Annotated in this window: 52 protein-coding genes (1 of these 52 running past the window's edge); 22 read left to right on the top strand and 30 right to left on the bottom strand. The window is 72.6% G+C overall.

What is annotated here, in order from left to right; translation table 11 throughout:
• Positions 1–365 carry the 3' portion of a G/U mismatch-specific DNA glycosylase gene (mug, locus tag ACFWYS_RS36765; RefSeq protein WP_384778657.1) on the top strand. It extends 184 nt beyond the left edge of the window, so 365 of the gene's 549 nt are visible here — the last part of the coding sequence; its start codon lies off the left edge, out of view; its stop codon occupies positions 363–365.
• 13 nt (positions 366–378) lie between these two features.
• Here mug and ACFWYS_RS36760 read toward each other — a convergent pair whose 3' ends face one another.
• Genes ACFWYS_RS36760 through ACFWYS_RS36750 form a run of 3 tightly spaced genes read right to left on the bottom strand, consistent with a single transcriptional unit; the run spans position 379 to position 2,498 of the window.
• The gene (locus ACFWYS_RS36760) at positions 379–807 is read right to left on the bottom strand and encodes a hypothetical protein (RefSeq protein ID WP_384778654.1); all 429 of its coding nucleotides are present in this window, start codon (positions 805–807) and stop codon (positions 379–381) included.
• A gap of 41 nt (positions 808–848) precedes the next feature.
• The gene (locus ACFWYS_RS36755; protein WP_384778651.1) at positions 849–1,574 is read right to left on the bottom strand and encodes an ABC transporter permease; all 726 of its coding nucleotides are present in this window, start codon (positions 1,572–1,574) and stop codon (positions 849–851) included.
• A 3-nt stretch (positions 1,575–1,577) separates the two neighbouring features.
• Positions 1,578–2,498, bottom strand: coding sequence for an ABC transporter ATP-binding protein (locus ACFWYS_RS36750; protein WP_384778648.1), 921 nt, complete (start codon positions 2,496–2,498; stop codon positions 1,578–1,580).
• A 109-nt stretch (positions 2,499–2,607) separates the two neighbouring features.
• On the opposite strand from ACFWYS_RS36750, the gene ACFWYS_RS36745 reads away from it, so the two are divergent.
• The 3 genes from ACFWYS_RS36745 to ACFWYS_RS36735 all read left to right on the top strand — a co-directional run bounded on the left by ACFWYS_RS36745 (position 2,608) and on the right by ACFWYS_RS36735 (position 5,739).
• The gene (locus tag ACFWYS_RS36745; RefSeq protein WP_384778645.1) at positions 2,608–3,777 is read left to right on the top strand and encodes a histidine kinase; all 1,170 of its coding nucleotides are present in this window, start codon (positions 2,608–2,610) and stop codon (positions 3,775–3,777) included.
• 14 nt (positions 3,778–3,791) lie between these two features.
• Positions 3,792–4,454 carry a response regulator gene (locus ACFWYS_RS36740; RefSeq protein WP_384778642.1) on the top strand — a complete coding sequence of 221 codons (663 nt, stop codon included), beginning with the start codon at positions 3,792–3,794 and terminating at the stop codon, positions 4,452–4,454.
• 127 nt (positions 4,455–4,581) lie between these two features.
• Entirely contained in the window at positions 4,582–5,739 is a 1,158-nt protein-coding gene (locus ACFWYS_RS36735; protein ID WP_384778639.1) for an ROK family protein, read from the top strand.
• 213 nt (positions 5,740–5,952) lie between these two features.
• On the opposite strand, the gene ACFWYS_RS36730 is transcribed toward ACFWYS_RS36735, so the two are convergent.
• A complete protein-coding gene (locus ACFWYS_RS36730) occupies positions 5,953–6,714 on the bottom strand; it encodes a GntR family transcriptional regulator (protein WP_384778636.1) in 762 nt (253 codons plus the stop codon).
• Between the two features lie 205 nt (positions 6,715–6,919).
• Positions 6,920–7,804: an RNA polymerase sigma-70 factor gene (locus tag ACFWYS_RS36725; RefSeq protein ID WP_384778633.1), complete on the bottom strand. Its 885-nt coding sequence runs from the start codon at positions 7,802–7,804 to the stop codon at positions 6,920–6,922.
• A 135-nt stretch (positions 7,805–7,939) separates the two neighbouring features.
• On the opposite strand from ACFWYS_RS36725, the gene ACFWYS_RS36720 reads away from it, so the two are divergent.
• Positions 7,940–8,770 carry an alpha/beta fold hydrolase gene (locus tag ACFWYS_RS36720; protein ID WP_384778630.1) on the top strand — a complete coding sequence of 277 codons (831 nt, stop codon included), beginning with the start codon at positions 7,940–7,942 and terminating at the stop codon, positions 8,768–8,770.
• A 13-nt stretch (positions 8,771–8,783) separates the two neighbouring features.
• Here the strand turns inward: ACFWYS_RS36720 and ACFWYS_RS36715 are convergent, their stop codons facing one another.
• The 3 genes from ACFWYS_RS36715 to ACFWYS_RS36705 form a co-directional block, all read right to left on the bottom strand.
• Positions 8,784–9,653, bottom strand: coding sequence for an esterase/lipase family protein (locus ACFWYS_RS36715; protein ID WP_384778627.1), 870 nt, complete (start codon positions 9,651–9,653; stop codon positions 8,784–8,786).
• Between the two features lie 78 nt (positions 9,654–9,731).
• Positions 9,732–10,235 carry an SRPBCC family protein gene (locus ACFWYS_RS36710; protein ID WP_384778746.1) on the bottom strand — a complete coding sequence of 168 codons (504 nt, stop codon included), beginning with the start codon at positions 10,233–10,235 and terminating at the stop codon, positions 9,732–9,734.
• Positions 10,236–10,333: 98 nt separating this feature from the next.
• Positions 10,334–11,716 carry a cation:proton antiporter gene (locus tag ACFWYS_RS36705; protein WP_384778624.1) on the bottom strand — a complete coding sequence of 461 codons (1,383 nt, stop codon included), beginning with the start codon at positions 11,714–11,716 and terminating at the stop codon, positions 10,334–10,336.
• Between the two features lie 221 nt (positions 11,717–11,937).
• Here ACFWYS_RS36705 and ACFWYS_RS36700 point away from each other — a divergent pair, with 221 nt between their 5' ends.
• The 6 genes from ACFWYS_RS36700 to ACFWYS_RS36675 all read left to right on the top strand — a co-directional run bounded on the left by ACFWYS_RS36700 (position 11,938) and on the right by ACFWYS_RS36675 (position 18,279).
• The gene (locus tag ACFWYS_RS36700) at positions 11,938–12,615 is read left to right on the top strand and encodes a hypothetical protein (protein WP_384778621.1); all 678 of its coding nucleotides are present in this window, start codon (positions 11,938–11,940) and stop codon (positions 12,613–12,615) included.
• Between the two features lie 56 nt (positions 12,616–12,671).
• Positions 12,672–14,432 carry an NAD(P)/FAD-dependent oxidoreductase gene (locus tag ACFWYS_RS36695; RefSeq protein WP_384778618.1) on the top strand — a complete coding sequence of 587 codons (1,761 nt, stop codon included), beginning with the start codon at positions 12,672–12,674 and terminating at the stop codon, positions 14,430–14,432.
• Between the two features lie 233 nt (positions 14,433–14,665).
• Positions 14,666–15,115 carry an RNA polymerase sigma factor gene (locus ACFWYS_RS36690; RefSeq protein WP_384778615.1) on the top strand — a complete coding sequence of 150 codons (450 nt, stop codon included), beginning with the start codon at positions 14,666–14,668 and terminating at the stop codon, positions 15,113–15,115.
• Between the two features lie 22 nt (positions 15,116–15,137).
• Positions 15,138–15,683: a hypothetical protein gene (locus ACFWYS_RS36685; protein WP_384778612.1), complete on the top strand. Its 546-nt coding sequence runs from the start codon at positions 15,138–15,140 to the stop codon at positions 15,681–15,683.
• A gap of 81 nt (positions 15,684–15,764) precedes the next feature.
• Positions 15,765–17,297 (top strand): ABC1 kinase family protein, encoded by a 1,533-nt coding sequence (locus ACFWYS_RS36680; protein WP_384778609.1) that lies wholly within the window; start codon positions 15,765–15,767, stop codon positions 17,295–17,297.
• A gap of 91 nt (positions 17,298–17,388) precedes the next feature.
• Positions 17,389–18,279 carry an SAM-dependent methyltransferase gene (locus ACFWYS_RS36675; RefSeq protein ID WP_384778606.1) on the top strand — a complete coding sequence of 297 codons (891 nt, stop codon included), beginning with the start codon at positions 17,389–17,391 and terminating at the stop codon, positions 18,277–18,279.
• A 105-nt stretch (positions 18,280–18,384) separates the two neighbouring features.
• Here ACFWYS_RS36675 and ACFWYS_RS36670 read toward each other — a convergent pair whose 3' ends face one another.
• From ACFWYS_RS36670 to ACFWYS_RS36625, 10 genes are all read right to left on the bottom strand, one after another.
• Entirely contained in the window at positions 18,385–19,629 is a 1,245-nt protein-coding gene (locus ACFWYS_RS36670) for a wax ester/triacylglycerol synthase domain-containing protein (RefSeq protein WP_384778603.1), read from the bottom strand.
• Between the two features lie 91 nt (positions 19,630–19,720).
• The gene (locus ACFWYS_RS36665; protein WP_384778600.1) at positions 19,721–21,043 is read right to left on the bottom strand and encodes an NAD(P)/FAD-dependent oxidoreductase; all 1,323 of its coding nucleotides are present in this window, start codon (positions 21,041–21,043) and stop codon (positions 19,721–19,723) included.
• Positions 21,040–21,603, bottom strand: a complete 564-nt coding sequence (locus ACFWYS_RS36660) for a flavin reductase family protein (RefSeq protein ID WP_384778597.1) — start codon at positions 21,601–21,603, stop codon at positions 21,040–21,042. The genes ACFWYS_RS36665 and ACFWYS_RS36660 overlap by 4 nt, the downstream gene beginning before the upstream one ends.
• Entirely contained in the window at positions 21,575–22,039 is a 465-nt protein-coding gene (locus tag ACFWYS_RS36655; RefSeq protein ID WP_384778594.1) for a type II toxin-antitoxin system RatA family toxin, read from the bottom strand. Before ACFWYS_RS36655 ends, ACFWYS_RS36660 begins: the two co-directional genes overlap by 29 nt.
• 35 nt (positions 22,040–22,074) lie before the next feature.
• Positions 22,075–23,433 (bottom strand): aspartate aminotransferase family protein, encoded by a 1,359-nt coding sequence (locus tag ACFWYS_RS36650; RefSeq protein ID WP_384778590.1) that lies wholly within the window; start codon positions 23,431–23,433, stop codon positions 22,075–22,077.
• A complete protein-coding gene (locus tag ACFWYS_RS36645) occupies positions 23,430–24,557 on the bottom strand; it encodes an SDR family oxidoreductase (protein ID WP_384778587.1) in 1,128 nt (375 codons plus the stop codon). Before ACFWYS_RS36645 ends, ACFWYS_RS36650 begins: the two co-directional genes overlap by 4 nt.
• Positions 24,558–24,613: 56 nt before the next feature.
• On the bottom strand, positions 24,614–25,747 hold the full coding sequence (locus ACFWYS_RS36640; RefSeq protein WP_384778584.1) for an acyl-CoA dehydrogenase: 1,134 nt from the start codon (positions 25,745–25,747) through the stop codon (positions 24,614–24,616).
• Positions 25,748–25,853: 106 nt separating this feature from the next.
• On the bottom strand, positions 25,854–26,816 hold the full coding sequence (locus ACFWYS_RS36635; RefSeq protein ID WP_384778582.1) for a bifunctional lysylphosphatidylglycerol flippase/synthetase MprF: 963 nt from the start codon (positions 26,814–26,816) through the stop codon (positions 25,854–25,856).
• Entirely contained in the window at positions 26,800–27,294 is a 495-nt protein-coding gene (locus tag ACFWYS_RS36630; RefSeq protein WP_384778579.1) for a hypothetical protein, read from the bottom strand. Before ACFWYS_RS36630 ends, ACFWYS_RS36635 begins: the two co-directional genes overlap by 17 nt.
• Positions 27,295–27,358: 64 nt before the next feature.
• Positions 27,359–28,276 (bottom strand): DMT family transporter, encoded by a 918-nt coding sequence (locus ACFWYS_RS36625; protein ID WP_384778576.1) that lies wholly within the window; start codon positions 28,274–28,276, stop codon positions 27,359–27,361.
• Between the two features lie 47 nt (positions 28,277–28,323).
• On the opposite strand from ACFWYS_RS36625, the gene ACFWYS_RS36620 reads away from it, so the two are divergent.
• From ACFWYS_RS36620 to ACFWYS_RS36600, 5 genes are all read left to right on the top strand, one after another.
• Positions 28,324–29,772: a PLP-dependent aminotransferase family protein gene (locus ACFWYS_RS36620; RefSeq protein ID WP_384778574.1), complete on the top strand. Its 1,449-nt coding sequence runs from the start codon at positions 28,324–28,326 to the stop codon at positions 29,770–29,772.
• Between the two features lie 195 nt (positions 29,773–29,967).
• Positions 29,968–31,542 (top strand): alkaline phosphatase D family protein, encoded by a 1,575-nt coding sequence (locus tag ACFWYS_RS36615; RefSeq protein ID WP_384778571.1) that lies wholly within the window; start codon positions 29,968–29,970, stop codon positions 31,540–31,542.
• A gap of 145 nt (positions 31,543–31,687) precedes the next feature.
• On the top strand, positions 31,688–33,094 hold the full coding sequence (locus ACFWYS_RS36610) for an SWIM zinc finger family protein (RefSeq protein ID WP_384778568.1): 1,407 nt from the start codon (positions 31,688–31,690) through the stop codon (positions 33,092–33,094).
• Entirely contained in the window at positions 33,094–35,745 is a 2,652-nt protein-coding gene (locus ACFWYS_RS36605) for a DUF6493 family protein (RefSeq protein WP_384778565.1), read from the top strand. Before ACFWYS_RS36610 ends, ACFWYS_RS36605 begins: the two co-directional genes overlap by 1 nt.
• Before the next feature lie 119 nt (positions 35,746–35,864).
• Positions 35,865–37,277 carry a GNAT family N-acetyltransferase gene (locus tag ACFWYS_RS36600; protein ID WP_384778562.1) on the top strand — a complete coding sequence of 471 codons (1,413 nt, stop codon included), beginning with the start codon at positions 35,865–35,867 and terminating at the stop codon, positions 37,275–37,277.
• Between the two features lie 20 nt (positions 37,278–37,297).
• On the opposite strand, the gene ACFWYS_RS36595 is transcribed toward ACFWYS_RS36600, so the two are convergent.
• A complete protein-coding gene (locus tag ACFWYS_RS36595; protein WP_384778743.1) occupies positions 37,298–38,524 on the bottom strand; it encodes a trans-sulfuration enzyme family protein in 1,227 nt (408 codons plus the stop codon).
• 93 nt (positions 38,525–38,617) lie between these two features.
• On the opposite strand from ACFWYS_RS36595, the gene ACFWYS_RS36590 reads away from it, so the two are divergent.
• Together ACFWYS_RS36590 and ACFWYS_RS36585 are read left to right on the top strand one after the other, a co-directional pair.
• Positions 38,618–39,124, top strand: coding sequence for an Lrp/AsnC family transcriptional regulator (locus tag ACFWYS_RS36590; protein WP_384778559.1), 507 nt, complete (start codon positions 38,618–38,620; stop codon positions 39,122–39,124).
• A 64-nt stretch (positions 39,125–39,188) separates the two neighbouring features.
• Complete coding sequence (locus tag ACFWYS_RS36585; protein ID WP_384778556.1) at positions 39,189–40,877, top strand: DUF885 domain-containing protein; 1,689 nt, start codon at positions 39,189–39,191, stop codon at positions 40,875–40,877.
• Here the strand turns inward: ACFWYS_RS36585 and ACFWYS_RS36580 are convergent, their stop codons facing one another.
• The 3 genes from ACFWYS_RS36580 to ACFWYS_RS36570 form a co-directional block, all read right to left on the bottom strand.
• Positions 40,878–41,711 (bottom strand): SDR family oxidoreductase, encoded by an 834-nt coding sequence (locus ACFWYS_RS36580; protein ID WP_384778553.1) that lies wholly within the window; start codon positions 41,709–41,711, stop codon positions 40,878–40,880.
• A 196-nt stretch (positions 41,712–41,907) separates the two neighbouring features.
• Positions 41,908–42,423, bottom strand: a complete 516-nt coding sequence (locus ACFWYS_RS36575) for an immunity 21 family protein (protein ID WP_384778551.1) — start codon at positions 42,421–42,423, stop codon at positions 41,908–41,910.
• Between the two features lie 56 nt (positions 42,424–42,479).
• A complete protein-coding gene (locus ACFWYS_RS36570; protein WP_384778548.1) occupies positions 42,480–43,004 on the bottom strand; it encodes a rhodanese-like domain-containing protein in 525 nt (174 codons plus the stop codon).
• Between the two features lie 94 nt (positions 43,005–43,098).
• Between ACFWYS_RS36570 and ACFWYS_RS36565 the strand changes: the two genes are divergently transcribed.
• The 4 genes from ACFWYS_RS36565 (at position 43,099) to ACFWYS_RS36550 (ending at position 46,236) form a co-directional block, all read left to right on the top strand.
• Positions 43,099–43,545: an Lrp/AsnC family transcriptional regulator gene (locus tag ACFWYS_RS36565; protein WP_272123088.1), complete on the top strand. Its 447-nt coding sequence runs from the start codon at positions 43,099–43,101 to the stop codon at positions 43,543–43,545.
• A gap of 489 nt (positions 43,546–44,034) precedes the next feature.
• The gene (locus ACFWYS_RS36560) at positions 44,035–44,454 is read left to right on the top strand and encodes a hypothetical protein (RefSeq protein ID WP_384778544.1); all 420 of its coding nucleotides are present in this window, start codon (positions 44,035–44,037) and stop codon (positions 44,452–44,454) included.
• Positions 44,455–44,476: 22 nt separating this feature from the next.
• A complete protein-coding gene (locus ACFWYS_RS36555; protein ID WP_384778541.1) occupies positions 44,477–45,427 on the top strand; it encodes a hypothetical protein in 951 nt (316 codons plus the stop codon).
• Between the two features lie 74 nt (positions 45,428–45,501).
• Positions 45,502–46,236, top strand: coding sequence for a hypothetical protein (locus ACFWYS_RS36550; RefSeq protein WP_384778537.1), 735 nt, complete (start codon positions 45,502–45,504; stop codon positions 46,234–46,236).
• Between the two features lie 23 nt (positions 46,237–46,259).
• Here the strand turns inward: ACFWYS_RS36550 and ACFWYS_RS36545 are convergent, their stop codons facing one another.
• The 8 genes from ACFWYS_RS36545 to ACFWYS_RS36510 form a co-directional block, all read right to left on the bottom strand.
• The gene (locus tag ACFWYS_RS36545; protein ID WP_384778534.1) at positions 46,260–49,319 is read right to left on the bottom strand and encodes an AAA family ATPase; all 3,060 of its coding nucleotides are present in this window, start codon (positions 49,317–49,319) and stop codon (positions 46,260–46,262) included.
• Entirely contained in the window at positions 49,316–50,479 is a 1,164-nt protein-coding gene (locus ACFWYS_RS36540; RefSeq protein ID WP_384778531.1) for an exonuclease SbcCD subunit D, read from the bottom strand. Before ACFWYS_RS36540 ends, ACFWYS_RS36545 begins: the two co-directional genes overlap by 4 nt.
• 69 nt (positions 50,480–50,548) lie before the next feature.
• Positions 50,549–51,175 (bottom strand): YigZ family protein, encoded by a 627-nt coding sequence (locus ACFWYS_RS36535; RefSeq protein WP_384778528.1) that lies wholly within the window; start codon positions 51,173–51,175, stop codon positions 50,549–50,551.
• A 47-nt stretch (positions 51,176–51,222) separates the two neighbouring features.
• Entirely contained in the window at positions 51,223–51,765 is a 543-nt protein-coding gene (locus ACFWYS_RS36530) for a SixA phosphatase family protein (protein ID WP_384778525.1), read from the bottom strand.
• Positions 51,762–52,481, bottom strand: coding sequence for a hypothetical protein (locus ACFWYS_RS36525; RefSeq protein ID WP_384778522.1), 720 nt, complete (start codon positions 52,479–52,481; stop codon positions 51,762–51,764). The genes ACFWYS_RS36530 and ACFWYS_RS36525 overlap by 4 nt, the downstream gene beginning before the upstream one ends.
• Positions 52,482–52,716: 235 nt before the next feature.
• Entirely contained in the window at positions 52,717–54,054 is a 1,338-nt protein-coding gene (gene mshA / locus ACFWYS_RS36520) for a D-inositol-3-phosphate glycosyltransferase (protein WP_384778740.1), read from the bottom strand.
• Between the two features lie 86 nt (positions 54,055–54,140).
• Positions 54,141–55,007 (bottom strand): formate dehydrogenase accessory sulfurtransferase FdhD, encoded by an 867-nt coding sequence (fdhD, locus tag ACFWYS_RS36515; protein WP_384778519.1) that lies wholly within the window; start codon positions 55,005–55,007, stop codon positions 54,141–54,143.
• Positions 55,008–55,104: 97 nt separating this feature from the next.
• Entirely contained in the window at positions 55,105–56,487 is a 1,383-nt protein-coding gene (locus ACFWYS_RS36510) for an L-serine ammonia-lyase (protein WP_384778516.1), read from the bottom strand.
• Positions 56,488–56,654: the final 167 nt, after the last annotated feature.

The following is a 56,654-nucleotide window of genomic DNA, read 5'->3' as shown; positions in this document are numbered from 1 at the left end:
CGCCGCGGCTCATGCGGCCGTCGGAGCAGGAGGAGCTGCTGTCGTACGGGCTCGGCATCACGAATGTCGTGGCGCGGGCGACGGCGCGGGCCGACGAGCTGAGCGCCGAGGAGTACCGCGAGGGCGGGCGGCTGCTGGCGACGAAGGTGACGGCGCTGCGGCCGCGGTGGCTGGCCGTGGTGGGCGTCACCGCGTATCGGGCCGCGTTCGACGATCGCAAGGCCCAGGTGGGGCCGCAGGAGCGGATGATCGGGAGCACGCGCGTGTGGGTGCTGCCCAACCCGAGCGGGCTGAACGCGCATTGGACGGCGCAGACGATGGCTGAGGAGTTCGGTCGGCTGCGGGTGGCGGCCGCCGAGGCCTGACGGGTCAGGGCGCTCAGGGCGGGTCCGTCTGGGTGACCACGGCGAGCAGTTGGACGTCGTGGTCCTGCTCCCGGTCGGCGACGACGACCACGACCCAACGGCCCGTCCCCTCCGCCTCCCAGAGGTGGGCCACGCGGGCGCGTGCGCTCAGCCAGGCCCAGGGCTCGGGTATCTCCTCCTGTTCGGTGCGCAGCAGCGTGGTCTGGAGGTTGAAAGGAGCCGTCTCTCCCCAGCGGGACGCGAGCCGGTCGTAGAGGGCGTCGCGGTCCTTCTCGTACTGCTCGACCGTCGCCGCCCGCGCACCGCAGTCGCCCTGGCTGCTCTCTAACACCGCGACGTGGTAGCCGGGTCCGCCCTTCTCGACGCCCGACGCGTCGCGCTCCGCCGTGAAGGGGCGGAAGCACAACTCGTCGATGAGGGCGATGTGCCGTGCGATGTTCATGTGGTCCAGTAAACCCGGCCCCACTGACAATTGGTGCGCCGTCAGGCATCCCGGCGCCGCACGCTCCACGCCCCCGCCAGCAGCGCGCCCACCGTCCACAACGCGGTCACCGCCAGCCCCGACCACGGCCCGAGGGTGCCGTCGTACGTCTGGTACAGGATGATCTGCCCGGCTTTGTCCGGCGTGAAGTCCGCGACGGTGCCCACGGCATCGCCGATCACGAAGGACACGACGAGGATGAACGGGATCAGGAGGGAGAGCGCCGCCACGCCGCTGCGCAGCAGGGCGGTGAGGCCCGCCGCGAACAGGGCGATCAGCATCAGGTAGATCCCGCAGCCCAGCACGCCCCGGACCTGCTGGGCCGCGGTGAGCCCGTCCGCCGCGGAGCCGAGTCCGGCGCGTCCCACGGCGAGCGTCGTGACGGCGGTGACGAGGCCGACGAGCAGGGCCGGGACGGCGATGGCGGTCACCTTGGCCGCGAACCACTGTCCGCGCTGCGGCACCGCGGCGAGCGTCAGTCGGAGCGCACCCCCGTGGTACTCCGACGACACCGCCAGGGCGCCGAACGAGATGGCGGCGATCTGGCCGGGCAGGACACCGGACAGTGCCGTGAAGAGCGGGTCGAAGTCCGGATCGGCGCTGCCGTCGGTGCCGGCCAGCGAGGAGAACGCCGCCGTCACGGCGAACAGCGCCAGCAGCGCTCCCGGCAGTGAGCGCAGCGTGCGGATCTTGAGCCACTCCGAGTGGAGCACGGGCGCGAACGGCATGGTTCAGACCTCCTGGGGCTGTGCGGCGAATTCGGCCTCGGTCGCGGTCAGGTCGAGGTAGGCCTGCTCCAACGTGCCTTCTTCGGCGGCGAGTTCGAGGATGGGGACGCCCGCCTCGGAGGCGAGTCGGCCGATGTCGTCCACGCGCGCGTGGTGCACGGTCCAGTGGCCGTCCTCGTGCTGGACGGCAGCGTGACCGTGCCGGGCGAGCGCGGCCTTGAGCGCGGTGGCGTCGGTGGTGCGGATCCGGACGCGGGGTTCCACGCGCGCGTGGATGAACTCCCGCATCGGGGTGTCGGCCAGCAGGCGCCCCCGGCCGAGGACCACGAGGTGGTCGGCGAAGGACGCGGTCTCGTTCATGAGATGGCTGGAGACCAGGACCGTGCGCCCCTCCCCCGCGAGGCGGCGCAGCAATGCGCGGATCCAGATGATGCCTTCGGGATCGAGCCCGTTGGACGGCTCGTCGAGCATGACCACCTCGGGGTCGCCCAGCAGGGCGGCGGCGATGCCCAGTCGCTGACGCATGCCCAGGGAGTACGTCTTCACCCGGCGCCGCGCCACCGCCGCGAGTCCCGTCTCCTCCAGGACCTCGTCGACCCGGCGGTTCGGGATGCGGTTGCTCGCCGCGAGGACGCGCAGATGGTCGCGGGCGGTACGGGAGCCGTGCGCGGCCTGGGCGTCGAGCAACGCGCCGACGTGGCGCAGGGGTTCGGTCAGGGTCGCGTAGGCGCGGCCGCCGAGGGTGGCGGTGCCGGAGGTCGGCCGGTCGAGGCCGAGCACGAGCCGCATGGTGGTGGACTTTCCGGCGCCGTTGGGGCCGAGGAAGCCGGTGACGCGGCCGGGGAGGACGGTGCAGGTGAGGTCGTCCACGGCTCGCCGGGTGCCGTACTCCTTGGTGAGGGCCTGGACTTCGATGCTGGTCATGGCGATCAGCCTGGCCGTCGGGCGGGGGTGCGGTCCTCCCCCGGCGGTGGAGATCGTCTCCCCCGTGCGGGGGAGGCCCGTTGTCAGTGGCGGCTGGCACGATGACGCAATGGTCCGCTTGCTGCGCCCGTTCGGACGGGCGGTGACGTACACACGATTGCTGCATCTGTTCATCGCGATCGTGTGGCCGAGCATGTGGCTGTTCGTCGAGGAAGCGTGGTGGACCTGGGTGGGGGCCGGCGTGCTGCTCGCGCCCGTCGGGCTGCTGCCCGCGATGCGGACCGTGGAGGGGCTGCAGGCCAGGCTGCTGCTGACCGGCCACGGGCCGGACGGCGGGAGCTCCGACATCGTCGTCGCGCCGTCCGCCTCCTGGAGGGACCGGGGGCGGCTCGTCGTATGGCTGGAGGCGCGGCTGCTGATCGGCTGCGCGACCTCGGTGTTCTGCGCCCAACTGCTGATCGCCACGGTGGACCTGGTGGGGGCGGCGTTCGGCGGTGACACCGGCGACGGCGAGCTGTTCGCCCTCGACGGCCATGCCTGGTGGCACGTCCTGCTGGTGCCGGCGGCGCTGGGCACGCTCGCGGTGACCGTGGTCGTGTCGGGCCGCCTCATCACCGCGCTCGCCCGCCGGCTCCTCGGCCCCTCCCCCGCCGAGCGCCTGGCCGCCCTGGAGGAGCGCACCGAGCAGCTCCTGGAGCGGACCCGCATCGCGCGTGAGCTCCACGACTCCATCGGACACGCCCTGACCGTGGCCGTGGTGCAGGCGGGTGCGGCGCGCGCGGCGGGCGACCCGGCCTTCACCGAGCGGGCGCTGGACGCCATCGAGGAGACCGGCCGGGCCGCTCTGGAGGACCTGGAGCGCGTCCTGGGCATCCTGCGCGAGTCGCAGCGGCCGGTCAGCAGTCGGCCGACCCTGGTGGACGCCGATCGTCTGCTGGAGTCCGCGCGTGCCTCCGGTGCCAAGGTCGAGGCCGACCTGACCGGGCAGTTGGACACCGTGCCCGGCCCGGTGTCCCGGGAGGGCTACCGCATCCTCCAGGAGTCGCTGACCAACGTGCTGCGCCATGCCGGGTCCGTCCCGGTCCGGGCCCGCATCGCCGTCGCGGACGGCACCCTCACCCTGGAGGTCCGCAACCCGCTCACCGCCGACATACCGGGGCCGGGCAGGGGCAGCGGCCTGCGCGGCATACGCGAGCGGGCGGCCCTGCTGGGCGGGCGCGCGCGGACCGGTCCCGACCAGGGCGACTGGCAGGTACATGTAGAGCTGCCGCTCGGCTGATCTACGCTGGCCGGATGCCGGTCACCGTTCTCCTCGTCGATGACGAACCCCTCGTACGCGCCGGTCTGCGGGCCGTGTTGGAGGCGCAGCCCGACATCGAGGTGGTCGGGGAGGCGGCCGACGGGGCGGCGGTGATTCCGCTGGTACGGCAGCTGCGCCCCGACGTGGTCGCGATGGACGTGCGGATGCCGCTGCTGGACGGGATCGAGGCCACGCGCGCGGTGCTGCGGACGGTGGACGAGCCGCCCAAGATCGTCGTCATCACGACCTTCGAGAACGACGAGTACGTGTACGAGGCGCTGCGGGCCGGTGCCGACGGCTTTCTGCTGAAGCGGGCCCGGCCGGCCGAGATCGTGCACGCGGTACGGCTGGTCGCCGAGGGCGAGTCGCTGCTGTTCCCGGCCTCCGTACGGCAACTGGCCGCCCAATACGGCGAGGAGGGCGGGAACCGGGCGGCCCGCGCGCTGCTGGAGCGGGCCCGGCTTACCGAGCGGGAGGCCGAGGTGCTGCGGCTGATGGCGCGCGGCCTGTCGAACGCGGAGATCGCCGCCCGGCTGGTGGTGGGGACGGAGACGGTGAAGTCGCATGTGAGTGGCGTCCTGGCCAAGCTGGGGGCGCGGGACCGCACACAGGCGGTGATCACGGCGTACGAGTCGGGTTTCGTGGCCCCGGGGTGACTCGGGCGGCCCGGGTCGAGCCGTCCGTGCAAGGTGATCCGGGCTACGTGTGCCCGACGGGACTCGCCGGGTTCCGTCTCGGCCGGTAGCATCCGGCCAACATGCGCACGAGCTGGGAGGACGGACGTTGCCGCGGCTGACCGGCGGGGATCCCTCGCTGCTGCGAAGGATCAACTCCGCGGTGGTGCTGCACGCGCTGCGTGCCACGGACGCCGCGACGCTGACGGAGATCACCCGGCTGACCGGCCTGTCCCGGCCCACCGTCGAGGGCGTGGTCGAAGGCCTCATCGAGGCGGGGTACGTCGTCGAGAAGGCGGCCGACGAGACCGTCGTCCGGCGGCAGGGGCGGCCCGCGCGGCGCTTCCGGTTCCGGGCCGAGGCGGGCCATCTGCTGGGCCTGGACATCGGGGCGCATCGGGTCGCGGCGCTCCTCTCCGACCTGGACGGACGGGTGCTCGGCGCCATCGCCAAGGACGTGGACGAGACGGATCCGGCCGACGAACGGCTCGAAAGGGTGCGTACGGCGGTCGCCGAGCTGTTGCGCCGGGCCGGTGTCGCGCGCAGCTCGCTGCGGGCCGTCGGGGTCGCGACACCGGGCATCGTGGACGCGGACGGCACCGTGCGACTGGGGGCCGCGCTGCCGGAATGGACGGGGCTGCGGCTGGGCGAGCGGCTGAGCCGGTCCTTCAAGTGCCCGGTCCTGGTGGAGAACGACGCCAACGCGGCGGCGGTCGCCGAGCACTGGAAGGGCTCGGCCACCGAGTCCGACGACGTCGTGTTCGTGCTGGCGGGGCTGAGTCCGGGCGCCGGTGCGCTGATCGGCGGCAAACTGCACCGGGGGTTCGGCGGTGCGGCCGGCGAGATCGGCGCGCTGCATCTGCTGGGCCGCGAGGCGACACCGGAGACGCTGCTGTCCACCACGGACGAGCCGCTGCGCCCCCTCGACGAGCACGCCGTGGCCGGGGTCTTCGCACAGGCCCGTGAGGGCGACGAGCGGGCCCGCGCGGCCGTCGACCGCTTCATCCACCGCCTCGTCCACGACGTGGCCGCCCTCGTCCTCGCCCTCGACCCCGAACTGGTCGTCGTCGGCGGCTGGGCGTCCGGCCTGGACGGCGTACTGGAGCCGCTGCGGCGCGAACTGGCCCGCTACTGTCTGCGCCCGCCGAAGGTCGCCCTGTCCCTGCTCGGTGAGGCGGCGGTGGCGACGGGCGCGCTACGGCTGGCGCTCGACCATGTGGAGGAGCAACTGTTCGCGGTGGAGGGCACGGTGACGGGACGGCGCTGACAGGAGCCGGTCGGCACGACGTCACGCCGACGAACGCCCCGGGGCGCCCGCCCCGCGCGCGGGGGGCCGGGGGTGGGGTGCCCGGGGGGGGCGCGGGGGCGCTGGCCCCCGGCGCCCGGGCGCGGGGGGGCCCGCCCGCCCCCCCCCCCCGCCGGCCCCCCCCGGAACGGATCCGGGGCGCGCGGCGTATGTCGTCACGGCGGTCAGGACGGGTCAGGACGCCCGGCGCTCCGGGTCCTGGTGGATCTCCACGCCGCCGGAGTCGCCGAAGGTCAGCCGGCAGGTGTCCGCGCGGTAGGTGGCGACGGAGAGCGCGGCCGTGCGGCCCTCGGCGAGGTAACGGGTGGTCACGACGAGGACGGGCGCTCCGGGGAGCCGGTCCAGTTCCTTGGCGTCGTCCGCGCGCGCCGAGCCCAGCTCGACGGCGCTCTCCTGGCCCTCCAGGTCCAGGTGCTGCAGCTCGCGCAGCACGGCACGCGCGCGTGCCGCTCCGGACGGGGCGTCTATGGCGGTGAGGTCGGGCACCGACGACTGCGGGACGTAGAGCAGTTCGGCGGCGACGGGCTGACCGTGCGTCACCCGGGAGCGGCGCACGGTGTGCACGGGCTCGTCCCGGCCGCTCTCCAGGGCGTCGGCGACGGACGCGGGCGGTACCGCCTGTGTGCAGTCGGCGGGCTGCCAGACGTCGTCGTTCGCGCCCGGCCAGGCGTGCTGCTCGGTGCCGACGGCCACGCCCACGCGCGGGGGCGCGACGGTCGTACCGACACCGCGGCGGCGCTGCAGCCTGCCCTCCAGTTCGAGCTGTTCCAGGGCCTGGCGGAGTGTGGCCCTGGCGACGCCGAAGCGGGCGGCCAGGTCGCGCTCGTTGGGCAGGATCTCGCCCACCGTGAACTCGGTCTCCAGTGCCTCACTGAGCACGGTCTTGAGATGCCAGTACTTCGGTTCCGGCACCGATTCCAGCTGCGTGGTCCCCACCCTGTCCTCCGCAATCGCCGTGGCCCGGCGGCGTTTTAGCGCCCTTGTTTATTAAAGGTTGTTGCACTTCTCTGCGACCATAGGACGGCCCTCCACCTTGGTCAATACCAATCCTCCATCCCATGTCGCGGCACGTACACACACGCCGGGAACGTTCACGGCGTGTTCGCACGGCGACATCTTGCTGACATTCCGGCAACGTGACCTAGACGTCGGCGAGGGACCGCAGCTTGTCGGGGTTGCGGATGATGTAGACGGACTGGATCCGGCCGTCGACCACGTCCAGCTGGAAGACCGAGTCGGGCTTGTCCCCGGACAGGGCGATGACCGCGGGGCCGCCGTTGAGTTCCAGGAACCGCCAGGACAGGTCGGCGACGCCCTTGCGCGCGGCGCCGACGATGAAGCGGCTGACCTTGTCGGCGGTCTCCAGCACCCGCAGCGGCGCCTTGGACTTTCCGCCGCTGTCGCCGACGAGGCGCACGTCCGGGGCCAGCAGTGACATCAGCCCTTCCAGGTCGCCGTCCGCGGCCGCGGCCAGGAACCGTTCGGTGAGGTCGCGGCGCTGGGTGGGGTCGACGTCGTAGCGGGTCCGCCGCTCCTCGACGTGCTTGCGGGCCCGTCCGGCCAGCTGGCGGACCGCCGACTCGCCGCGGTCGAGCATGACGGCGATCTCGGCGTACGGATACCCGAAGGCCTCCCGCAGGACGAACACCGCGCGCTCCAGCGGTGACAGCGACTCCAGGACGACGAGGACGGCGAGGGAGACGGAGTCGGCGAGGACGGCCCGCTCCGCGGTGTCCGGGACGGTGTCCCCGAAGTCGGTGATGTACGGCTCCGGCAGCCAGGGGCCGATATAGGTCTCGCCCCGCGCCTTGACCTGGCGCAGCCGGTCGATGGCGAGGCGGGTGGTGATGCGCACCAGGTAGGCGCGTGGTTCGCGGACCTCGGACCGGTCGGCGCCCGACCAGCGCAGCCAGGCCTCCTGCACGACGTCCTCCGCGTCGGCCACGCGGCCGAGCATGCGGTAGGCGACGCCCAGGAGGACGGGCCGGTGCTCTTCGAAGACGTCGGTCTCGGTATCGGTGGTCACCGCACCATCCCATCCGACGTGTCCGGCCATGTCCAGGCGAAATCGACGCGTCCGCCCCTCGGATCTACCCGTCAGTAGCAATTGCTGACAGGCTGTCTACCCAGTACCGGCCCGTTCGCCCCGCCGAGGAGCAGCATGTCCGCGACCGTCTCCTTCAAGATCCCCACTCCGCATGGCCCACAGAGCATGAGCGTCTCCTACGCGCGCGTGGGCGCCGGTGAACCGCTGCTCCTGCTGCACGGCATCGGCCACCACCGTCAGGTGTGGGACCCGGTGATACCCGTCCTGGCGGCCGTGCGCGACGTGATAGCCGTGGATCTGCCCGGCTGCGGTGAGTCCCCGGCGCTGCCGGACGGGCTGGGGCACGATCTGCCGACGATGAGCGTCGTGCTCGCCGCCCTGTGCGAGGCCCTGGAGCTGGAGCGGCCCCATGTGGCGGGCAACTCGCTGGGCGGTCTGCTCGCCCTGGACCTCGGCCGCGCGAACCTCGTGCGCTCCGTCACCGCTCTGTCCCCGGCCGGGTTCTGGTCGCAGTGGGAGCGGCAGTACGCCTTCACCGTCCTGTCGGGGATGCGCCTGACCGCCGAGCGCATGCCGCTGCCCCTCGTCGAGTGGCTGTCCCGCTCGGCGCCCGGCCGTGCCGCCCTGACCAGCTCCATCTACGCCCGCCCGGGCCGCCGTTCGCCCGAGTCCGTGGTCGCCGAGACGCTGGGGCTGGCCCGCGCGCAGGGCTTCTTCGAGACGCTCCGGTCGGGCAGGGAGGTGCGGTTCACCGACGACGTGCCGGGGATCCCGGTCACCGTGGCGTGGGGCAGCAAGGACCGGCTCCTGGTGCCCCGGCAGGGCGTCCGCGCGAAGCGGATCATCCCCCGGGCCCGGCTGGTGCGGCTGCCCGGTTGCGGCCATGTGCCGATGAGTGACGATCCGGCGCTGGTGGCCCGGGTGCTCCTCGACGGCAGCCGCTGAGCCCGCCGTTCGGTCACTCGGCCAGCGCTTCGAGGACCACCTTCAGCACGGTCGGGTTGTAGGGCATCGCGGCGTGCGCGGTGCGGTCGTCGGGGTCGAGGTCCTGCAGGAGGACGTTCCAGACGTGCCGGCCCTCGGTCTCGGCGAGCGCGCACGAGGTGTACGGCGTGACCACGTCGTCGTGCCGGGTGGCGATCACCGTGTGCCGGACGCCCTCCGTGGTCTCGCCGAGGTCGGCGAGTTCACGCTGGAAGGGGTGGTCGTGCTGGAGCTGGGGCCAGGCCGGGACGACGGTGCCCACGGCGCCCTGCTCGACCAGTTCCCTGGCGCCGGGGATCTGTCGCGCGAGGTTCATCAGGCCCTGCGCGGTGACGCCGTGGTTGCTGGGGGCGATGCCGACGAAATTGTGCACCTTGGGGGCGCCGCCCAGGGCGTTGAGGTAGTAGCGCGGCATCATGCCGCCCTGCGAGAAGCCGACGAGGTCCACCTGCCGGGCGCCGGTGCGGTGCAGGACCTCGTCGACGAACTCGCCGAGCTGCCTGGCCGACGTCTTGATGTCGCCGAGCCCGAAGATCACCGGGTGCAGGTGCTGCCCGTAGTCGAGGCGGAAGACGCGGTAGCCGCTGCGCCTCAGCAGCGGTGCGGCCTCGGTCCAGGTGTAGCCGCGGTTGCCGAAGGTGCCGTGCACGAGCACCACCGGCCGTGGATGTTCCTCGGTCAGGGGCAGTTCCCAGTCGTCCTCCCCCGCCTCCACGTCGACGGTGGCGACGACTCCGGCGACGGCGGCCTGGCCGAGCCCGGCCGCCCGGTGCGGTGCCTCGGTGAGGTCGGTGGTGACGTCGTCGGTGTTGATGCCGGGGATCTTCGGATGCGGGAAACTCACGGCGATCCGCCTTCCTGCGAGCAACCGTCCTTCGTTCTCCCGGTCTTACGGCCCCGCAGGTCCCGCCCCTGACCCGGCTCAGGCGGCGAGTCGGGGCGCGAGGCGGGCGGTCGCGGCGCGCAACAGCCTGACGTACCAACCCCACTTCACCGGGCGCGCCACCCGCCCGGTCAGCGCACGCTCGGCGCAGTCCAGGCTGTGCCGGAAGGCCGCGTCGTGCAGGGGCCGGAAGAACAGCAGCCAGCCCAGCCAGCGCACGCCGTGGGGGCGCAGGACGAGGGTGTTGCGCAGGACGGTGGTCTCCCGGTCCAGGGACTCGACGCTGAACTCGTGGAAGCCGTCGAATCCGCGCGGTCCGGTGAACCGGAAGCGCACCCAGTGGCCCGGCACATAGTGGCTCACCACATAGCGCACCGGGCCGTGGCCGCCGGACACCCCGACGGCCAGCGGCCCTTCGAAGCGCACCGGCGGCCAGCCGGGCGGCCAGAGCCGGTCGTCCGCGCCGCCCAGGGCGTCGATGAGGGCGCCGACGGTGACCTGGGATGCGGGGAGGGTGCGCTCGTGGACGTTCAGCACAGTGATCACCGTGTGTGGCTGCCCGGCCCTGCCCGCCCGGCAACTGCGCCGAAGGGGGAACGGAAGAGCACGCCCGGCGCGCGGATCCCCCACCGCACGCGGGGTCAGTCGTCCATGAGCCGTAGCAGCGGTCCGGTCATGGCGGTCGTGGCGAGGGCCATGACCACCAGCATGGCGAACAGCGCGGGCGAGAGCAGTCCGGCCGCGAGTCCGGTGTTGAGGATGATGAGTTCGGTCAGGCCCCGGCAGTTCATCATCGCGCCGAGCTGGGCCGATTCCCGCCAGGAGAAGCGCAGCAGCCGGGCGGGCACCACCGTGCCGACGAACTTGGACGCCGCCGCGGCGGCCAGCACGGCCAGGCAGATCAGCCAGCCGGTCGCGCCGTGCACCGTGCCGAGGTGCGTGCTGAGGCCGACGGCCATGAAGAACGAGGGCAGCAGCATCCAGCTGGTGAGTCCCTCCACCCGCCAGGCGATCTGCTCCACCGCCTCCGTGCGCGGCATGGCGAGCCCGGCGGTCACCGCCCCGAACAGCGCGTGCACGCCGATCTGTTCGGTGGCCAGCGCGCACAGCAGGACGGTCACGAGGACGATGGACGCCGTACGGGCCGCCGCCATCGGGCCGTCGGGGCGGCCCGGCGCGAGCAGGCGTAGCAGCAGCGGGCGTACGACGAACCAGACGACGAGGCCGAACAGCACGACCCAGCCGACGGTGACGGCGGCGGCCGTCGGCGAACCGCCGCTCGCGATCGCCAGGACGAGGGCCAGCAGGCACCAGGCCGTGACGTCGGCGACGCTCGCCGAGGCCATCGCGAGGGTGCCGAGCCGGGTGTTGAGCCTCCCCTCGTCGGACAGCAGCCGGGCCAGCACGGGTACGGCAGTGACACTCAGGCTCAGCCCCATGAAGAGCACGAAGGCCACGTCGCCCACCCCGGCGGGCCGGTAGGTGTCCGGGAGGGCCAGGGCGACGAGAACGCCGGTCAGAAAGGGGATGGCGATACCGGAATGGCCGATAAGTGCCGATGCGGACAGACCGTCCCGGCGCAGGGCGGACAGCGACAGCTCGCGGCCCACGGTGAACATGAAGAGGGTGACGCCGAGTTGACCCAGGGTGTTCAGGAACGGGAACACCTCGGGGGGCAGCAGCAGGCGCTGGGCGTCCGGTAGCAGCGCGCCGAACACCGAGGGGCCCAGCAGCAGCGCGACGGCGATCTCCCCGACGACGCGGGGCTGTCCGATCCGCCGGGCCAGTGCTCCGGCCCCCGCGGCGCAGGCGGTCACCAGGGCCAGGGCGCCGAGGATCCGGTACAGGGGCACGGCCGCGGAGTGGGCGGGGGCATGCCCGGAGGGGCCCGCATAGCCGACCGAGGCGAGGATCAGCGCCGTCACGGCGACGGGTATCCCGACGAACGCGCCGTAGCCCAGGAGCATACGGCGCGGGGCGAGAGCGGCTGTGGGTTCGGGCAGGTGCGGCGTACTGGCCTTCACGGACGGCTCCTTGTCGAGCGCGGTGGCGGCTGGTCAGTGCCGCTCATCCCTGCCCGGGTTCGCCGCGCAGGCGCCCTGCCGTATTCGCGTTCGACGGCGCGAGGGCGAAGATCGGCCAAGGTCCGGGCGGTGGCCGGACGGGGGCAGGGGGAAGCCCGGCGCGCGCGTAAAGAGAAGAGACAGGCGCAACCGGCATGTCGCATATGCGAGAGGAGTTCGTCATGTCCGCGAAGCCTCACGACATCCCCGCGAAGCCGCCCGGCAGCCCCGCGAAGCCGCACGACGTACCGGGCCCCGGCCCGGGCGGGGGCGGTCGGCTCTTCGCGGAGCCGGAGGCATGGCGTCCGCTGCTCGCCGAGCCGAACGTGGTGGGACTGCTCGGGGACCGGCTCGTGGCGGCGGCGCTGCGCGAACTGCACCGGCTCGTGCCGCCGCGTACGGCGCTGCACTCGCTGCGTACGTTCCTGCTGGCCGACGCCTTCGCGCAGGCCCGCGGGATCCACTACGACCGGGCGGGGCTGTTCGTCGCCACCGCGTTCCACGACACCGGGCTGACCTGGGGTGGTGGGCCGCTGCGGGGCGGATTCCCCGGCCGTTCGGCCACGTTGCTCGACCGCTTCCTGGCCGGGCACGGCATGGACGACGCCCGGCGCGCGGCCCTGACCGGGGCGGTCCGCGATCACATGCGGCTGCGGCCCGCGCGCCACGCGGGTCCGGAGGCGCGGCTGCTGCACTTCGGGGCCTGGCTGGACGTCACCGGGCGCGGTGACCGTCGGCTGCCGGGCGAGCGGCGGCGGTTGGCCGCGCTGGCACCCACTCCCTGGTTCGCCCTGTCGTTCTCCGCCCGGGTCGCCGCCTGCGGGCTGCGCCGGGCACTGCCGGGCGGCCCGGCGGTCTGACGGCCGCCGGACACCGGCCCGGCACAGCGCATTTCCCGTCGCGAAAGGACGAAGACGTGCAAGACGACCAGCGTGTTTTCGATGTCGCCATCGTCGGAGGCGGCATCGGCGGGACGATGCTGGCGGCGATCCTCGCCCGCCACGGCGTGCAAGTCCTGCTTCTGGAGGGAAGCGGGCACCCCCGGTTCGCCATCGGAGAGTCCACCGTCCCCGAGACCACCTTCGGCCTGCGGGTCCTGGCCCGCCGCTACGACGTCCCGGAGATCGAGCATCTGGCGACCAACGGGGCCCTGCGCCGCCATGTGTCGTCGAACTGCGGCGTCAAGCGCAACTTCAGCTTCGTCTACCACCGCGAGGGAGAACCCACCCGCGCCGAGGAGTGCACGCAGTACCCCACCTGGGGCCCGCCGCTCGGACCCGACTCGCACTATCTGCGGCAGGACGTCGACGCCTACATGTTCCATGTCGCCGTCTCCTACGGCGCGACCGCCCACACCCACACCGTCGTGGACGACGTGAAGTTCGACGAGGCCGGCGTCACCCTCGTCACCCGGGAGAAGGGCACCTTCCAGGCGGCGTACCTCGTCGACGCCGGCGGTATGCGAGCGCTGCTGCCCGAGCGGCTGGGCCTGCGGCAGGAGCCGCCGTACCGGACGCGCTCGCGCACGATCTTCACCCACATGGTGAACGTGCGCCCCTTCGACACCGTCGCTCCGCCGCGTGAACAGCACGGCATGCCCAGCCCGTTCAGCCAGGGCACGCTGCACCATCTCTTCGAGGGCGGCTGGTTCTGGGTCATCCCGTTCGACAACCACACCTCCAGCACGAGCGGGTTGTGCAGCGTCGGGATCAATCTGGACCTGGACCGTCATCCGCGTCCCGAAGGGGTGTCGGCGGAGGAGGAGTTCTGGCGCCAGGTGGGGCGGTTCCCCAGTGTGGCCCGGCAGTTCGAGGAGGCGCGGGCGGTACGGCCGTATGTGTCGACCGACCGTACCCAGTTCTCGTCGCGGACGGTCGTCGGCGACCGGTGGTGCCTGCTGCCGCACGCCAGCGATTTCATCGACCCGCTCTTCTCCAGCGGGCTGGCGGTCACAGTGATGGCGCTCAACGCGCTCGGTCACCGGCTCATCGGCGCGGTGCGCGAGAGCGACTTCGACACCACCCGGTTCGCGTATCTGGAGCACTGGATCAAGCGGATGTTCCGCTTCTACGACGACCTGGTGTCGTGCAGTTATCTGTCGTTCGACGACTTCGAGTTGTGGAACGCCTGGAACCGGGTGTGGACCATCACCACGCTGTACGGGACGAATGCGCAGAACCAGGCGGCCGTGGCATTCGAGAAAACGCGTGATCCGGCGTCTTTCGACGCGCTGGAGAAAGCGCCGTACCGGGGCCTTCAGGGGGTCGACAATCCCTGGGTCGGGCAGCTCTTCGAGCAGGCCCGGGACGCCGTACTCGCCTATGGGGCAGGAGATCTGACGAAGGATCAGACGGTCACACGCGTCTTCGATCTGCTGCGGGAGAGCGGGTTGTGCCCGGCGGTGTGGGGCACTCTCGACCCCGAGGACCGCTGCCCGTCCGGGGTGTTCACCCTGTTTCCGCTGATGAAGATCCTGCTGTGGGGCAAGTTCCGCTCACCCCGGCACGTACGGGGCCTGTACTTCACGGGCGGTGCGCGGCTCGTCGGCAAGGAGGCGGCGCAGGCCCTCGGCACCGACGTACGGCGCGGCTCGGCCCTGGTGCAGCAGACCGTGCGGGACATGTGGGTCAACTGGAACCGTGACTGGGCGCGGCGGGAAATTCCTTCTCGAAAATAAGCGCGGGGCGCGTTGGGAAAAACATTCCTGCGCTTTCCGGAAGAAGAACTGCGGTTTGCCGTCCCAGCACCTCGGGTAGGAAAAATTCGGGGCCCACAAATCTGAATTGGGCCACCATTCCCCCCTGCTCGATCGAGAGACTACGGGCTGCACTCCATATGGCGCAAAATTCCATCTGCCCATCGTCCGCCCCATGCTCTTGGGATGACATATCCCAGCACCGGGACCGCCTCATGCGGCTGGTCCGACGACGACTCCCGAGCCTTCAGGACGCCGAGGACTGCGTACAGGAGACGATGGCCCGGGCGGCAGCGCACGCCGCCCTGGACAGCAGCCGGCTGGGGCCTTTCCTCACCTCCGTGGCGCTGCGCCTGTGCACCGACTTCTATCGCGAAATGGAACGACACAGACGCCTGTTACAGCGCACGGCCTTCAAGGACGACCCGGGGACGACCGAGGAGGACGTCTGTGACGAGCACTTCGGCAAATGGCTGCTCGACCAGGTCCAGCAGCTGCGCGGGCGGGAGCAGGAAGTCATACTCGCCCGGGCCAAGGGAATTTCCACGGCGGAATTCGCGCGTATGCACAACATCTCCCTCAAAGCAGCAGAGGCCGCTTTCACCAGAGGACGGGCACGCCTCAGAACGGCCTGTGTAAAAGCCATGGACGATGCCACGGGATAACCGACCGAAGGGAAACTCGCTCATGTCCGACAAGAACATGCAGGACATTCTCAAGGACCTCGTGGGAAATATGGCCGACAACGGAAAGGACGCGTTCGACGAAATCCTCAACCGGTCCGGGAAGTCGTCGTCCGCCGCCGGTTCCGTCGAGGCCCTGGCCGCGCTCCCCGCGAGCACCCTGGCGGCCCTGGCCGGCGCCGCCAACCCGGCCGCGCTGCTCGCGGGGGCGGCGGGCAATCCGCTGGCCGCGCTGACGGGGGCCGCGGGCGGGGCCGCCAATCCGCTGGCCGCCCTGACCGGCGTCGCCGGAGCCGCCGGAGCCGCCAACCCCCTCGCCGCGCTCACGGGAGGCGCCGCCAACCCGCTGGCCGCGGCAGGGGGTGCGGCCGGTGCGCTCGGCGGGCTCGGGCAACTCGCCGGGGGTGTGGGCCAGTTGGCGGGAGGCGTCGGAAACGCCGCCGAGGGCGTGGGCGACCTGCTTTCGCTCCCGGGCCAGCTCACCCAGCTCCTCGAACTGATCCCGAAGCTCATCCAGGCACTGCAGGGCCAGGCCGGCAAGGCGGCCTAGGCCCACCGGCGGGGTGCGTCCGGTTCGCTCGGGGGGACCGGACGCGCCCCCATCCCGCTCTACCTGAGGAGATCACTCACGATGACGTCTGTCGTCGGGGATCGGCTGCGGCTGGTGGTCAAGGTGCTGGGGAGCCTCGTCGTGGACGAGGTCGGGCAGGCCACGCGGCTGCGCAGACGCACGAGACAGGGGCAGCCGGAACCGGCCGGGGCCGAGGAGCGGCGGGCCAAGGCCGTGCGGCATGCCCTGGAGAGTCTCGGCCCCTTCTATGTGAAGCTCGGGCAGATTCTGTCGACCAGGCCCGACATGGTGCCGGAGTCGATCCGCGACGAGCTGCAGAACCTGCACGACCAGGTGGACGTCCAGCCGTTCTCGGTCTTCGAACCCGTGCTGGCCCAGGACCTCGGCGCCGACTGGAAGTTGCGGTTCGACGACGTCGAAACCGTCGCCCCGCTCGGCGCGGCCTCCCTCGCCCAGGTCTACAAAGTGACGCTGCCGGGCGGCCGGCCGGCCGTGGTCAAGATCCAGCGCCCCGGCATCCGCGAGGGCGTGCTCGCGGACATGGCCCTGATGCGCCGGGCGTCGCGGATCGTGGCCCGGGTCGCGCCCCGGTTCAACGAGGTCATCGACATCGAGGCGATGCTCGGCTCCGTCTTCGACGCGATGGAGCCGGAGCTGGACTTCACCGGCGAGGCCCGCAACATGGACGAGGCCCGCAAGTACGTACGCCCCTTCCGCACACTGGAAGTACCCAGGGTGCTGCACGCGAGCCCCCGGGTCCTGGTCCAGTCACTGGCCGCGGGGACATCGGTACGGCATGTCGACCGCGGCCACTTCACCGACGCCGAGCGCATCGAGATCGGCAAGGACCTGCTGCGGTTCATGTACCACGGGTACTTCGTGCACCGGGTCTTCCACGCCGACCCGCACGCGGGCAACGTCTTCGCGGCGCCGGGCGGCCCGGCGACGCTGATCGACTGGGGCATGGTCGGCCGCCTGGACCGTCGTACCAGTCTCCAACTGCTGCCGCTGTTCATGACGTTGGCGCAGAACGACGGGGCGGGGCTCGCGCACCACTGGGCCGAGATGGGCCGGGTGACGTCGTGGTCCAACATGCCGGCGTTCGCCGCCGACATGGCGGCGTTCGTGCCCAAGGTCTCCCATCTGCCCCTGGAGGACCTGAACTTCGGCGTCTCCCTCACCACGGTGCTCGCGAAGGCGACCAAGCGGGGCATCGGCTCACCGCCGGCGGTCTCGCTGCTCGGCAAGTCGTTCGCCAACCTGGACGGCTCGGTGCGGTGCCTCGCCCCCGAGATCGCGCTGCCGGAGGTGTTCCAGGGCGAGGTGCCGAAGATCCTCTTCGCGTTGGGCCGGGAGTTCCTGGGACGGCATCAGTTCGCCCGCAATTCCATGGAGTTGCTGCTGACCGCCGTCACCAGCCCCGAGCAGATGCGGAGCGTGCTCGGCGACATCGCCAACCGCCAGTTCGCGATGCAGGTCCACGAACCGCGCACCACCGCCGCGATGGGCGGCCAGCGCCCCACGCGTCCGTCCGGCGGCCTCGTCGCCCTGGGCGCACTGGCCTTCCTGATGTCCCGCCGCCGCGCCCACTGACCGCTCTGCGGCCTCCACGCCCGCTACGCCCTCGATGACCCCGTCGACCTCGTCGACCTCGTTGACCATGCCTGCCATTCGGAGGTTCCTCTTGCCCGAGACCGCACGTCCACAGCCCCCGTCGGCGCCGGACGACGCCCGTGCCGAGGGCGCCTCACCGTCGTACGGCCTCTCGCGCGTGACGCTCTGGACGGCCGCCGCGCACGCCGCCGAGTGCGGCCGGGACACGCCGTATGTGCTCGACCCCTGGGCCGCGGACTTCCTGCACGCGGCGCGGTTCGGCGGCGGCCCGCCCGGTGACGGTCCCCTGCAACGGCTGCTGCCCGACTGGGCCGTGGTGCGCACCCGCTTCTTCGATGAGCACCTGCTCACCGCGTCCCGCTCGGGCTGCCGCCAGGTGGTGCTGCTCGGCGCCGGCCTCGACACGCGCGCGTACCGGCTGCGCTGGCCGACCGGTGTGCATGTCTTCGAGGTCGAGGCTCCCGCCGTACTGGACTTCAAGGACCGCGTGCTGGACTGGAGCCGTCCCACCTGCGGGCGGCGCAGCAGGGTCGACGTCGACCCGACCGGTTCCTGGGCCGAGGAACTGGTGGCCGCGGGCTTCGATCCACGCCGGCCCACCGCGTGGCTCGGCGAGACGCTGCTCTACCACCTACGGCCCGAGGCGGTGGAGTCCATCGTCGGCACGATGACGGAACTCTCCGCTCCCGGCAGCACGTTCGGCGCCGAGTGCGTGAACGCCGACGCGGCCTCGTCGGCGTTCGTGGCGCCCTTCCTGGAGGCCCTGTCCGCCACCGGCATCGCCTGGCACTGGCAGCTCGCCGAGCCCGAGGGCTGGTGGGCGGAGCAGGGCTGGGAGGCCCGCGTCGCCGACCTGTTCACGCTCCCCTACGTGGTCCAGCGGCTCTCCCCGTATCTGCCGCTGCTCACGGAGGCCGCCGCCAAGTGCGTGTTCCTGACGACCGGCACGCTGAAGAGGTGACCGTGGTGAAGCAGTGACCTCGCGAAGGGGGAGGCCCGGGCTGTACGGCCCGGGCCTCCCCCTTCCTGTATCCGTCTTCCCACGCCCCTGCGTCCCTGCGGCGCGCTACGCCCGTTCCAGTTCCAGCAGTGCCGCCAGCCACAGGTCCGGGAGTTCGTCGGCGGTGGCCAGCGTCTCGTCGTGTACGACCGTGAGGCAGGCGGTGTCGTGCTGGCTCGTCAGGGTCGTGAGGCAGCGGATGCCGGACGCCACGTCGGCGAAGACCGCGGCACTGCGGGAGGCGGCCCCCTGGTGGACCAGGGCGGCACCGAAGTTCACGCTGCTCGCCGGTCCGGCGACGACGTCACCGTTGACCATCCGCATGCCGACGCGGGCGCCGAGGGCCCGTGGTGTGGCCGCCAGCAGCAGGCGTACGGCCTCGCGGCGCCGGGTCGCGCGCAGCCGGGTCGTGGCCGCGATGACACGGGCGAGGGCCGACTGCGGTGACGGCTCGTCACAGGGCAGCAGGAGCCGGGCGGTGACCATCCGGTTGCCGGGGGCGCATTCCTCGCCGGGTGTCCGGACCGACATGGGGACCGCGACCGGCAGCGGCGGATGGGCGGCCCCGGTCGCCTTCCTGTGCCAGGTGTGGACGGCGTGGGCGAGGGCGGCGAGGAAGATGTCGTTGACCGTGCCGCCGTTGGCTCGGCCGATGGCGCGCAGCCTGGCCAGCGGGGTGTGGGCCTGGCAGAGCGTGGTGCGGCCGCTGCTCGGACCGTCGAAGGCCGGCTTCACGGTGGGCGCGCGGAAACCGCCCACGACGTCGCCGAGGGCGTCGCAGAGTCCTCGGGCCGTCGGCCAGGAGGGCCGACTGGCGGCAGGGCCGCCTCCGGGGTGGTCGTCGAGGAGGGCCCGAGCCGTGTGGGCGGCACCGACTCCGTCCTGGAAGGCGTGCTCGGAGCGGTAGCAGAGGCTGTGGCCGCCCGTCGGCCCATGGACCAGCCACACGTCCCACGTCGGCCGTTCGTTCCTGCCCATGGGCCGGTTCAGCATCAGCCTCCCGGCCGCCGCCTCGTCGGCGCCCTCCGGCAGCCGCACCTCGTGCACATGCTGCTCGACGGCGATCCTGTCGACGCGCCGGAGCACCGGGCGGTCCCGTGCGATGCGGTAGCGCAACGCCGGGATGCGGTGGGCGCGTTCGGCCACGCGCGCGCGTACGGCGTCCAGGGTCGGCGCCGGGCCGTCGAAGTCGAACACGAAGACGATCGGCAGCGGTCTGCCGTGCATGGCCAGGTGGTAGGCGACGTCCGCGGTGCCCATACGGAGTGTTGGCGGCAGGGAGCCGTCGGTGCCGAGGGGACGTGGGGGCATGGAACGACCTCCGTGTCGGTGGGACGTGTTGGCCGGACGGGTCGGTGGGCGTGGAGGGAGGACGAGGATGTGCGCGGAGATGGGGTGGCTGTCAGCAGGTACGCCGCGTGGCCCGGCCCAGCGCGTCCAGGTAGGTCCGTAGCAGGGGCCGGCCGGGTCCGCTGACCGGCATGCGTGGGGCGGCCGGGCGGTGCCAGGGCAGGGGGTCCCCGGAGTCCGGCTCGTCCAGGAGTGCCGCGGCGACGTGGGCGCCGTGGGCCACGGACATCGCCAGGCCGTGGCCGCAGCAGCCGCCTATGTACCAGACGTCGGGCAGGCCGTGGACGGGGCCGACCACCGGCAGGCCGTCGCCGGTCATGCCGATGCGGCCGGACCAGCGGTGGGTGACCGGCAGATGGGCCAGCTCGGGGTGGAGTGAGCGCACCCAGCGGCCCAGCCACGCCCAGGCCCGCTCCCGCACGGCGCGCAGCCGAGGTGCGCCGACGCCGGCGGCGAGGGTGACGGTGCCGCCGCCCGCGACCAGCCCCCCGTCGGGGAGCGGCCGGAAGTACGGGGCCATCGGCAGGGCGTCGACGACGGCGTACCCCTCGTGCCCGCCCAGCGCCTCGTACGCTGCGTCGCTCACCGGCGCGGTGGCGACGGCGTACACCTCCAGCGGCAGGACCGTGCCGACCGGCAACCCCACCGACTGCGCCGCGGAGTTGACGGCCAGCACCGCCTGCCCGGCCCGGAGCCTGCCGTGTGGGAAGACCAGCTCGCTGCCGGCCCGCTCCCCCGCGCGCACCGCCAGCAGCGGGCTGTTCCCGTAGAACCGCACGCCCTTGGCCGCGCAGGCGCGGGCGAGGGCACAGGTCAGGGCGGCCGGGTCGAGGGTGGCGGCGGTGCGGTGCAGCAGCCCCGAGGTGTACGGCACACCCACGCGCGCGCGTACCTGCGGGCCGGACAGCTCCGGCACGTCCAGGCCCAGCGCGCGGTAGGCCCGGGACTGCCGGTCGAGCGACGCCAGCCCGACCGGTGCGCGCGTCGCCATGATCTGCCCGCCGGGCCGCAGCCCGCACGGCACGTCGAGCCGCCCGCACAGGGCGAGGACCGCCGCCACCGCCCGTACGCTCGCCAGATGCATCCGGCGTGCGGCCCAGGGCCCATGCCGGCGTACGGCGCGGTCGATCGCCGGCCCGGCCCGCGGGCCCAGCAGACCCGTGCCCCGGCCGCTGGCCCCGGCGGCGACACCCTCGGCGTCGATCACCGCGATGTCCCGGCCGGGGGCGCGTTCGGCCAGGTGGTAGGCGCAGGCGAGCCCCGCCAGACCGGCCCCGACCACCGCCACGTCCGCCGTGAGCGTGCCGTGCAGCGGGGGCTGTGCGGGGAGTTCCGCCAGGCCCCAGGCCGGGGTTCCGTACTCCGACGGCGTCATCCGGTGCCCCCCGGCCGGAGTTCGCGCAGCGCGCGGAACCGGCGGTCGTGCCACAGCAGGGGGCGCCCGCCGCCGACGTGGACGGCGGCGACCTGTCCGACGACCAGGTGGTGGTCGCCGTAGCGGCGTACGTCCGCCACCAGGCACACCGACCAGGCCAGTGCGCCCGCGATCACCGGGACGCCGAGGACCTGCCGGGTGTCCGTGCCGGCGAACCGCTGTCCGGCCGGGGTCGTCGGGTTCGCGAACCGGCCGGCCAGGTCGTGCTGTTCCTCCCGCAGCAGGTGCACCGCGAAGACGCCGTGCGCCTGGACGGCGGCGAGGGTGCGGGAGCCGTCGCGCAGGCAGGCCAGGAGCAGGGGCGGCCGGGCCGACAGCGAGGTCACGGCGGAGACCGTCATCCCGAGCGGCCCGTCCTCGCCCCGGGCCGTCACGACGCTCACTCCGGCGGTCAGTTTGGCGTAGAGGCCGAGACAGCGGGCGGCGCCGGGACCGGGGTCGTCGTGCAGGGGGTCGTCGTACGGGGAGGGGTCAGCCCTGAGCGGTGGCGGCGCACTCATCGATCACCTCCGCGCCCACCAGTCCAGCCAGGATGCGGGCGATGTTGGTCCGCAGCGTGGACTCGGCGACGGGGTCGAGGATCTCCGCGAGGGTCGGGATGCCGAGGTCGAAGGAGGCGGTGAACACGACCAGCGTGCCGCCGTCGCGCGGCTCGCACCGCCAGCTCCCCTCGAAGGTCTGGAAGTCGCCGCTGAGCTGCTCGAAGGTGAGGGAGAGCGTGTCCGGCGCGAATGTGTCGCGTTCCCGCCAGCGCATCAGCCCGCCGCGGAAGGAGACGGTCCAGTCGGACACGACCGATCCGTCGGGGAGCGCGTCCACGCGCACCTCGCGCACGGTGTCGGTGAGTTCGGGGTAGCGGCGGAAGTCGGTGATGCGGTGGTAGACGGCGGCCGGTTCCGAGCCGTCGGCGATCGCGTGCAGGACGACATGGCGCATGGGGGTTCGGTTCCTTTCCGGGAAGGGCTCCCTGGTCAACCGGCCATACGGGCAGCCGTGGTGTGCAGGGCCTCGGCGAGGGTGGTGAAGAACAGGTCGAGCGCGTCGTCGGCCACCACGGCGGGCGGGGTCAGGCGCAGCACGCGGGTGGAGTTGAGGGAGTGGTTGACGAGGACGCCGCGCGCGATGAGTTCCAGCAGGAGTTCACCGACCGCCCGTTCCTCGATGAACTCGATCCCGATCAGCAGCCCGCGCCCGCGCACGTCCTGCACGAGAAGCTCCCGGTACGGGGCACAGGTCTCGCGTACCCCGGCGAGGATGCGCGCGCCGAGTGCCGCCGCGCGGGCCACGGTGTCCTCGCGCTCCATGGTCTCGACGGCGGCGAGGGCCGCGGCGCAGGCGATCGGGGAGGCGCCGAAGGTGGAGGTGTGCAGATAGGGGTCGCGGCTGAAGGGGGCGTACGCCTCGGCGGTGGCGATCATCGCGGCGACCGGGACGACGCCGCCGCTCAGCCCCTTGCCGGCCAGCAGCATGTCCGGGCGGACGCCCTCCGCGTCCACGCCCCACCAGGTGCCCAGCCGGCCCATCCCGGTCTGGATCTCGTCCACGACCAGGAGCGCCCCGAACTCCCGGCACAGCGCGGCGACTTCGGTGAGGTAGCCGGGTTCCGGGATGTGTACGCCGCCCTCGCCCTGCACCGGTTCGACGATGACGCAGGCCCGGTCGCGGCGGGCGGCCAGGGCCTGCTTGAGATCGCCGGCGTCCCCGTAGGCGACCTGGGTGGTGTCGGGCAGCAGCGGCTGGAAGGGCGTCTGGTACGTGGCGTTGGCGGTGACGCTGAGGGCGCCGAGCGTCTTGCCGTGGAAGCCCTTGCGGGTGGTGACGATGGCGTTGCGGCCGTGCGCGCGGGCCAGCTTGAGCGCGGCTTCCGTGGCCTCCGCACCGGAGTTGACGAAGTGGACGTAGTCCAGTCCGGGCGGTGTGTGGGCGGCCAGCGCCTGGGCGGCGCGGGCGGCGACGGGTTCGAGGAAGACCCGGCTGGCCAGCGGGTGGGCGTCGATCTGGCGGTGCACCGCCGCTACGACGGCCGGGTGCCGGTGGCCGAGGATGAAGACGCCGTAGCCGCCGAAGTCGAGGAGGCTGCGGCCGTCGTCGGTGTGGATCCAGGGGCCTTCGGACCGCACCTCGGACATGCCGCCGAGCACCCGGCCCATGACGGCCCGCCCGGAGCCGATATGGCGCAGGTAGAGGTCGAGGACGTCGTCCTGGCCGGCAGGGTCGGCCGCGTCGGTGCGGTCGATGACCTGGTCGTCGGTGTCGTGTGCGGGTAGGGCCGTCGTCGCCGTCCCGGTCTGCTGTGCGGGTACGGCCGTGGTGTCCGGGGACGTCGTCATGAGGCCACCTCGGTCGGGGCCGCGGCGGTGCGGGCGGCGCGGTGTCGGGTGAGGAGGGCGGGGCGGTCGTCGGCCCAGCTCTCCAGGTTGCGGACGAGCGCGGCGCGGATGTCGGTGTGGCTGGGGCGGGCGCCGCAGTGGGGCTGTCCGAGCGAGCTGTCGAAGGGGAGTTCGCGCTGGAAGACCAGCAGGAGCTCGGCGTAGTGCTGGAACCGCTTGCGCGTGGATGCGGGCAGTGCGGTGCCCTCCAGCATGGGCAGCAGCAGCCGGTGCACCGCCTCGACGGGGATGAGCCGGGGCCGGTGCGGTGCGGGCAGCCCGCGGCGTACGGCGAACTCCGCGCAGGTGTCGGCGATCTCACGCAGCCGGGGCGCCTCCTTGCCGGCGGTGAGCCAGAACTCGCCGCTGCTCACCCCGCCGCGGACGAGGTCGCCGACGGCCCGGGTGACGTAGTCCTGCGGGACCATGTCGACGCGGGCCTCGGGCGCGCCGGGCAGCACCGGCACCTGTCCTAGGACCATCGAGCCGAGGGTCTTGGTCAGGCCCTGCTGGCCGGCGATCCGGCCGGTCGTGGAGTCACCCATCACCACGGAGGGGCGGACGATCGCGCCGGGCAGGTCGGCGTCGCGGACGAGTTGTTCGGCCCTGGTCTTGGAGGCGAGATAGGCGGCGGCCCCGGGGAAGCGCCGGGCGTCCTCCTCGCTCGGGGTGCTGGCCACGAACGCGGTGCTCACCAGGTACAGGGGCGCGTCGGCGCGGGCGGCCAGGTCGAGCACGGCCTCGGTGCCGAGGATGTTCGTCCGCTCGATGTCGGCGGGCGGCATCCGCCAGTTGGTCTCGGCGGCGGAGTGCAGGACGACGTCCACTTCGAGGGCGAGTTCGTGCCAGGCCAGCGAGGTCAGGCCGAGCCGGGGGGCGAGGAGGTCGCCGGGCAGTTCGCGCACCCGCGGGTCGCCCAGAGGGCGGTTGCGGCGCAGGCAGAGCAGGTCGAAGTCGGCCGACAGCTCGTCGATCAGGGCCCGTCCGAGGACGCCGCTCCCTCCGGTGAGCAGCAGGGTCGGACGGTCGCGGGCGCTGGTCCGCGGTGCGGGCAGGGCGGTGGGACGCGGGAGGTCGTGCGGCATGGGTGTGCTCCCCCAACGGGTCTCGGCCGGCACTGGGCGGTGGACGGGGTCGCCGGTCAGGCGATGGTGAGCGGCCGGTCGGCCAGGTAGTCGGCGAAGGGGCCGGTCATCCTGGCCCGGGACGGCGGGTGCAGGGAGAGTCCGTTGGCGCAGGCTGCGAGGTGCCCGACCTCGTCGGACGTCATGAAGCTGAGCCCGCCGAGCAGTTCGACCGCGCGGGGGACGACGCGGGCGACGGCGTCCTGGACGCCGTAGCGGACGTACAGCGCCTGGGCGAGTGCCGACTCGCCGAGGTCGCCGTTGTCCACGCGGCGGGCGATGCCCTCGGCGGCGGCCATGGCGGCCTCGGTCTCGACGAAGAGCCGCACCCGCTCGTGCTCGGGGATCCGGTCGTTGAGCAGCACCCGTTCGACCAGGGCGGAGGCGGCGCCGAGGTAGCTGCCGGTCATCAGCAGCTGGAACCAGACCAGCCCGGCGGTCTGGAGCTCGTCGATCCCACCTTGGGGGGTGGCCGCGGTCCGCAGCAGCAGTTCCGGCGGTACGACGACGTCGGTGAGGGTGACCTGGTCGCTCTGCGCGCCGGCCAGGAAGGAGCTGGACCAGAAGCCGCTGACGCTGATGCCCTCGCTCTCGGCGGGCACCAGCGCGACGGCGAGTTCGTCCCCGTGTCCGTCCTCGCGGGGCACCAGAACGCTGGCGGTCAGCACGTCCATGGAACGGGCCAGGCTGCACGGGCGTTTGACGCCGCTGATGCGTACGCCGTCCTCGGTGACCTCGGCGGTCATCGCCGGCTCCAGGATGCCGGCGCCGCGGCGTCCCTCGGCGAAGCCGGAGGCGATGATGCGGTTGCTCGACGCCACCCCTTCGATCAGCAGCCACTCCAGTCCGTCGCCCCGGTCGCCCAGACCGACGAGCGTGGCCATCGAGAAGTGGTGCATGGTGGTCGCCACGGCCAGCGACGGCGAGCGGCTGCCGATGGCCCGCTGCACCCGCAGCGCGTCCAGCGCCGTCGCTCCCCGGCCCTGATGGTCCTCAGGCACCAGCAGCCCCGGCCCGCCGCTGTCCCGGAAGAGCCCGATGCCGGGGCTGTCCGGCCGCTCCAGCTTCATGAGCGGCGTCTCACGCAGGGCAGGGTCCAGGTCCGGCAACAGCTTGGCCAGGGTGGTGCGTTCACGGTCGAGGAATCTCATGCCGGTGCGGTCCTCCGAGTGGGGGTCGGTTTCGGGCATACGGCGGCGCGGTGCGGCGACCTCGCGGGGCGGTCTACGGCAGCGCGCGCCGGTGAGCCGGATGGCGTCAGACGGCGTTGGTGGCGCGCAGCAGTTGCCATACGGCGGGTATGCGCGGCCTGCCCAGGAAGGCGATGTACTCCGGCAGGACCGCGTGCGGGGCCCACTTCTCCTTGTATTCGAGCTGGGAGAGCGCGGGGTAGATCGCCTTGCCGCGCTCGGCGAGAAGGCGGGCGAACCGGGCGAACATCCGGCTGTGACCGTCGACTTCGTGTTCCTCGTCGAGCCCGGTGAACGGGGTGAAGCCGAAGTGCAGCCAGGCGGCGCCGTCGGCGACGAGCTGTTCCATGACGGTGGCGTTGAGCGCTTCCATCACCCCGGGCGGCGCGTCGGGCCTGCGCCGGCTGAGGTCGTGCAGCCAGCCGGGGCGGCTGCCGTAGACGGGCGAGTAGTTGATGTAGCCGACCGCCGCGCCGTCGATGCGCCCGACGAAGAGCCGGCGGTGCCGTTGCAGTGGCCCGGTCCGCTGGCCGACGAGGAACTGCAGCTCCTTGACGTGCCGGCCCTTCTCCCGCAGCCAGGGCTCGTCCACCCGGTCCAACTCCGCGCAGTCGTCGCCGAGTTGGACCTCGGCGACTTCCAGTCCGGCCCGCCGGGCCCGGGAGATCTTGTTCCGCAGCCGTACGAAACGTGAGCCGCGCAGGGTGAAGCGGGCCAGGTCGACGGCGTACGACGCGCCGATCTGGTTGACCGTGAAGCCGTGCCCGGCGTACAGCTCGGCGTCCTCGCGCTGCAGTTGCACCGCGAGCAGGCGGCGTCCGGCATGGGCGACGAAGGAGTCCAGCAGCTGTGCCCGGTGTTCCGGCGCGGTGAACGGGCCGCCGAATTGCAGGACATGGCGGCCGGAGCGGCGATAGGCGCACATGCCGTCGAGTCGTTCGTCGTGGAAATACTCGTTTCCGCTGTTCAGGGCGAGAAATGAGCTGGGGTTGTCGCTGTGTTCGGTGAGGGTGTCAAGCACGGACGGCATGCGCACCCTCCTCCCGGTGCCGGGACGCGTCGGCGGCAGCGGCCAGGTACTGCCGCTCGAATGTGAGATAGGCGGGGTGGGTTTCGGGTTCGAAGGCGACACCGAAGGGTTTGAACGAGTTCCCGAACAGGGCCCGGTCTCCCAGGAGGTGGACGGGCAGGGCCAGCAGGGCCCATTCCGGTCCGGCGAACAGGACCCACGCCCCGGCCAGGACACCTGCCGTGACCAGGCTGTGCATCACGTTGTAGGCCACGTAGTAGCCGCGTGCGATGCGCTTGTCCGGGCTGCGCCGGTGGGCGATCGCGCCGGGGATGTAGCCGATGACGTCGATCACCGCGAAGAGCGTCAGGAAGACGCCCCAGCGGATCTCCGAAAGGTGCAGAAAGGCGAGCACGAGCGAGACGACCAGAAAGGCCAGCCATTCTATTCGGGTGAATGCGAAGGTGGTCTTCGTCTCGAAGCGGTTCTTGGCGTCCACGGGGCTCCAGGAATGCGCGTGCGATACGGAGGCGGGCTTCGGCCGGTTGCTTCCCCGCCGGCTTTCATACCTGTTTACGGGCCAGCGCGGGCAACCCCTCGTAATGCGGGGGCGATCGGCGCGCACGGGACCCCAGGACGACCCCCGCGCCGACCAGGGCGCTGCCGACGGCCTGCGGGACACCGTAGGAACCGGTTCCGACGAGCGGGGCGGTGCAGGCCGCGGCGACCGGGATGAGGCCGGAGAAGAGGGTGGCGCGCTCGGCGCCGATGCGCTGCATGCCCATGTACCAGCACACGAAGCCGACGACGGTGACGACCACCGCCTGCCACAGGAGTGCCGCGGTCTGCGTCGTGTCCGGCCACCGCAGCCACGCGGTGCCGTCCAGGACCAGCCCGGCCGCCGCGGACTCGGCGGCGGCGATCCCGCACACCGTGGCGGACAGCAGCCGTGGGCCCAGCGGGCGCAGCACGGGCACCGCGAGGACCGCGAAACCGACCTCGCCGACCAGCGCGCCCGCGGAGAAGGCGATGCCGACGGCGTCGGTACGGCCCCAGCCCTGCACCGTGAACGCGCCGACGGCCACGAGCAGCGCCCCGTACAGGACGGCGCGTTGCGGCCGGCGCCCGTCCAGCAGGGGGACGACGACGGCGACGACCACGGGCGCGCAGCCGACGAGGACACCGGGGACGGCCGGTTCGGCGGTGCGCTCGGCGGCGATGACGGCCAGGTTGAAGCCGACCATGCCGACGGCGGCGAGCAGCGCGAGGCGGACCCACTGACGGACGGCGAGCAGACGCAACCGGGCCGGTGCGTCCCGCCCGGTCAGCGGGACGAGCAGCAGACAGGCGAGGCCGTAGCGCAGGAACTGGCCGCCCGCGTACGGGTAGTCGCCGAGCAGGCTGTTGGCGGTGAAGGACCCTCCGACGAGGACGCAGGCGAGCGCGGCGAGGAGGGCGCCGCGCGTGGTGGTGGCGTTCATGTCAGCGACGCTAGGAACCGCGGCGGTCCGCATTAAGGTCCAGTTCCATGACGTCATCGGAGACCAATCCGGACCCGCGGGCCGGCTCCCCCGCCTGGGAGCTGCTGCTTCCCGCGGCTTCGGCGCCCGCACGCGCGCGTGGGCGTTCCCTGCAGGCGGCGCTGCGGGAGGCGGTGCGGTCGGGGCGGCTCGCGCCGGGGACGCGGCTGCCGTCGAGCCGGGATCTGGCCGCCGACCTCGGTGTGTCGCGCGGGCTGATCACCGAGGCGTACGAGCAGCTGACCGCGGAGGGCTATCTGCGCAGCGGCCGGGGTGCCGGGACCTGGGTGAGCGGTGCGGTGCGGGCCGCCCGGCCACGCGCGCGTGACCTCGCTCCGCGTGCCACCCACGCCCGCGCCGACTTCGTACCCGGCACGCCGGACATGTCGCTGTTCCCGCGTGCCGCATGGGCGGCCGCACAGCGCGGGGTGCTGGCCGGGCTGCCGCACCACGAGCTGGGCTATCCCGACCCGCGCGGGCTGCCCCGGCTGCGTACGGCGCTCGCGGAACTGCTCGCCCGCCGGCGGGGCGTGGTCGCGGATCCCGAGCGCATCGTGGTCGTCTCCGGGGTGTCCCAGGCGACGACGGTGCTCGGTTTCGTGCTGCACGCGCGCGGGATGCGCGAAGTCGGGGTCGAGAACCCCGGCAGCCCGCAGCACGACTCCCTCTACGCCGCCGCCGGCGTCACCACCGTGCCGCTGCCCCTGGACGCCGAGGGGCTCGCCGTCGGACCGCTGCGGGAGTCGGGCGTACGGTCCGTCGTCACGACGCCCGCCCACCAGTTCCCCACCGGCATCGCCTACTCCGCCCGCCGCCGTACCGAACTGCTCGACTGGGCGCGGTCCGTCGACGGGTTCGTCCTGGAGGACGACTACGACGGCGACTTCCGGTACGACCGCGCACCCGTGGGCGCGCTCCAGGGGCTCGACCCGGAGCGCGTCGCCTACGCGGGGTCGGTCAGCAAGTCCCTCGCGCCGGGGCTGCGGCTGGGCTGGCTGCTGGTACCGGAGGCGCTGGCCGAGGAGGTCGTCGAGCGCAAGCGGACCATGGATCTCGGCCATCCGACGCTGGACCAGGCGCTGTTCGCCCGCTTCCTGGAGCGCGGCGACTACGACCGTCAGCTGCGCCGCTGCCAGCGTGCGTACCGGGAGCGGCGGGACGCCCTGGTCGGCGCTCTGGAGGAGCACTTCCCGGGGGCGGAGGTGACCGGGATCGCCGCGGGGCTGCATGTCATCGCCGCGCTGCCGGAACGGTACGGGCCCGAGAAACGGTTCGTCTCGCGGGTGACGGCGGCCGGGGTGGCGGTGCGTCCGTTGCCGGACTACACGCACGCGCGTGCCGGGGACGTCGGGCACGCGGGCGTGCGGCTGGTCCTGGGGTACGCGCATCTGTCGCCGACGCGGATCCGGGCGGGCGTCCGGCTGATGGCGGAGGCGGTCGCCGCGCGGCAGCGGTGACCTGGGACCTGGGCCACGGAGGTCACCGTGGGCCACGGGGAGGTGAGCGGAACCCTGCGTGTGCCTGTCTCCCCCGTGACTCACCGGTTCCCCAGCGGATGCGGTCAGTTGTTCACTTGTGGTTTCCGTGTGCGCTGCGGCGCACCAGTAGTTGTGGCACTGCACACTGGCCGGATCCCGTCCCTGGAGGCCTCCATGTCACACCGTCCGTCCCCGGGCCGTCGCAGCGTCCTGCGCGGCTCGCTCGCCGCGTCGGCGGCCCTGACCCTGCCCACCGCCCTCGGCGCGGCACCGTCCTTCGCCCTGTCGGGGCGCCCCAAGGCGGGCTGGGGCGTGCAGACGGGCGACGTGACCCGCGACTCGGGGCTGGTGTGGGTGCGCTCCGACCGTCCGGCCCGGATGATCGTGGAGACGTCCGCGACCGAGTCGTTCCGGGACGCGCGCAGATGGCACGGCCCGCTGCTCGGCGCCGACACGGACTTCACCGGTACGACCCGGCTGCGCGGGCTGCCGTCCGGCGAGCAGATCCACTACCGCGTGCTGCTCGCCGACCCGGACGACCCGCGCCGCACCGGCGAGCCGGTCACCGGCACGTTCCGTACGGCCTCCGCGCGGCGGCGCGACGGGGTGCGGTTCGTCTGGTCCGGTGACCTGGCCGGGCAGGGCTGGGGCATCAACCCGGAGTTCGGCGGCTACCGGATCTACAACGCGATGGGCGCGCTGGACCCGGACTTCTTCCTCTGCAGCGGCGACAACATCTACGCCGACGGCCCGATCTCGGCCTCCGTCACCCTGCCCGACGGCAGCACCTGGCGGAACATCACGACCGAGGAGAAGTCCAAGGTCGCCGAGACGCTGGCCGAGTTCCGCGGCAACTTCCGCTACAACCTGCTGGACGACAACCTCAAACGGTTCAACGCCCAGGTCCCCTCCATCATCCAGTGGGACGACCACGAGGTGACCAACAACTGGTACCCCGGCGAGATCCTCGGCGACTCCCGCTACACGGAGAAGAACGTCGACGTCCTGGCCGCCCGGGCCCGGCAGGCGTTCTCTGAGTACTTCCCCGTCTCGACCCTGCGCCGCCCCGAAGGCCGGGTCCACCGCGTCGTCAACCACGGTCCGCTGCTCGATGTGTTCGTGCTGGACATGCGCACCTACCGCAACGCCAACTCGCCCGACAACCAGCCCACCGACGCACAGGGCATCCTCGGCGCCGAGCAGCTGAACTGGCTCAAGCGCGAGCTGGCCCGCTCCCGGGCGGTGTGGAAGGTGATCGCCTCGGACATGCCGCTGGGCCTGGTGGTGCCGGACACCGGCGACGGCAAGCCGAACATCGAGGCCGTCGCGCAGGGCGACCCCGGGGCTCCGCTGGGGCGGGAGCTGCAGATCGCCGAGCTGCTGCGGTTCATCAAGCACCGCCGGATCACCGGCACGGTGTGGCTGACCGCGGACGTGCACTACACCTCGGCGCAGCACTACCAGCCGTCGCGGGCGGCCTTCACCGACTTCGAACCGTTCTGGGAGTTCGTCTCCGGCCCGCTCAACGCGGGCGGGTTCCCGGCGAACACCCTGGACAACACCTTCGGTCCGGAGCGGGTGTTCATCAAGGCGCCGACGACGGCGAACGTCTCGCCGGCCGGCGGCTACCAGTTCTTCGGCGAGGTCGACATCGACGGCGGCAGCGGCGAGCTGACGGTGCGGCTGCGTGAGGCGGACGGCACCGTGCTGTTCACGCAGGTTCTGCAGCCGGGCCGGGTCGGTCAGTAACTCCCGTAGCCTGGACCTCGTGCCGTGCACCGGTGTCATCCCCCGGTGCGCGGCACAGTGGTGACGGGGCCGTCCAACACCCCTTCCCAGAGGGTGTTTTCGCAGCTCAGGGCCGATTGTCAGTGGTCGCCTCTACGGTTTTTCCATGACGCGATCTCTACAGGCCGTGGCCTATCGCCGACCCTCCGTGCTGGAGTCCGCAGCGGGCGGACAGCGCCTTGGGCTTGAGACCTCACGGGGTGCGACGCCCTCGGGTGTCCAGGACCATCCGCGGTTCTTCGCGGGCTTCCTGACGGCTCCTCAGGTGGCCTCGGGCGGGCTGCTCGCGGTGGCCGACGTGGCGGCCGCGCGGTACTACCAGCCACAGCTGCGCGCCTCCCTCGATCCGGTGGTGACGGGCAACGGCGACCGGCTGCGCTTCGAGTCCTTCTCCGGCTGCGGCGGGGTGTACGCCCGGCTGGACGTGCTGGAGGCGGGCCTGGACGGCGGTGAGGTGGGGCACGGCACGACGAACGTCGACGTCAACAACCCCCTGCGCGAGGCGCTGTCGAGGATCGGCGCGGACGACCCGCTCCATCTGCGGGTGGGCCCCGAGGAGCTGGCGGTGACCACGCTGGACGGGCCGGTCGTGGAGAAGAAGGTGCCGCTCCCGGACCGCTGGCTGCGGGGCTTCGCGGAGGCGCAGGTGACAGCAGGCGGCTTCGACCTGCGGGCCGAGCTGCCGGCCGCCGAGGCGGTGCGGTTCCTGCGTGCGCTGCCGCGCGGTGCAGGGCGCGGTGCCTCGGCCGGACCGCGGTGGGTGGTGCCCTCGGGGCGCTCGCTGCGGCCGACGACGCGCGCGGTGCCCGGCGCGGTGTGCCTGCCGGGACCGGAGCGGCTGGTCGCGCTCCAGCGGGTGCTGCGCCATGCCACGGCACTGCGGGTGTACGGGCCCTCGGTCACCGGCGGTGCGGCCGCCACGGCGAGTGCCTGGGAGGCGGTCCTGCCCGGCATGCGGCTGACGCTGACGCTGTCGCCGGACGCCTCGCGCGGTTTCTCCGGCGAGGGCGGCGTCCTGGACGCGCTCGCCGCCGACGAGGCCGCCGAGGACGCGGAGCTGATCTCGGTGCTCCTCGCCTGGGAGCCCCGCATCGACGTCGCCGACCTGGCCGCCGCCTCGGGCCTCGCACCCGCGCGGGTCCGGGCGGCGCTGATCCGCCTGGGCACCTCGGGACGGGTCGGCTACGACACGGCGGAGGCGGCCTACTTCCACCGGGAACTGCCCTACGACGCCGAGCGGGCGGAGCGGCACAATCCGCGGCTGCGCTCGGCCCGGGCACTGGTGGCGGCGGGCGCGGTCGCGCTGGACGGGGCGGTCGGGACGGTGACGGCCGAGGACGGCCATGTGCATCGGGTGCGTGACGAGGCGGGGGTACTGAGCTGCAGCTGTCTGTGGTGGGCGAAGTACCGGGGCGGGCGCGGGCCGTGCAAGCACGCGCTGGCGGTACGGATGGTGCGGCGCGGGCTCGCCGCGGCGGAGCGGGACATGGCACGGCTCGACGGGGGTGCGTGATGAGTTCACTGATGGATGCGGTGCGGGCGGGGCGGACGGCCGAGGTGGTGAGCCTCCTGGACGGGATGACCGACCCCGAACGGCGTGTCCTCTTCCCGGAGTTGAGGGCCCTGCGCAAGGAGCTGAGGGCGGATCAGTGGACGGCTGAGGCCCGCCGGGCCTATCCCGCGCTGCATGCGGCGGGCGCCGCGTGCCAGACCGGTGCGGCGGGTGTGGCGAGCTGGCTGGCGGCCTCCGACATGCGGTGGTGGCCGGCGTCACCGGGCGTCCTGATCGACGTCCTGGGCGACCGGGCCCCCGGCTGGCTCGCCGATGTGGCGCACCGGATCGCCGAGCGGCCGGTCAGTGCGCGGGTGCCCTACGAGCTGATGGCGGGTCTGGTACGGCTCTCCGGCTGCCCGGTGCCGACGACGGAGGCCTATGTGCACGGATGGGTGGAGCACATCGGGCATGTCTGGCAGCGCGGCGACACGGTCCTGGACCGGCTGCGCAAGGACCCGCACCTCGCTCGGCTCGCGGCGGCGCTCTTCGAGACGAACGACATCGGCAGCCGACTGGCTTGGACCGCCGCGGAGGGACCGGACAGCTGGACCGCCGCGTTCGCGCACCTCACCGCCGAGGGCGTCCTGGACCGCGGGGCGACGGTCGACGCCTGTCTGGCCCGGCTGCTGCGGGGCGGCCCGGCGGCCGACCACCGGGTGTTCCTGCGCATGGTGCGGGCGTTCGCCCTCACCCGGGACGAGCAGCGGGAGCGCACGGCCGACTGGCTGGCGCTGGCCGCCGACGCCGCGTCCGTCGTGGCCGGGCACGCCCAGTCGGTGCTCGCCTCCCTCGCCCTCGACGGCGGCCTGACCACGCGGCAGCTGGTCGAGATGTCGGGCGCCGTCCTCTTCCGCACCGAGAAGAAGCTCGTGCGCGCCCAACTCGTCCTGCTGGGCAAGGTCCTCGCCCGCGACCCGGCGACCGCCGGGGAACTGCTGCCCGCCGCCGCGCAGGCCTTCGGGCACCAGGACTCGGATGTGCAGGAGCGGGCCCTCAAGCTGGTGGAGCGGCATGTCGGCAAGGTCCGGAGCTCGGACGTACGCGACGAACTCGCCTCTGCCGCCGGGCAGTTGATCCCCGTTCTGCGCGCGCGGGCGGTCCAGAGCCTCGGGGTGACTTTGGCGCCCGAGGAGCCGGAGCCGTACGAGGAGGTGCTGCCCCCGGCGCCCGAGCCCGTGCGGCTGGCGCCCGCTCCGGAGTCGGTGGCCGAACTCGCCGAAGAGGTCGGGGCGTTGCTGGCGTCCGGCGCGGACGTGGCGACCTTCGAGCGCACGCTGGACGGGCTGGTACGCCATGCCCACCGGGACCGGGACGCCCTGGTGGAGGCGCTCGGCCCGGTGGTCGCCCGACTCTGGTGGCTCACCGCCGAATGCTCGCAGTACCGGCTGGACGACTACTTCGTCCACCAGCCGCAGCGCCTGGAGCTCATCCTCGCGACACTGCTCGACAAGATCCCCACCGCCACTCTGCACGCCGCGCTCCAGCGCGGGATGTCGGGGTCCGAGTGCGTACACAGTGCGCTCACCCGTGCCTTCAACACCCGTATCTGGGAGGCGGCGTACCGGATCCGTACGGATCCGCTGCCGTTCCTGCTGTCCACCCCCACCTGGGGCACCGGCCTGCTGGAGCCGGACGAACTCGTCGCCCGCCTCGACGAGTACCGGCGTCTGGGCGCGCGTGTCTCGGCTGCCGACTTCGCGCAGGCGCTGCTGCGGGTGCGGCGCAGCGACCCTGCGGCAGCCGAGGCAGCAGCGGTGCGGGCGGCCGCGCTCGGCACCGCGGAGGGGACACGGCTCGCGAAGTGGCTGACCGCGGACGGCACCGCCCTGCCCACCGCGAGGCGTCGGACCGCCGGCCCGCGCATCCTGCTGGAGTGCGGTGAACTCCTGGAACTGCAGGAGGACTTCCCACCGGAGTTCCGTCCCCTCGGCCGGCCGGTGACCGTGTACGGCGAGCGCCGGCACTGCTACCACTGGGACGACCACATACGGCCGCACTGGCTCGCCGTCCTCCCCGAGCGGCGTGAACTCGTCGCGGTCAGGCTGCTGCGCGACTTCTCCACGGCGGCCGTGGACGACACCAGGGGCACCGCCGCGATACTCCCGCTCGTGGCCGAATCCGGCGGCGAGGCCGGTGAGGCCGTGCACCTGTCCGTGGCGTACGGGCTCGGTGCGCGGCATCCGGAGGATCGGCTCGCCGCCGTCGACGCCCTGCTGGTGCTGGCGGCGCGCGAGCAGCTCGACGCGGCCCGGCTGGGCGCAGATCTCGGGCAGTTGGTGCGGCGCGGGGCCGTGAAGCCGTCGCGGCTGGTGGAGTCGGTGCGGACGGCGGCGGCAACCGGGGCCGACGCGACCGTCTGGGAGATGCTCCGGCACACCCTGCCCGTCCTGCTCGCGGACCTCGCGACCGGCGGGACGAAGGCACCGGGGCCGGCACCGGCACGAGGCATGGCGGATCTCCTGGCCGTCGCCGCCGAGTGCGCCGAACGGACGGGGGCACGCGAGGAGCTGCCGCATCTGGCGAGGGCGGCTGACCGCCCGGGTTCGTCCCGGCTCGTGACCCAGGCCCGGCGGCTGCGCAGCGCACTGGCGGAGGGACTGGCCGCCTGACAGACCCGGAACAACGGAGGGGGAACTCAAATTGGACATAATGGCTCTTTACCGCCCGGTCACAAAGCGTTCGTGATCACGCAACACCTTTCCTTCACAGTGGCTGCATGAGTCGAGACATGTCTGATGTGACACGAGCGAAGCACGGCCGTCCCGTACACCACTGGCGGCGTGACGTCATCGAGCTCGCCGCGCTCTTCACGGCGGTGGCGGTGGCCGACGCCGTAGCGAACCTGGTCGGGCACGGGCCCGACGGACCGGAGCTGCTGCTGGTCTCGGCGGCCGTGCTGGTCGTCACCGCGGGGTTCCACACATGGTGGGCACGCCGCCACGGTCACGCACCCCCGACCGCTGATACCGGTGCCCGGCCGCGCTCCGAGGAGCAGGCCGGGCCGTCGGGAGAGGCGACCGCGACGGCGTCCGGGACGAGTGCGCTGTGGCGGATGCGGACGACGGTGCAGGACGAGCCGGGGTCGCTGGCCGCGCTGTGCGCGGCGCTCGCCGGACTGCGGGTGGACATCCTGAGCCTGCAGACACATCCGCTGGCCGAGGGCACGGTGGACGAGTTCCTGCTGCGGGCGCCCGGCGGGCTCACGGCGGCCGAGATCACCCGTGCGGTCTCGGTGGCCGGGGGTGCCGGGACCTGGATCGAGCGGGCCGACGCCCATGACCTGGTGGACGCGCCGACCCGGGTGCTGGGGCTTGCCACCCGTACCGCCCTGGACGCGGCGGAACTGCCGTTGGCGCTGCGGCAGTTGCTGGGCCGGTGCACCATCCGGTCGCTGCCCGCCGTGCCGGCCGGGGGTGGCCGGGGGCCGGAGCCGGTACCCGTGGAGGGGGTCCTTGAGGACACCGTGATGCGGCTGCGGGCGCCGGAAGGCGGAGTGATCACCGTGGAGCGGCCGTATCTGGCGTTCACGCCGACCGAGTTCGCGCGGGCCCGGGCGCTGGTGGAGCTGGACGCCCGGCTGGGCCCGCGCGTGCCGCGCAGCCAGGACGTGCTGACGCTGCCCGAGGGCAACGACATCACCGTGCGCCGCGCGGACACCGGCGATCTGGAGGCCGCGAAGGAGATGCACGAGCGGTGCTCGGCGCGGACGCTCGGGATGCGGTACCACGGGCCGTTCGGTGACGCCGACCGGTACCTGAGCCATCTGCTCAGTCCCCGCTTCGGGCGGACGATCGCCGTGCAGACCGCGTCGGGGCGGGTCGTCGGGCTCGGACATCTGCTGTGGGACGGGGACGAGACGGAGGTCGCGCTGCTCGTGGAGGACGCGTGGCAGCGGCGGGGCATCGGCACGGAGTTGCTGCGCAGGCTGGTGGGGATGGCTGTTGATGCGGGGTGCGCGAGTGTGTATGCCGTGACGCAGGCGTCCAACACGGGGATGGTTGCGGCGATGCGGGGGCTGGGGCTCCCCCTCGACTATCAGATCGAGGAGGGGACCCTGGTCATCACTGCCCGGCTGGATGCTCCGCTGGAAGAGACGGTTGCGGAGCGGCTGTCCAGTGCGGGTGAGTTGGGGAAGGCCTAGGCGCCGTGGGGGGCTGTGGGCTATCTGGCGGCTGCGGGTGCGCTGTGGCTGGTCGCGCCCCGCGGCGGAGCCGCCTGTCGATACAGCCCCGCGCCCCTTTCGGGGCGCTGTAGTGCGGCGTCCAAGTCAGCCCACAGGTCGTCCACGTCCTCCAAGCCCACCGACATCCGTAGCAGCCTGTCGCTCACTCCGGCGCCCCGGCGGTCGTTCTCGTCCACTATGCGGTGGCTGATGGACGCGGGGTGCTGGATGAGGGTGTCGACGCTGCCCAGGCTTACGGCGGGGGTGATCAGGCGGACGGCGGCTATGACCTCGTGCGGGTCGTCGTGGACCTCGAAGGCGATCATCGCGCCGCCGATACGGGGGTAGTGGACGCGGGCGACGCGCGGGTCGGCGGCGAGGCGGCCGGCCAGTTCGGCGGCGGTCGCGGAGGCGGCCCGGACCCGTATCGGCAGGGTGGACAGGCCGCGCAGCAGCAAATACCCGGCGAGCGGGTGCAGGACGCCGCCCGTCGCGAAGCGGACCTGCCGCAGCAGCCCGGCGAACTCCTCGTCGCAGGCGACCACGCCGGCCATCACGTCCCCGTGCCCGCCGAGGTACTTGGTGGCGCTGTGCAGCACCAGCCGTGCGCCGTGCTCGGCGGGGCGCTGGAGCACCGGTGTGGCGAAGGTGTTGTCGGCGAGCAGCGGTACCGAGCCGCAGGCGTGCGCCACCGCTCGCAGGTCGACCTCGGCGAGCGTGGGATTCGCCGGGGACTCGACCATGACCAGGCCGGTGTCGGGACGCAGCGCCTCCGCGATCCCGGCCGGGTCGGTCCAGGTCACCTCCGAGCCCAGCAGTCCGGCGGTGAGCAGGTGGTCGCTGCAGCCGTACAGGGGGCGTACGGCGACGACGTGGCGCAGGCTCATCGAGGCCCGGGCGAGGAGGACCGCGCTCAGCGCCGCCATCCCGCTGGCGAAGGCGACCGCCGCCTCGGTGCCCTCCAGACGGGCCAGGGCCGTCTCGAAGCGGGCGACGGTGGGGTTGCCGAGGCGCCCGTACACGGGCGGGCCGTCCGGCTCGGCGCCGGTCGTGGCGAACGCGTCGATGCGGGCGGCCTCGCCGCGGCTGTCGTACGAGGGATAAGTGGTGGACAGGTCGATCGGCGGGGCGTGCAGCCCCTGCCGGGCCAGGTCGTCGCGGCCGGCGTGCACGGCCTCGGTGGCCAGTGCCCTGGATGCGGTGCGTGCGTCGTCGTACCCGTGCATACCCTCGTATGCCTCCCTGCTCGCTGGGTCCATGGGCGGAAGAGTGAACATCGGCCGGGTTCTGGCGGAGACCCACCGTGTTACGTTCGGCCAATGGCCGAATCTGTCGTACTGGACCCGGTCGATCTGCATCTGCTGCGGCTCCTGCAGAACGACGCCCGGACCACTTACCGCGACCTCGCCGCGCAGATCGGCATCGCGCCGTCGACGTGTCTGGACCGGGTGACACGGCTGCGCCGTTCGGGCGTGATCCTCGGTCATCAGCTGCGGCTGGATCCGGCCAAGCTGGGCCGTGGGCTTCAGGCGCTGCTGTCCGTGCAGGTCAGGCCGCATCGGCGGGAACTGGTGGGGCCCTTCGTGGAGCGGATCCGGGCGTTGCCGGAGTCGCTGACCGTCTTCCATCTCACCGGGCCGGACGACTATCTCGTGCATGTCGCGGTCGCCGACATGGCTGACCTGCAGCGGCTGGTGCTGGATGATTTCACCGCCCACCGCGAAGTGGCGCGGGTGGAGACGCGGCTGATCTTCCAGCAGTGGGACTGCGGGCCGCTTCTGCCACCCGACGCGCCGGGGAACAAGCCCTCAGCGAAATCGGGCTGACTTGGGACAACGGCCGGAGAAAGCGGGCTGACGCGGCACCGGTCGCCGTATGAGGATGGTCCGCATGTCACAGACCAAGAGCCCGCTGCCCCGTGAGGTCGCCGACACCTATGTCGACGAGCTCATCGCCCTCGACCCGATCACCGGTACGTATCTCGGCGTGAAGGAGAGTTCCAGCAAGCTCCCGGACCTCTCGCCCACGGGCCAGGCGGCCCTCGCGCAGCTTCAGCGGGACACGCTCGCCCGGCTCGACGAGGCCGAGCGCCGCCCCGGCGCGGACAGTGACATCGAGCGCCGCTGCGGGCGGCTGCTGCGCGAGCGGCTGACCGCGGAGCTGGCCGTGCACGAGGCCGACGAGGGCCTGCGCTCGGTCGGCAACCTGGCCACGCCGGCGCACTCGGTGCGCGAGGTCTTCACCGTCACGCCGAACGAGTCCGACGAGGACTGGGCGGCGATCGCCGAGCGGCTGCGGGCGGTGCCGGCCGCGTACGCGGGCTACCGCGAGGCGCTCGCGCTGGGGCTGGAGCGCAAGCTGTACGCGGCCCCCCGCCCGACCGCCACCTTCGTCGAACAGCTCACCGAGTGGGCGGACACCGGTGAGGGGCGCGGCTGGTTCGAGGACTTCGCGTCGGCCGGCCCCGACTCGCTGCGCGCGGAGCTGGACGAGGCCGCCCGCGGGGCGACGGCCTCCGTGGTGGAGCTGCGGGACTGGATGCGCGATGTGTACGCGCCGGCGATCGAGGGCGCGCCGAACACGGTGGGCCGCGAGCGCTACGCCCGCTGCGCGCGCTACTTCAACGGCACGGACCTCGACCTGGACGAGGCGTACGCGTACGGCTGGTCCGAGTACCACCGGCTGCTCGGCGAGATGAAGAAGGAAGCCGAGAAGATCCTGCCCGGCGCGGCGACGCCGTGGGTGGCGCTGGCGCACCTCGACGAGCACGGCCGGCACATCGACGGCGTCGACGAGGTCCGTGACTGGCTCCAGAGCCTGATGGACGAGGCGATCGAGAAGCTGGACGGCACGCACTTCGAACTCGCCGAGCCGGTCCGCAAGGTGGAGTCGTGCATCGCGCCCCCCGGCGGTGCGGCGGCGCCGTACTACACGCCCCCGTCGGAGGACTTCTCCCGCCCGGGCCGTACCTGGCTGCCGACGATGGGCCAGACCCGGTTCCCGGCCTACGACCTGGTCTCGACCTGGTACCACGAGGGTGTGCCGGGTCATCATCTCCAGCTCGCGCAGTGGACGTACGTCGCGCAGAGCCTCTCCCGCTACCAGGCCACCATCGGCCATGTCAGCGCCAACTGCGAGGGCTGGGCGCTCTACGCGGAGCGGCTCATGGACGAGCTGGGCTTCCTCACCGACGCGGAGCACCGGATCGGCTACCTGGACGCGCAGATGATGCGGGCGGCCCGGGTGATCGTCGACATCGGTATGCACCTGGAGCTGGAGATCCCGGCCGACTCCCCGTTCCACCCGGGCGAGCGCTGGACTCCGGAGCTGGCGCAGGAGTTCTTCGGCGCGCACAGCAGCCGCCCGGCGGACTTCGTGGAGAGCGAGCTGACCCGGTATCTGACGATCCCGGGCCAGGCCATCGGCTACAAGCTGGGCGAGCGGGCGTGGCTGCTGGGCCGCGACCGGGCGCGCGAGCGGCACGGCGACGCCTTCGACCTCAAGGCCTGGCACATGGCGGCCCTGTCGCAGGGGTCCCTGGGCCTGGACGACCTGGTGGACGAGCTGGCCGCCCTGTGATCAGCGGCGGAAGCCTCCCTCGGAGTCGATGACCTGTCCGGTGATCCAGCCCGCCTCGTCCGTCGCCAGCCAGGCGATGAGGCGGGCGGGATCGTCGGGCATGCCCCATCGGCCGGCGGGGAAGCGGGACGCGACCACCTCGTACGCCTCACCGGTCAGGTAATCCGTGTCCACCGGGCCGGGGTTGACCGTGTTCACCGTGATGCCCCGCTCTGCCAGCGCGGTCGACAGCGAGCGGGTGACCGAGGCGAGGGCGCCCTTCTGGAGGGCGTAGGCGAGCTCACCGGGCATGCCGCCCGCGATGTCCTGGCCCGAGGTCATCATCACGACACGTCCACCGGGGCCGGCCCGTCGCAGCCGGGCGTGGGCCTGGACGAGCAGGACGACCGAGCGGGTGTCGACCGCCCAGTGGGCGTCGAGCATCGTGGCGTCGATCTCGTCGAGGGTGCCGTCGGAGCCGCTCAGCGCGTGGTTGGCGATCAGGATGTCGAGCCGTCCGCCGAGCGCCGCGGCGGACGTGGCGATCAGTTCGGCGGGCGCGGCCGGGTCGGAGAGGTCGCCGGGACCGGCGAGGACCTGGGCATCCGGGTCACCGAGTGCCTCGCGCACGGAGGCGACGACGTCCTCGGGCCGGTCGGCTCCCCAGGGCATGGCGGCGTCGTGCGGCACATGGTGGTGCAGATAGACACTCGCCCCGTACGAGGCGAGCCGCCGGGCCACGGCGTGACCGATGCCGCCCCGTCTGCTGGCCCCGGTGACCAGGGCGGTGCGGCCGCGCAGGGGCAGGGGGTCTCGGCGGAGGTCTTCGGGGGTGGGGTGCGGGAGTCGGGGCACAGCAGATCATGATGGGGAACGGCCGGGGTGCAGCGCACCTGGTTTTCGCACAGGTGCGGGGGCCGACGATCGTTCGCGCGGCCCCGGCGGTTCGATACAACAGCCGTTGGTTCAGTGCGGCAGCCATCGACTCGGCGCGGCAGCCATCAGCTCAGCTCAGCGCGGAGGCCATCAGCTCAGCGCGGCAGCCATCGGTTCACTGCGGCAGCCGTCTGAGCTGGACCAGCCCCAGCCAGGTCTCGGGTCCGGGCTGCACCTGGGCGGCGCGGACGGCGTACGCGCCCGGCTCCAGGGTGACCCGCAGATGCTCGGTCCGCTCGGTCTCCGGTCCCGGCCAGGCCGAGTCGAACAGGATCACCGTGCCGGGCACCTTCCAGCGCACCTCGTGTCCCCAGTCCGCCGTGGTGAGGGCTGCCGGAACGCGGGCCAGCAGTTCCGCCTCGGAGTCGGCCGCGCACCACCGTACGAAGACGCCGTGGTCGGGCAGATACGAGGTGGACGCGGGGTCGTCGCCGAACACCAGGGCCGCGCAGTCCCCGACGGGCAGGAGCCCGACGGACCCGTCGACCTCACAGGCACGGTCGTAGTCGGACGCCGTCTCGTCGCCGTCGGCGCCCGCCCAGAACGGCAGCACCGTCTCCGGTACCGCGATCAGGGGGCCGCCGCCCGACTCCACCCATTCCACCGCGCCCGGTTTCGCGTATCGCACCATGGCAGCAGAACCTACACGCCCCGGAGCGTCACCGGCTCACCATGACCAACCAGGCCTCAGCAGCCGCAGTTGTCCGCGTCCACCGGAGCCGTCAGCGGGTCGGGCGCCCGGCGCTCACGGTCCTGCCAGGTCTCGAACTCGAAACCCTCCCGTGCCCAGTACTCGAAGCCGCCGAGCATCTCCTTGACCTGGTAGCCGAGTTCGGCGAGGGCGAGTGCGGCACGGGTCGCGCCGTTGCAGCCGGGGCCCCAGCAGTACGTCACGACGGGCACGGACTTGTCGAGGAGCTGCTCGGCCTGCTCGGGGATGAGGGCGGTGGGGAGGTGGATCGCGCCCGGGATGTGGCCCTGGTCCCAGGACTCGGTGGAGCGGGAGTCCACGACGACGAACCCGGGGTCACCGCCGGAGGCGAGCGCCGCGGCGACGTCGGAGACGTCCGCGTGGAAGGCGAGGCTCGCCCGGAAGTAGGCGGCGGCCTCGGCCGGGGCGGCGGGGGCGACGCGCAGAACGGGGTTGGCGGCGGCACCGGCCCTGTGGGCGGTGGCGGAAGGGGTGCTGGTGCTGGGCGCAGTAGTCGTCATGACCAGAAATCTATGGCCGCTGATCCATCCGCTGAAGGGGCGATCCACGGCTCACCTCTTGATTCACCGGTGATTTCCCTGCTATCTCTCGCCCATGACCGCGTTTTCCCCGGACGCCACCGACTGGCGCATACTCGACGTCCTCCAGCGCGAAGGCCGCGCCAGCTTCGCCGAGCTGGCCCGCGCCGTCTCCATGTCCGCGAGCGCGGTCACGGAACGGGTGCGGCGGCTGGAGGAGGCGGGCGTCATCCAGGGGTACGCCGCGGTCGTCGACCCCGACCGGCTGGGACTGCCGATCCTGGCCTTCGTGCGCCTGAGGTACCCGACCGGCAACTACAAGCCTTTCCATGACCTGGTCGCCACCACGCCCGAGATCCTGGAGGCTCATCACGTCACCGGCGACGACTGCTTCGTCATCAAGGTCGCGGCCCGCTCGATGCGGCACCTGGAGGAGATCTCCGGCAAGATCGGCACCCTGGGCTCGGTGACGACGAGCGTCGTCTACTCCTCACCGCTGCTCCGCCGCCCGCTGGGCCAGTGAGAGGGCCGCGACGGGGCTGAGAATTGGCCACGCGCGCCGCCATCCCCCACCCGGCCTCCCCTCCGCTTCACGGGAACCACACAGGTAACCCTGGGCCGCATGGCCTGTCCGCGCATTCCGGATCCCCCGATGACCGGAAACCACTTTCCAGACAGGCCCAGCCCGGCCACAGCTTCTCACTTGACCGGCGTGTTAACGCTGTGTCTAGAGTGACTCCGCCGTAGACGAATGGAACCGACCAACCATCCGTCCTACGGCTGGTCTTACGCGTCGGGGGGACGCCCTTTATCTGCCTGCCTCTCCCGGACGCGCCGTCCGAGGGGGGCTTTCCGTTCTGCGCGATCTTTCGCCGCCGTTGATTCCGGCGTAATTCTCGCTGCCGTTTCCGAGGCCTTCCATTTCCTTCTCCGTCGCCTCTTCCGTTGCCTCTTCCGTTACCGACCGAAGCCGCGACGGTTTCCTTCCTCCTCCCCACACACAGGAGCCTCTGTGTCAAAACGTGTGTCCGTATCGCTATTGGCCGTCGGGGTCATCGCCGCGTCCGTCGCCGTGACCGCTCCGGCCGATGCCGCTCCGACGAGGCGCTGCAACGACCGGCAGGCCTGCTTCTACTACAACTCCGACCAGCAGGGAGCCGTCGCCACGATCTACAACGGCGGCGCGAACCTGGACGCGCAGATCTTCGCGCCCAACACCGGTCCCGGCTCACGGCAGAAGGTCGAGGACCACGCCGCGTCCTGGGACTCCCGCACCCGCAACACCGCGTTCTGCGTGCACCGCGACCGCTGGTGGAAGGGCCCCTTCAACTCGCTCAAGCCGCAGGGGCGCAAGAACCTCAGCTCCGCACTGAAGAACAAGAACTCCTCCACGAACTGGTACCCCCGCCACGAAGACGGCAGCGGCCACTGACTCCGGGAAGGATTCCCTGTCCATGCGTGTGATCAAGACCGTGCCGATCGTCGCCCTTGCCGTGGGAGCGCTCACGCTCTCCGCGTGTTCCGGCCAGGCCACCAATTCCTCCGCCGAACACCCTCGTGCGGGAGAGCGAGTTCAGGGTGCTCCCGCCCGGATGGTCGCCGAGATGAGCCTCCCCCTCGACACCTACCGGCTCAGCCCTGTCGAATACGAGAGAAGCCAGCAGGCGCTGTGGAAAATCACCACGTCCTGCATGAAGGGCATCGGCTTCACCTCCTTCGATTTCATGCCCTCCGCCGGTACCGCCGAGCAGATCGAGGAACACGAGGACGTGCGTTACGGCACCTACGACCAGCAGGACGCCGAACGCAGCGGCTACCGACCCGACTTCGCCCGGGGTGCCCGTGGCGCCGCCGTGATCGGCGGTGCGGAACCGCAGTTCACCGCGGCGGAGGAAGCCGCACTCGACGGCGTCTCCCCCGAGGTCGCGGGCGGCGCGCCCAAGAAGGTCCGAGCGACCGGAACCGGTGAGGCGATTCCGGAGGGCGGCTGCTACGGCCAGGCTCTCGACCAGCTGACCGGCGGGCAGAGCGGCCTCTACCTCGATGACACACTGGTCGACGAACTGGACGGCCAGTCCTACGAGCAGTCCCTGAACGCCCCGGAGGTCAAGGCGGTCTTCGCCGACTGGTCGGCGTGCATGGCCTCGAAGGGCCTCACCTACAAGTCCCCGATCGACGCGAACAACGACCCCTCCTTCACCGGCGACACCGCCGGAGCGGCGGAGAAGAAGGTCGCGGTCGCGGACACCGCCTGCAAGGCCACGACCGGTCTCGTCTCCGTGTGGCACGACGCCGAGTCCGGGATCCAGCGCACGCTGATCGGCACCCATGGCGCGGAACTCGCCAAGCGCCGAGCCCTCAACTCCGCGATCAAGGTGAAGGCCGGCTCAGTCCTGGCATCCTGAGCCCTGTCGCGCCGTGTGCCTCGCGTTCTGCCTGGCACCGGCACGGAGTAGACATTCTGGAGAAGAGGAGTGCCATGCCGAGGAGCCGTCGGCGAACCACGACCGTGCTGGGGAGTCTCCTGACGATCCTGGTGCTGGCGGTCTCCGCCTGCTCGTCCGAAGACCGGGCGGTCAGCCAGGAGGAAGCCCGCGAGCTCGCCGGCAGCCCCCAGGCCGTCAAGGCACGGCAGGACACGGAGGAACGCCTTCGAGCGGTCGCCCGGGCCTACGCGGACCGCACCCCGCTGACCCTCGGCCTGGTCGTCGTCCGCGATGTCTGCCTCAAGGGGGAAGCCAAGCAGGTGTTCGACCCGGACGGCTACGACCCGTTCAAGATCAAATGCTCGCTGCGTGTCACCGCCTACTACGGTGCCGGTCCGAAGCAGATGGGGAACCTCCTCGACAGCGTGCTGGACGAAGGAGACCGCACCGGCTCCCTGATCACTTTCGGCCATGACGACTTCCGTGATCACCTCGTCGCCTACTACCGGGGGAAGGGACCGAACCCGATCGGCGCCGACTCGGAGGAGCCGACACAACTGTCCGACCCGAGTCAGACCCTGTCCTGGGATCCCCTGCGCGACCGGAACTCCCACCGAACGGTTCAAGAGCCGGATGCCTGCACGCAGAACGATCCCCCTGTGACCCGGTGCGTACTGGAGCCGAAGGCCAAGACGGTCGCCGCCCTGCGCAAGCAGTACGGCATGGTCTTCCAACTCGAACTGGCCACGGCCGATTACTACGAAGTGTCCAGAAACGAGCAACCCTGAGACGGGCCGTGCGGCGGCCCGCCTCAGTGCCCCCGCTGCCGCAGCACCGACCCCGATCTCCCCTTCACGACCTCCAGCTGCGCATGGATCCGCCGCCGCAGATCGGCGACATGGCTGACGATGCCGACGCTGCGGTCGCGTTCGCGCAGTGAGTCGAGGACGTCGAGGACCTCGTCGAGGGTCTGGTCGTCGAGGCTGCCGAAGCCCTCGTCGATGAAGAGTGTGTCGAGGCGGACCCCGCCGGCCTCGTCGGTGACGACGTCCGCGAGGCCGAGAGCGAGGGCGAGGGAGGCGAAGAAGGTCTCGCCGCCCGAGAGGGTCGCCGTGTCCCGTTCTCGGCCGGTCCAGGCGTCGACCACATGCAGCCCGAGTCCGCTGCGGCCACGGCCGGTGCGGTCGTCGGAGTGGACGAGGGTGTAGCGGCCGGACGACATGCGTTGCAGCCGTGCGGTCGCGGCGGCGGCGACCTGTTCCAGCCGGGCCGCCAGCACATACGACTCCAGGCGCATCTTGCGTTCGTTGTCCGCCGAGGTGCCGGCGGTGAGTGTGGCGAGGCGGGCGACGCGGTCGTACTCCTCGCGCAGCGGGGCGAGTTGGCGTACGGCCGTCGCCGCCCGGGCGGACAGCCGGTCGAGGTCGGTGCAGCGCCGGTCGGACGCGTCGCGCGCGGAGGCGGCGTCGCGGGCCCGCTGGGCCGCGGTGGCCGCCCCTCGCTCCGCGGTCGCGATGTCGGCCGGGGGCCGCTGGGCCGCGGCCGCGGTGTCGGCCTCGGCGAGGACGGCGCGTACGGCGGCCTCCTCGGACTGCCAGGCGTCCAGCCGCCGTTGGAGCTCACGGTGGGCGGCGTCGTCGAGGAGGGCTGCGGCCGCGGCCGTCGGGGTGTCGAAGCCCGCGCGGAAGGCGGCGTCGGCCAGCCGGGCGTCGGCGTCCTTGAGTCGCTGGGCGGTGTCCTCGGCCAGGCGCGCGCCATCGGCGGCGTCGGTGAGCAGCGCGACCTGCCGCTCCAGCTGCGCGGCCCGCGCGGCCACACTGCCGGCGGCGCCGCGTGCTGCGGCCAACTCCTCCTCCAGGGTGGCCCGTTCGCGGTCCAGCCGCTCTCGATGGCCCACCCGGGAGGCGGCTCTGACGGCGGCCTCCTGCCGGGCGGCGCTGCGCCGCTCGTACTCCTGTTCCGCGTGACGCAGCTCCTCGTTCGCGGCATGCAGCCCGGAGGCGGCGCGACGGGCCTGGGTGAACCGCCGCTCCAACTCCTCCATTTCCCGGGCGAGTTGCCCGGTCGGCGCGTCCCCGGCCTCCGCGGTCGCCGCGGCCAGCGCCTCTCGTACGAGGCCCAGGCGCCGTTCGTCCTCGGTGCGCTCCTCCTCGGCCCGCTGGTAGGCGGCGAGGGCGCGCTCCTCCGCCTCGCGGTCGACGTGCCCCGCTACCTTGCGGGCGGGAGCCGGGTGTTCGGTGGCTCCGCAGACGGCGCAGGGCTCGCCGTCGGTGAGGTTCGCCGCCAGCTCGGCGGCGATGCCGTTCAGCCGCTGTTCCTTGAGGTCGAGCCAGTGGGCACGGGCCCGCACCGCGCGCTCGGCCGATTCCAGCGCCCGCCGCTGGGCGGCGTCCGTGTCACCGGCGAACTGGTCCCGCTGCCGGGCCGCCCTGAGCCTGCGCTGCGCGGGATCGCGCTGTACGGCGAGCTGCTCGGCCTGCCCGGCCGCCTCCTGCGCGGACTCGATGCGGGTGTGGAGCCCCGAGCGGGTCGTCTCCCACCCGGCCAGCCAGGTCTCCGCCTCCTGGAGGACGTCGTCGTCCGCCCGCTCCTGCCGGTCCAGGTCCGCGCGCTCCGCCACGAGGCCGGCCAACCGCTGCTCGGCACGCCGCGCCGACTCCAGCCCGCCCAGCTCCTCGGCGGCCCGACGCCCGGCGGCCGCCAAGCGCTCCGCCGGAAGCGCCCCGAAGTCGCGTCGGTCGCCGCCGAGGCCGAGCCCCATGCCCTCGTCGGAGTCGGAGTCGGAGTCGGAGAAGGCTTCCCGTAGCTGGACACGCGTGCGTGCCTGCGCCTCGGCCGCCCGGCGGTGCTCGGCGTCGGCCGCCTCCCACAGCTCCAGGGCCGGTGCCACCATCTCGGCCTTGCGGGACCGCTCCATGCGCGCCTGTGCCTCACGGTGGGCGTCGGCCCGCTCCTCCAGCAGCCGCGCCCGCTCCCGCGCCTCGGCGAACCGCCGCTGCAACCGGGCCACCTCGCGTACGTCGGCCAGGGCACGGTCGGCGGCGGCCTGGGCGGACTCGGCGGCCAGGAGGCGGCAGTGGGCGACGGTCAGCTGCTCGCGGGCGGTGCTGCGGGCGACCGCGGCGGCGCCGAGGACGGCCTCGGCCAGGCCGGGCTCGCCCGGTGCGAGGTCGGGCAGCCGCATGGCGTCGCCCGCCGCCTGCTGCATGCGGTGCGCGTCGGCCAGCAGCGCGGCATCGCCGTCCCGCACCTGGGCCTCGGCGGCCCGGCGGCGCTCGGCGAGGCGCTTCTCGACCTCGGCGAAACGGTGGGTGTCGAAGAGACGGCCGAGCAGCTTGCCGCGGGCCTCGGCGTCCGCGCGCAGGAAGCGCGCGAAGTCTCCCTGGGGCAGCAGCACGACCTGGCAGAACTGCTCCCGGCTCATGCCGAGCAGCTGGGTGACCTCCTCGCCGATCTCCTGGTGGGAGCGGCTGAGGTCCTTCCAGGTCGCGGCCTGGGCGTCGTACTCGCGCAGCCAGCTCTGCGCCTTGTCGAGCGTCGTGCCCAAGCCGCGCTTCTTCGGGCGTTCCCAGGGCGGCTGCCGGGTGATCTCCAACCGGCGCCCCGCGACGGTGAGTTCGAGGCGGATCTCCGTACGTGTGCCGGGCGCGGAATGGTCGCTGCGCAGGTTCATGCCGCCCTGGCCGGTCTGCCGGGCGCCCGGCACGGAGCCGTAGAGCGCGTAGCAGACGGCGTCGAGGACGGAGGTCTTGCCGGCGCCGGTGGGGCCGTGCAGCAGGAAGAGCCCGGCCGTGGACAGCGCGTCGAAGTCGACGCTCTGGGAGCCGCCGAAGGGTCCGAACGCCGTCATGTCGAGGCGGTGCAGCCTCACCGGGCCACCTCCCGCACGGCGTCCTCGGCCCGCACCGTGTCGAACGCGTCCCGCAGCACGCCCTGTTCGTGTGCGTCGGGTCCGGCCCCGCGCACATGCGCGACGAAGTCCTCCGCGATCTCCTGGTCGCTGCGGCCCGCGAGCCGCCGCGCATAGGACACGTCGGGGTCGTCGGGTGTCCGCTCGGAGGCGAAGACGAGGCTGAGGGTGTGCGGGAAGCGTTCGGTGAGGCGGGCCATGGGGTCCGCCGGGCGCACCGCGTCCGTGAGGGTGGCCTCGACCCACGCCTCCTCGTGCCGGGCGAGCCCGGGATCGGCGAGCAGTTCCTCCAGCGTCCCGCGGATCCGGGCCAGCGCACGCGGCACCGGGCAGTCGACGCGCTCGGCCGTGACCGCGCCGTCGGCGTCCAGGTCGACGAGCCACATGCTCTTGCGGTGGTCGGCCTCGGAGAAGGAGTACGGCAGCGGGGAACCCGAGTAGCGGACGCGGTCGGTGATGGTCTGGCAGCCGTGCAGATGGCCGAGCGCCGCGTAGTCGACGCCGTCGAAGACCCCGGCGGGCACCGCGGCCACCCCGCCGACGGTGATGTCCCGCTCGCTGTCGCTGGCCTCTCCCCCGGTGACGAAGGCGTGCGCGAGGACGACCGACCGCGTGCCACGCGCGCGTGTGGCGAGGTCGGCGCGCACCCGGTCCATGGCGGCGGCGAGCACGGCCTCGTGGCCGGGCTTCTCGACCCCGAACTCGTCCTTCACCAGGGCGGGTTCGAGATAGGGCAGACCGTAGAAGGCCACGTCGCCGAAGTCGTCCTGGAGCACGACGGGCGTGCCGCACGCGGACGGCTCGGTCCGCAGATGGATACCGGCGCGGCCGATCAGCCCGGCCCCCACGCCGAGTCGGCGTGCCGAGTCGTGGTTGCCGGAGATCATCACCGTCGGCACGCCGAGGTCGGCGAGCCGGTGCAGGGCGTCGTCGAACAGCTCGACGGCGGCGAGGGGCGGCACCGCCCGGTCGTACACGTCTCCCGACACGACCACCGCGTCCACGCCGCGCTCACGCACGGTCGTGACGAGATGACCGATGAACCCGGTCTGGGCCCCGAGCATGTTGACCCGGTGGAACGCCCGGCCGAGATGCCAGTCGGAAGTGTGCAGCAGCCTCATGATCCCCGAGACTAACGGCCGGGTCTGACAGCACGGGCGGTTACTCCCGTATCGGCCCGACTTGACCGGTCACGCGTCCCCGTACGCCTCTCCCCCGAGCTCGAACCCGGCCGACCCCGCCGTCACGTCCGCGAGCCACGCCCGGAACGCCTCCACGTCGGCGTCCGGCAGCCCGACCTCGATGGTGACCTCCTCCGCGTACCGCACGTCCCGCACCTCGCGCCCGGTCGACCTCAGGTCGTTCTGCACCTTGCCGGCACGTTGGTGGTCGACGGTCACCGTGGCCAGCCGGAACCGGCGCCGGGTGAGGGTGCCGAGTGTGTCCAGCGCCTCGCCGACGGCTCCGCCGTAGGCCCGGATGAGGCCGCCCGCGCCGAGCTTGACGCCGCCGTAGTAGCGGGTGACGACGGCGACGACGTAGCGCATGTCGCGGCGCAGCAGCATCTGGAGCATCGGGACGCCGGCCGTGCCGCCCGGTTCGCCGTCGTCGCTCGCCTTCTGGACCGCGGCGTCGGCGCCGATGACGTAGGCCCAGCAGTTGTGGGTGGCGTCCGCGTGCTCCTTGCGGACGGCGGCGATGAAGTCCTGGGCCTCCTGCTCGGTGGCGGCCGGGGCGAGCGCACAGAGGAAGCGTGAGCGGTTGACCTCGGTCTCGTGCACGCCCGCGTGGGCGACTGTGCGGTACTCGTCCTGCATCCCGCCAGCCTATGCGCAGCGCCCACGGGCGCCCGCGCGGGAGGCGTTCACTTCTTGCGGCCGCGGGCCACCATCATGTCCGTCAGCAGCGCCGAGCCCGGTGCCAGGGCCTTCCAGGTGGTGCCGTGCCAGGCCAGTACGGCGATCGCCGAGGTCGGGAACTTCGTGCGGACCTGGTCCAGGGTGTCGTCGAGGCCGTCCCCGGCGAGGGCGAGGACGAGCTCCTCCAGACCCGGGTTGTGGCCGACCAGGAGCAGGGTCTCCACCTCGGGGGGCACGTCGTGCACGACCTCCAGCAGTTCGGGCACGTCGGCCGCGTACACGCGCGGATCGAGGTGCACCGGCGGCGGTGTGCCCCATTGGGCGGACGCCAGCTCCCAGGTGGCACGCGCGCGTGCGGCCGTCGAGCAGAGCGCGAGGTCCGGCAGACAGTCGGCGTCGGCGAGCATCCGGCCCGCGACCGGGGCGTCGCGGTGGCCGCGCGGGGCGAGCGGGCGGTCGTGGTCGGCGACGCCCTCCGGCCAGGCGGACTTGGCATGCCTGAGGACGACCAGACGGCGCAGCGGGCCGTTTCCGATACGGCCGGTCATGCCGGGGCTCCCAGGTCGCGGGTGAGGTCGAGGCCGAGGAGGCGGTCGGCATAGGCGTAAGTCTCGAAGCGGGCGCCGTCCGGCAGGTCCGGCGCGGTCTCCACCCAGCGCAGGACGCCCAGGACGCCGGGTACGTCGAGGTCGTCCTCCCAGGCGGTGCGCAGTTCTGTCTTCACCTCGTCGGGGATGGGCCGTGACGGCCGCTGTGCCCAGCCGGCGACGGCGCGGCGCCAGCGCGCGAGGGTGTCGTGGGCGTCGGCGAGGGCGGCCGTGTCGAGCCGTACGGGCACGCTTCTGCGCCGGGAGAGCAGCGCGAGGCGCAGGGCGGCGGGGTCGGCCTCCTCGGGGGGTGCCTCCGAGTGCACGGGGGCGACGGCGACCCGCACCCCGTCGGGCTCGGCACCTTCCTCGCGTACGACGTGGATGACCTGTGCCTCGCCCAGTCCCGACGCGGCGTCCCGGCCGTCCTCGAAGGGCCGGATACCGAGGGCGGCGGCGCCGGCCCGGAGCTCCGCCTGCCGTTGCTCCTCGTCGAGCAGCGCCCAGACGGGCGTACCGCCTAGTTCCAGGGCGCGGACGAGGAGATCGGCGACCAGCAGTATCCGCAGGGCGGTGACGTCGAAGCCCTCCGTATGCGCTTCGATCCGGGTCAGGCCCCGGCGGGCGGGGGCGGCGTCGACGGGCTCGCCGGTTCGGGCGTCGATGATGCGCAGCACGGAGCGAGCGTAGGCGGACGGGCCGCCGTCCGCAGCCTTCCGGCCCGGTTTCCGGACATCGTGGCGAGGGCCGGGTGTGCCGGGAGTTCGCTGGTCATCCATGGTTGTACGGCCCACGGACACGCACGACGCGTATGTCGTACCCGGGCATCGCCACCCCCTGCCGTACGGACTGCCCGCACGGTACTGCGCACCGGCCCGCCCGGACAGCAGTTCGGGCCACGACGGCCGGACGTTAACGGAGTTGTTCCTCGCCGACCGCGCGCGAGCCGCGGCCTCGTCGCAGCAGCGCCGCCGTGTACACGTCCGCCGTGGCCGCCGCGGCCCTGGCCCAGCCGAAGGAGCGGGCGTGCCGGACCGCGGCCTCGCTCATCCGGGCGGAGCGGGCCGGGTCGGCGGCGAAGCCGTACAGGGCACGCGCGTAGTCCGCCGGATCGTGCCCGGGTACGAGCACGCCGCTGGCCCCGTCCCGTACGGCCACCGGCAGGCCACCGACCGCCGCGGCGATCACCGGGGTGCCACAGGCCTGTGCCTCGACGGCCACCAGGCCGAAGGACTCGCTGTGGGACGGCATGACCAGCACGGACGCCGCCCGGTACCAGTCGGCGAGCCGGTCCTGGCCGACCGGTGGCCGGAACAGTACGACGTCCGAGATGCCGAGGCGGGCCGCCAGTTTCTGCAGTCCTTCCGGTCTGGCCAGGCCGCTGCCGCTGGGCCCGCCCACGACCGGCGCCACGAGCCTCTCCCGCAGCCACGGCCGCTCCTCCAGCAGCCGGGCCACCGCCAGGAGGAGGACGTCCGGTGCCTTCAACGGCTGTATGCGGCCCACGAACAGGGGGATCAGCGCGTCCTGCGGGAGGCCGAGGCGGGATCGTGCCGCCGCCCGTCCGGCCTGGACACCGCGGGCGTCGGGGCGGAAGCGCTCCAGGTCGACGCCGGGGTGGACGACGGCGACCCGGCCGGCGTCGGCGTCGTAGTGGCGCAGCAGTTCGGCCGCTTCCTTCTCGGTGTTGGCTATCAACCGGTCGGCGGCCCGTACGACTTGGCTCTCGCCGAGCACGCGGGCGGCGGGCTCGGGGGTGTCGCCGTCGGCCAGGTTGGCGTTCTTGACCTTGGCCATGGTGTGCATGGCGTGCACGAGCGGAACGCCCCAGCGCTCGGCGGTGAGCCGGCCGACGTGGCCGGAGAGCCAGTAGTGGGAGTGGACCAGGTCGTAGTGGCCCGGGCGGTGGCCCGCCCAGGCCTGGGTGACGCCGTGCGCGAAGGCGCAGAGCTGGGCGGGCAGATCCTCCTTGGCCAGACCTTCGTACGGGCCCGCGGCCACGTGCCGGACCAGAACGCCGGGGGCGAGTTCGACGCGGGGCGCGAGCGCGGCGGACGTGGCGCGGGTGAAGATCTCCACCTCGATGCCGATGGCGGCGAGGCACTTGGCGAGCTCCACGATGTAGACGTTCATGCCGCCCGCGTCGCCCGTTCCGGGCTGGTGCAGCGGTGAGGTGTGCACGCTGAGCATGGCGACACGGCGAGGCCGGTGGCGGGCGTCGGGCGGCCGGGGCCGGGGCGGGCCGAGCAGGGTGCTGCCGTGGGCGCGGCTGTCGTGGGCGCGGCTGTCGTGGGCGCGGCTGTCGTGGCGCTCTTCGAGCCCGGTCAGGTACTGGCTCACCTCGCCGGCCCTCCGGCCATGGCTCCGGCTCCGGCCCGCAGGTCGATGCGCTGCTCGCCCGCGTACACGTTCATGGAGTCGCCGCGCAGGAATCCGACGAGCGTCAGTCCCGTCTCCGCCGCCAGGTCCACGGCGAGGGAGGACGGCGCCGAGACGGCCGCCAGCACCGGGATGCCCGCCATGACGGCCTTCTGTGCCAGCTCGAAGGACGCCCGCCCGGACACCAGCAGAATGCTGCGGGACAACGGCAGTCGGCCCGCCTGCAGTGCGCGGCCGATCAGCTTGTCGACGGCGTTGTGCCGGCCGACGTCCTCCCGCAGGTCCAGCAGCTCGCCCTCGGGCGAGAACAATCCGGCGGCATGCAGCCCACCGGTGCGGTCGAACACCCGCTGCGCGGCCCGGAGCCGGCCGGGCAGGGCGGCCAGCAGCTCGGGGGTGACCCGGACCGGGGGTGTGTCGGCGATCGGCCACCGTGCGGTGGTCCGTACGGCGTCCAGGCTGGCCTTGCCGCACAGGCCGCAGGAGGACGTGGTGTACACGTTCCGCTCCAGCGTGATGTCGGGCAGCGGTACGCCGGGGGCGAGTTGTACGTCGACGACGTTGTAGGTGTTCGAGCCGTCCTGGGTGGCACCGGCGCAGTACACGATGCTGGCCACGTCCACGGCCCGGGCCACGACGCCCTCGCTCACCAGGAATCCGGCGGCGAGCGCGAAGTCGTCCCCGGGGGTGCGCATGGTGATGGCCAGTGGCTTGCCGCCGAGCCGGATCTCCAGTGGCTCCTCAGCCACCAGGGTGTCCGGTCGCGTGCTCGACGCGCCGTCCCGGATGCGCACGACGCGCCGTCGCTCGGTGACCCGTCCCATGTCCCACTCCCGGTTCTTTCCGTGGACGTCGTTCCCCCTCCGCACCTGGGGCGTCAACCCCGACGGCCGGTGCCCGGGCCTCAGCCGGCCTTCTTCCTCAGCACTCGATGACGTTGACGGCGAGGCCGCCGCGGGCGGTCTCCTTGTACTTGACCTTCATGTCGGCGCCGGTCTCCTTCATGGTCTTGATGACCTTGTCGAGGGAGACGTGGTGCCTGCCGTCGCCGCGCAGGGCCATCCGGGCGGCGGTCACGGCCTTGACAGCGGCCATGCCGTTGCGCTCGATGCACGGGATCTGGACGAGGCCGCCGACGGGGTCGCAGGTGAGGCCGAGGTTGTGCTCCATGCCGATCTCGGCGGCGTTCTCGACCTGTTCGGGACTGCCGCCGAGGACCTCGGCGAGACCTCCGGCGGCCATCGAGCAGGCGGAGCCGACCTCGCCCTGGCAGCCGACCTCGGCGCCGGAGATGGACGCGTTCTCCTTGAAGAGCATGCCGATCGCGCCCGCCGCGAGCAGGAAGCGGACGATGCCGTCCTCGTCGGCGCCCGGCACGAAGTCGAGGAAGTAGTGCAGGACGGCGGGGATGATGCCGGCCGCGCCGTTCGTCGGGGCGGTGACGACTCGGCCGCCCGCCGCGTTCTCCTCGTTCACGGCCATCGCGTAGAGGGTCACCCATTCCATGGCGCGGCCCGCCGGGTCGCCCTCGCTGCGCAGGGCCCGGGCCGCCGCCGCGGCTCGCCGACGGACCTTCAGACCGCCGGGGAGAATGCCCTCGCGCCCCAGCCCCCGTCCGACGCAGGCCTCCATGACCCGCCAGATCTCCAGCAGACCCGCGCGGATCTCCTGCTCGGTGCGCCACGCCTTCTCGTTCTCCAGCATCAGCGCGGAGATCGACAGGCCGGTCTCCTTCGTCAGGCGCAGCAGTTCGTCGCCGGTGCTGAACGGATGGGCCGGCACGGTGTCGTCGGGCTTGATGCGGTCCGCGCCGACCGCGTCCTCGTCGACCACGAAGCCGCCGCCCACCGAGTAGTACGTCTTCTCCAGCAGCGGCACCCCGTCGGCGTCGTACGCGAAGAGGATCATGCCGTTGGCGTGGTACGGCAGCGCGCGCCTACGGTGCAGGACCAGCTGGGTCGAGGCGTCGAAGTCGATCTCGTGGGCCGGGCCGATCTCGGCGCCGAGCAGGCGGATGCGCCCGGTACCGCGGATCCGCTCGACGTCCAGGTCGGCCTGGGCGACATCGACCGTGTGCGGCTGGTTGCCCTCCAGGCCGAGCAGCACCGCCTTGGGCGTGCCGTGGCCGTGGCCGGTGGCGCCGAGGGAGCCGAACAACTCCGCCCGGACAGCGGTGGTCTGGGCCAGCACGCCGTCCTGCTTCAGCCGGGCGACGAACATCGCGGCGGCGCGCATCGGGCCGACGGTGTGCGAGCTGGACGGGCCGATGCCTATGGAGAACAGGTCGAAGACGCTGATTGCCACGCCATACTCCGGTGGATTGGCGGGGCGTGCCGAGCGGTCACGGGCACGCCCCTGCGGGGAGGTTGCCGGTCACAGACCGGGGTACAGCGGGTGCTTGTCGGCCAGGGCCTTGACCCGGGCCTTGAGCGAGGCGGCGTCGTAGGACGGCTTGAGTGTCTGGGCGATGA

The organism is Streptomyces sp. NPDC059010, from assembly GCF_042740355.1.
Lineage (GTDB): Bacteria > Actinomycetota > Actinomycetes > Streptomycetales > Streptomycetaceae > Streptomyces.
Note: the sequence above shows the minus strand (reverse complement) of the source record. Positions and strands in the feature narration are given on the sequence as shown.

Coding starts and splice junctions, on each gene's coding strand:
- ACFWYS_RS36750 (WP_384778648.1), bottom strand. CDS start 2,498: ATGACCAGCATCGAAGTCCAGGCCCTCACCAAGGAGTACGGCACCCGG.
- ACFWYS_RS36755 (WP_384778651.1), bottom strand. CDS start 1,574: ATGCCGTTCGCGCCCGTGCTCCACTCGGAGTGGCTCAAGATCCGCACG.
- ACFWYS_RS36640 (WP_384778584.1), bottom strand. CDS start 25,747: ATGAGATTCCTCGACCGTGAACGCACCACCCTGGCCAAGCTGTTGCCG.
- ACFWYS_RS36685 (WP_384778612.1), top strand. CDS start 15,138: ATGTCCGACAAGAACATGCAGGACATTCTCAAGGACCTCGTGGGAAAT.
- ACFWYS_RS36570 (WP_384778548.1), bottom strand. CDS start 43,004: ATGACGACTACTGCGCCCAGCACCAGCACCCCTTCCGCCACCGCCCAC.
- ACFWYS_RS36605 (WP_384778565.1), top strand. CDS start 33,094: ATGAGTTCACTGATGGATGCGGTGCGGGCGGGGCGGACGGCCGAGGTG.
- ACFWYS_RS36650 (WP_384778590.1), bottom strand. CDS start 23,433: ATGACGACGTCCCCGGACACCACGGCCGTACCCGCACAGCAGACCGGG.
- ACFWYS_RS36680 (WP_384778609.1), top strand. CDS start 15,765: ATGACGTCTGTCGTCGGGGATCGGCTGCGGCTGGTGGTCAAGGTGCTG.
- ACFWYS_RS36670 (WP_384778603.1), bottom strand. CDS start 19,629: ATGCCCCCACGTCCCCTCGGCACCGACGGCTCCCTGCCGCCAACACTC.
- ACFWYS_RS36665 (WP_384778600.1), bottom strand. CDS start 21,043: ATGACGCCGTCGGAGTACGGAACCCCGGCCTGGGGCCTGGCGGAACTC.
- ACFWYS_RS36760 (WP_384778654.1), bottom strand. CDS start 807: ATGAACATCGCACGGCACATCGCCCTCATCGACGAGTTGTGCTTCCGC.
- ACFWYS_RS36565 (WP_272123088.1), top strand. CDS start 43,099: ATGACCGCGTTTTCCCCGGACGCCACCGACTGGCGCATACTCGACGTC.
- ACFWYS_RS36530 (WP_384778525.1), bottom strand. CDS start 51,765: ATGACCGGCCGTATCGGAAACGGCCCGCTGCGCCGTCTGGTCGTCCTC.
- ACFWYS_RS36635 (WP_384778582.1), bottom strand. CDS start 26,816: ATGCCGTCCGTGCTTGACACCCTCACCGAACACAGCGACAACCCCAGC.
- ACFWYS_RS36550 (WP_384778537.1), top strand. CDS start 45,502: ATGCCGAGGAGCCGTCGGCGAACCACGACCGTGCTGGGGAGTCTCCTG.
- ACFWYS_RS36595 (WP_384778743.1), bottom strand. CDS start 38,524: ATGCACGGGTACGACGACGCACGCACCGCATCCAGGGCACTGGCCACC.
- ACFWYS_RS36590 (WP_384778559.1), top strand. CDS start 38,618: ATGGCCGAATCTGTCGTACTGGACCCGGTCGATCTGCATCTGCTGCGG.
- ACFWYS_RS36645 (WP_384778587.1), bottom strand. CDS start 24,557: ATGCCGCACGACCTCCCGCGTCCCACCGCCCTGCCCGCACCGCGGACC.
- ACFWYS_RS36625 (WP_384778576.1), bottom strand. CDS start 28,276: ATGAACGCCACCACCACGCGCGGCGCCCTCCTCGCCGCGCTCGCCTGC.
- ACFWYS_RS36720 (WP_384778630.1), top strand. CDS start 7,940: ATGTCCGCGACCGTCTCCTTCAAGATCCCCACTCCGCATGGCCCACAG.
- ACFWYS_RS36575 (WP_384778551.1), bottom strand. CDS start 42,423: ATGGTGCGATACGCGAAACCGGGCGCGGTGGAATGGGTGGAGTCGGGC.
- ACFWYS_RS36540 (WP_384778531.1), bottom strand. CDS start 50,479: ATGAGGCTGCTGCACACTTCCGACTGGCATCTCGGCCGGGCGTTCCAC.
- fdhD (WP_384778519.1), bottom strand. CDS start 55,007: ATGGGACGGGTCACCGAGCGACGGCGCGTCGTGCGCATCCGGGACGGC.
- ACFWYS_RS36620 (WP_384778574.1), top strand. CDS start 28,324: ATGACGTCATCGGAGACCAATCCGGACCCGCGGGCCGGCTCCCCCGCC.
- ACFWYS_RS36610 (WP_384778568.1), top strand. CDS start 31,688: ATGACGCGATCTCTACAGGCCGTGGCCTATCGCCGACCCTCCGTGCTG.
- ACFWYS_RS36740 (WP_384778642.1), top strand. CDS start 3,792: ATGCCGGTCACCGTTCTCCTCGTCGATGACGAACCCCTCGTACGCGCC.
- ACFWYS_RS36600 (WP_384778562.1), top strand. CDS start 35,865: ATGTCTGATGTGACACGAGCGAAGCACGGCCGTCCCGTACACCACTGG.
- ACFWYS_RS36585 (WP_384778556.1), top strand. CDS start 39,189: ATGTCACAGACCAAGAGCCCGCTGCCCCGTGAGGTCGCCGACACCTAT.
- ACFWYS_RS36745 (WP_384778645.1), top strand. CDS start 2,608: ATGGTCCGCTTGCTGCGCCCGTTCGGACGGGCGGTGACGTACACACGA.
- ACFWYS_RS36700 (WP_384778621.1), top strand. CDS start 11,938: ATGTCCGCGAAGCCTCACGACATCCCCGCGAAGCCGCCCGGCAGCCCC.
- ACFWYS_RS36555 (WP_384778541.1), top strand. CDS start 44,477: ATGCGTGTGATCAAGACCGTGCCGATCGTCGCCCTTGCCGTGGGAGCG.
- ACFWYS_RS36660 (WP_384778597.1), bottom strand. CDS start 21,603: ATGAGTGCGCCGCCACCGCTCAGGGCTGACCCCTCCCCGTACGACGAC.
- ACFWYS_RS36615 (WP_384778571.1), top strand. CDS start 29,968: ATGTCACACCGTCCGTCCCCGGGCCGTCGCAGCGTCCTGCGCGGCTCG.
- ACFWYS_RS36690 (WP_384778615.1), top strand. CDS start 14,666: ATGCGGCTGGTCCGACGACGACTCCCGAGCCTTCAGGACGCCGAGGAC.
- ACFWYS_RS36655 (WP_384778594.1), bottom strand. CDS start 22,039: ATGCGCCATGTCGTCCTGCACGCGATCGCCGACGGCTCGGAACCGGCC.
- ACFWYS_RS36535 (WP_384778528.1), bottom strand. CDS start 51,175: ATGCAGGACGAGTACCGCACAGTCGCCCACGCGGGCGTGCACGAGACC.